General features: G+C 66.2%; 51 protein-coding genes (1 of these 51 cut by a window edge). 24 read left to right on the top strand and 27 right to left on the bottom strand.

Translation table 11 applies throughout. From position 1 onward, the window contains the following. The 4 genes from HPA02_RS01720 to sugE form a co-directional block, all read left to right on the top strand. Positions 1–39, top strand: the 3' end of a protein-coding gene (locus tag HPA02_RS01720) for a 5-oxoprolinase subunit PxpA (protein WP_146801275.1). Its footprint begins 705 nt before the window's first position; only the last 39 of its 744 coding nucleotides appear in the window; the start codon falls outside the window, past its left edge; its stop codon occupies positions 37–39. Between the two features lie 8 nt (positions 40–47). Beyond that, positions 48–767: a 5-oxoprolinase subunit B family protein gene (locus tag HPA02_RS01715; RefSeq protein WP_307725124.1), complete on the top strand. Its 720-nt coding sequence runs from the start codon at positions 48–50 to the stop codon at positions 765–767. Beyond that, the gene (locus HPA02_RS01710; RefSeq protein ID WP_146801271.1) at positions 764–1696 is read left to right on the top strand and encodes a 5-oxoprolinase subunit C family protein; all 933 of its coding nucleotides are present in this window, start codon (positions 764–766) and stop codon (positions 1694–1696) included. Before HPA02_RS01715 ends, HPA02_RS01710 begins: the two co-directional genes overlap by 4 nt. Before the next feature lie 108 nt (positions 1697–1804). Next, entirely contained in the window at positions 1805–2125 is a 321-nt protein-coding gene (gene sugE, locus HPA02_RS01705; RefSeq protein ID WP_146801269.1) for a quaternary ammonium compound efflux SMR transporter SugE, read from the top strand. A 72-nt stretch (positions 2126–2197) separates the two neighbouring features. Here the strand turns inward: sugE and csiR are convergent, their stop codons facing one another. Beyond that, positions 2198–2884 (bottom strand): DNA-binding transcriptional regulator CsiR, encoded by a 687-nt coding sequence (gene csiR, locus HPA02_RS01700; protein ID WP_146801267.1) that lies wholly within the window; start codon positions 2882–2884, stop codon positions 2198–2200. Between the two features lie 185 nt (positions 2885–3069). Here csiR and glaH point away from each other — a divergent pair, with 185 nt between their 5' ends. The 3 genes from glaH to alr all read left to right on the top strand — a co-directional run bounded on the left by glaH (position 3070) and on the right by alr (position 6782). Then, on the top strand, positions 3070–4050 hold the full coding sequence (gene glaH / locus HPA02_RS01695) for a glutarate dioxygenase GlaH (RefSeq protein ID WP_146801265.1): 981 nt from the start codon (positions 3070–3072) through the stop codon (positions 4048–4050). A 96-nt stretch (positions 4051–4146) separates the two neighbouring features. Further along, complete coding sequence (lhgD, locus tag HPA02_RS01690; RefSeq protein ID WP_146801263.1) at positions 4147–5340, top strand: L-2-hydroxyglutarate dehydrogenase; 1194 nt, start codon at positions 4147–4149, stop codon at positions 5338–5340. A gap of 200 nt (positions 5341–5540) precedes the next feature. Continuing rightward, entirely contained in the window at positions 5541–6782 is a 1242-nt protein-coding gene (gene alr, locus HPA02_RS01685; RefSeq protein WP_146801261.1) for an alanine racemase, read from the top strand. Between the two features lie 87 nt (positions 6783–6869). Here alr and HPA02_RS18595 read toward each other — a convergent pair whose 3' ends face one another. The 4 genes from HPA02_RS18595 to HPA02_RS01665 all read right to left on the bottom strand — a co-directional run bounded on the left by HPA02_RS18595 (position 6870) and on the right by HPA02_RS01665 (position 9779). Continuing rightward, on the bottom strand, positions 6870–7157 hold the full coding sequence (locus tag HPA02_RS18595; RefSeq protein ID WP_186809901.1) for an FmdB family zinc ribbon protein: 288 nt from the start codon (positions 7155–7157) through the stop codon (positions 6870–6872). Between the two features lie 4 nt (positions 7158–7161). After that, the gene (gene fmdA / locus HPA02_RS01675) at positions 7162–8391 is read right to left on the bottom strand and encodes a formamidase (protein ID WP_146801257.1); all 1230 of its coding nucleotides are present in this window, start codon (positions 8389–8391) and stop codon (positions 7162–7164) included. A 141-nt stretch (positions 8392–8532) separates the two neighbouring features. After that, on the bottom strand, positions 8533–9243 hold the full coding sequence (locus HPA02_RS01670; protein ID WP_146801255.1) for an anti-sigma factor: 711 nt from the start codon (positions 9241–9243) through the stop codon (positions 8533–8535). Continuing rightward, positions 9222–9779 carry a sigma-70 family RNA polymerase sigma factor gene (locus HPA02_RS01665; RefSeq protein WP_146801253.1) on the bottom strand — a complete coding sequence of 186 codons (558 nt, stop codon included), beginning with the start codon at positions 9777–9779 and terminating at the stop codon, positions 9222–9224. The genes HPA02_RS01670 and HPA02_RS01665 overlap by 22 nt, the downstream gene beginning before the upstream one ends. A gap of 177 nt (positions 9780–9956) precedes the next feature. Between HPA02_RS01665 and HPA02_RS01660 the strand changes: the two genes are divergently transcribed. Then, complete coding sequence (locus tag HPA02_RS01660; protein ID WP_146801251.1) at positions 9957–10508, top strand: fasciclin domain-containing protein; 552 nt, start codon at positions 9957–9959, stop codon at positions 10506–10508. 65 nt (positions 10509–10573) lie between these two features. Here the strand turns inward: HPA02_RS01660 and HPA02_RS01655 are convergent, their stop codons facing one another. Further along, positions 10574–12307 (bottom strand): SulP family inorganic anion transporter, encoded by a 1734-nt coding sequence (locus tag HPA02_RS01655; RefSeq protein ID WP_146801249.1) that lies wholly within the window; start codon positions 12305–12307, stop codon positions 10574–10576. Positions 12308–12528: 221 nt separating this feature from the next. Between HPA02_RS01655 and HPA02_RS01650 the strand changes: the two genes are divergently transcribed. From HPA02_RS01650 to HPA02_RS01640, 3 genes are all read left to right on the top strand, one after another. Then, the gene (locus tag HPA02_RS01650; RefSeq protein WP_146801247.1) at positions 12529–14151 is read left to right on the top strand and encodes a methyl-accepting chemotaxis protein; all 1623 of its coding nucleotides are present in this window, start codon (positions 12529–12531) and stop codon (positions 14149–14151) included. A 36-nt stretch (positions 14152–14187) separates the two neighbouring features. Further along, positions 14188–15462 (top strand): O-acetylhomoserine aminocarboxypropyltransferase/cysteine synthase family protein, encoded by a 1275-nt coding sequence (locus HPA02_RS01645; protein ID WP_146801245.1) that lies wholly within the window; start codon positions 14188–14190, stop codon positions 15460–15462. A gap of 213 nt (positions 15463–15675) precedes the next feature. Beyond that, the gene (locus HPA02_RS01640) at positions 15676–18006 is read left to right on the top strand and encodes an EAL domain-containing protein (RefSeq protein WP_146801243.1); all 2331 of its coding nucleotides are present in this window, start codon (positions 15676–15678) and stop codon (positions 18004–18006) included. 103 nt (positions 18007–18109) lie between these two features. On the opposite strand, the gene rarD is transcribed toward HPA02_RS01640, so the two are convergent. Next, positions 18110–19042, bottom strand: coding sequence for an EamA family transporter RarD (rarD, locus tag HPA02_RS01635; RefSeq protein WP_244945836.1), 933 nt, complete (start codon positions 19040–19042; stop codon positions 18110–18112). Between the two features lie 104 nt (positions 19043–19146). Between rarD and HPA02_RS01630 the strand changes: the two genes are divergently transcribed. Both HPA02_RS01630 and HPA02_RS01625 read left to right on the top strand, forming a co-directional pair. Beyond that, positions 19147–19962: an amidohydrolase gene (locus HPA02_RS01630; RefSeq protein ID WP_146801241.1), complete on the top strand. Its 816-nt coding sequence runs from the start codon at positions 19147–19149 to the stop codon at positions 19960–19962. Next, positions 19962–20660 carry a pseudouridine synthase gene (locus tag HPA02_RS01625; RefSeq protein ID WP_146801239.1) on the top strand — a complete coding sequence of 233 codons (699 nt, stop codon included), beginning with the start codon at positions 19962–19964 and terminating at the stop codon, positions 20658–20660. Before HPA02_RS01630 ends, HPA02_RS01625 begins: the two co-directional genes overlap by 1 nt. Before the next feature lie 19 nt (positions 20661–20679). Here HPA02_RS01625 and HPA02_RS01620 read toward each other — a convergent pair whose 3' ends face one another. From HPA02_RS01620 to gloB, 7 genes are all read right to left on the bottom strand, one after another. Further along, entirely contained in the window at positions 20680–22419 is a 1740-nt protein-coding gene (locus HPA02_RS01620) for a GGDEF domain-containing protein (protein WP_146801236.1), read from the bottom strand. Between the two features lie 218 nt (positions 22420–22637). Beyond that, positions 22638–24221, bottom strand: coding sequence for an ABC transporter ATP-binding protein (locus HPA02_RS01615; RefSeq protein ID WP_146801234.1), 1584 nt, complete (start codon positions 24219–24221; stop codon positions 22638–22640). Further along, the gene (locus tag HPA02_RS01610) at positions 24214–25263 is read right to left on the bottom strand and encodes an ABC transporter permease (RefSeq protein WP_146801232.1); all 1050 of its coding nucleotides are present in this window, start codon (positions 25261–25263) and stop codon (positions 24214–24216) included. The genes HPA02_RS01615 and HPA02_RS01610 overlap by 8 nt, the downstream gene beginning before the upstream one ends. Positions 25264–25267: 4 nt before the next feature. After that, a complete protein-coding gene (locus tag HPA02_RS01605; RefSeq protein WP_146801230.1) occupies positions 25268–26341 on the bottom strand; it encodes a microcin C ABC transporter permease YejB in 1074 nt (357 codons plus the stop codon). Between the two features lie 17 nt (positions 26342–26358). Beyond that, positions 26359–28197 carry an extracellular solute-binding protein gene (locus HPA02_RS01600; RefSeq protein WP_232340898.1) on the bottom strand — a complete coding sequence of 613 codons (1839 nt, stop codon included), beginning with the start codon at positions 28195–28197 and terminating at the stop codon, positions 26359–26361. Positions 28198–28388: 191 nt separating this feature from the next. Then, a complete protein-coding gene (locus tag HPA02_RS01595) occupies positions 28389–29564 on the bottom strand; it encodes a transglycosylase SLT domain-containing protein (protein WP_146801228.1) in 1176 nt (391 codons plus the stop codon). A 49-nt stretch (positions 29565–29613) separates the two neighbouring features. Continuing rightward, positions 29614–30381 (bottom strand): hydroxyacylglutathione hydrolase, encoded by a 768-nt coding sequence (gloB, locus tag HPA02_RS01590; protein WP_146801226.1) that lies wholly within the window; start codon positions 30379–30381, stop codon positions 29614–29616. 196 nt (positions 30382–30577) lie between these two features. Here gloB and HPA02_RS01585 point away from each other — a divergent pair, with 196 nt between their 5' ends. Genes HPA02_RS01585 through nudC form a run of 4 tightly spaced genes read left to right on the top strand, consistent with a single transcriptional unit; the run spans position 30578 to position 33338 of the window. Continuing rightward, positions 30578–31357 carry a class I SAM-dependent methyltransferase gene (locus HPA02_RS01585; RefSeq protein ID WP_146801223.1) on the top strand — a complete coding sequence of 260 codons (780 nt, stop codon included), beginning with the start codon at positions 30578–30580 and terminating at the stop codon, positions 31355–31357. Beyond that, positions 31350–31823, top strand: coding sequence for a ribonuclease HI (gene rnhA / locus HPA02_RS01580; RefSeq protein ID WP_146801221.1), 474 nt, complete (start codon positions 31350–31352; stop codon positions 31821–31823). Before HPA02_RS01585 ends, rnhA (HPA02_RS01580) begins: the two co-directional genes overlap by 8 nt. A gap of 2 nt (positions 31824–31825) precedes the next feature. Then, entirely contained in the window at positions 31826–32581 is a 756-nt protein-coding gene (gene dnaQ / locus HPA02_RS01575; RefSeq protein ID WP_146801219.1) for a DNA polymerase III subunit epsilon, read from the top strand. Further along, positions 32568–33338 carry an NAD(+) diphosphatase gene (nudC, locus tag HPA02_RS01570; protein WP_146801217.1) on the top strand — a complete coding sequence of 257 codons (771 nt, stop codon included), beginning with the start codon at positions 32568–32570 and terminating at the stop codon, positions 33336–33338. The genes dnaQ and nudC overlap by 14 nt, the downstream gene beginning before the upstream one ends. Positions 33339–33441: 103 nt before the next feature. On the opposite strand, the gene HPA02_RS01565 is transcribed toward nudC, so the two are convergent. Further along, entirely contained in the window at positions 33442–33753 is a 312-nt protein-coding gene (locus HPA02_RS01565; RefSeq protein ID WP_146801215.1) for an SCP2 sterol-binding domain-containing protein, read from the bottom strand. 149 nt (positions 33754–33902) lie between these two features. Here HPA02_RS01565 and sohB point away from each other — a divergent pair, with 149 nt between their 5' ends. Next, on the top strand, positions 33903–34931 hold the full coding sequence (gene sohB, locus HPA02_RS01560) for a protease SohB (RefSeq protein ID WP_146801213.1): 1029 nt from the start codon (positions 33903–33905) through the stop codon (positions 34929–34931). 51 nt (positions 34932–34982) lie between these two features. Here the strand turns inward: sohB and HPA02_RS01555 are convergent, their stop codons facing one another. Next, the gene (locus tag HPA02_RS01555) at positions 34983–35300 is read right to left on the bottom strand and encodes an ArsR/SmtB family transcription factor (protein WP_146801210.1); all 318 of its coding nucleotides are present in this window, start codon (positions 35298–35300) and stop codon (positions 34983–34985) included. Positions 35301–35671: 371 nt separating this feature from the next. On the opposite strand from HPA02_RS01555, the gene HPA02_RS01550 reads away from it, so the two are divergent. Next, entirely contained in the window at positions 35672–37597 is a 1926-nt protein-coding gene (locus tag HPA02_RS01550; protein ID WP_146801432.1) for a propionyl-CoA synthetase, read from the top strand. A gap of 97 nt (positions 37598–37694) precedes the next feature. On the opposite strand, the gene HPA02_RS01545 is transcribed toward HPA02_RS01550, so the two are convergent. After that, positions 37695–39281, bottom strand: a complete 1587-nt coding sequence (locus HPA02_RS01545; RefSeq protein WP_146801208.1) for a Na+/H+ antiporter NhaC family protein — start codon at positions 39279–39281, stop codon at positions 37695–37697. Positions 39282–39664: 383 nt separating this feature from the next. Between HPA02_RS01545 and HPA02_RS01540 the strand changes: the two genes are divergently transcribed. Together HPA02_RS01540 and HPA02_RS01535 are read left to right on the top strand one after the other, a co-directional pair. Then, entirely contained in the window at positions 39665–40351 is a 687-nt protein-coding gene (locus HPA02_RS01540; protein WP_146801206.1) for a 7-cyano-7-deazaguanine/7-aminomethyl-7-deazaguanine transporter, read from the top strand. 45 nt (positions 40352–40396) lie between these two features. Then, positions 40397–41188, top strand: a complete 792-nt coding sequence (locus tag HPA02_RS01535) for an alpha/beta fold hydrolase (RefSeq protein WP_146801204.1) — start codon at positions 40397–40399, stop codon at positions 41186–41188. On the opposite strand, the gene HPA02_RS01530 is transcribed toward HPA02_RS01535, so the two are convergent. After that, positions 41185–42306 carry an ABC transporter substrate-binding protein gene (locus tag HPA02_RS01530; RefSeq protein ID WP_146801202.1) on the bottom strand — a complete coding sequence of 374 codons (1122 nt, stop codon included), beginning with the start codon at positions 42304–42306 and terminating at the stop codon, positions 41185–41187. The genes HPA02_RS01535 and HPA02_RS01530 overlap by 4 nt on opposite strands. 142 nt (positions 42307–42448) lie before the next feature. Here HPA02_RS01530 and HPA02_RS01525 point away from each other — a divergent pair, with 142 nt between their 5' ends. Next, positions 42449–44158: a potassium/proton antiporter gene (locus HPA02_RS01525; RefSeq protein ID WP_146801431.1), complete on the top strand. Its 1710-nt coding sequence runs from the start codon at positions 42449–42451 to the stop codon at positions 44156–44158. A 310-nt stretch (positions 44159–44468) separates the two neighbouring features. On the opposite strand, the gene HPA02_RS01520 is transcribed toward HPA02_RS01525, so the two are convergent. Together HPA02_RS01520 and HPA02_RS01515 are read right to left on the bottom strand one after the other, a co-directional pair. Further along, the gene (locus HPA02_RS01520; RefSeq protein ID WP_146801200.1) at positions 44469–44918 is read right to left on the bottom strand and encodes a hypothetical protein; all 450 of its coding nucleotides are present in this window, start codon (positions 44916–44918) and stop codon (positions 44469–44471) included. 84 nt (positions 44919–45002) lie between these two features. Beyond that, positions 45003–45596: a recombinase family protein gene (locus HPA02_RS01515; protein WP_146801199.1), complete on the bottom strand. Its 594-nt coding sequence runs from the start codon at positions 45594–45596 to the stop codon at positions 45003–45005. A 416-nt stretch (positions 45597–46012) separates the two neighbouring features. On the opposite strand from HPA02_RS01515, the gene HPA02_RS01510 reads away from it, so the two are divergent. Beyond that, positions 46013–46489: a KilA-N domain-containing protein gene (locus HPA02_RS01510; protein ID WP_146801197.1), complete on the top strand. Its 477-nt coding sequence runs from the start codon at positions 46013–46015 to the stop codon at positions 46487–46489. 634 nt (positions 46490–47123) lie between these two features. On the opposite strand, the gene rnhA (HPA02_RS01505) is transcribed toward HPA02_RS01510, so the two are convergent. From rnhA (HPA02_RS01505) to HPA02_RS01480, 6 genes are all read right to left on the bottom strand, one after another. Beyond that, positions 47124–47645 (bottom strand): ribonuclease HI, encoded by a 522-nt coding sequence (gene rnhA, locus HPA02_RS01505; RefSeq protein WP_244945835.1) that lies wholly within the window; start codon positions 47643–47645, stop codon positions 47124–47126. Between the two features lie 705 nt (positions 47646–48350). Then, complete coding sequence (locus HPA02_RS01500) at positions 48351–48935, bottom strand: BRO-N domain-containing protein (protein ID WP_146801195.1); 585 nt, start codon at positions 48933–48935, stop codon at positions 48351–48353. 408 nt (positions 48936–49343) lie between these two features. Beyond that, complete coding sequence (locus HPA02_RS01495) at positions 49344–51101, bottom strand: site-specific integrase (protein ID WP_146801189.1); 1758 nt, start codon at positions 51099–51101, stop codon at positions 49344–49346. A 243-nt stretch (positions 51102–51344) separates the two neighbouring features. Then, positions 51345–52400, bottom strand: coding sequence for a tyrosine-type recombinase/integrase (locus HPA02_RS01490; RefSeq protein ID WP_146801187.1), 1056 nt, complete (start codon positions 52398–52400; stop codon positions 51345–51347). Next, positions 52397–52615, bottom strand: a complete 219-nt coding sequence (locus HPA02_RS01485; RefSeq protein ID WP_146801185.1) for a DUF4224 domain-containing protein — start codon at positions 52613–52615, stop codon at positions 52397–52399. The genes HPA02_RS01490 and HPA02_RS01485 overlap by 4 nt, the downstream gene beginning before the upstream one ends. A 331-nt stretch (positions 52616–52946) precedes the next feature. Then, positions 52947–53189, bottom strand: coding sequence for a hypothetical protein (locus HPA02_RS01480; protein ID WP_146801183.1), 243 nt, complete (start codon positions 53187–53189; stop codon positions 52947–52949). 419 nt (positions 53190–53608) lie between these two features. On the opposite strand from HPA02_RS01480, the gene HPA02_RS01475 reads away from it, so the two are divergent. Next, the gene (locus HPA02_RS01475) at positions 53609–54964 is read left to right on the top strand and encodes an SIR2 family NAD-dependent protein deacylase (protein ID WP_146801181.1); all 1356 of its coding nucleotides are present in this window, start codon (positions 53609–53611) and stop codon (positions 54962–54964) included. An 820-nt stretch (positions 54965–55784) separates the two neighbouring features. Here HPA02_RS01475 and HPA02_RS01470 read toward each other — a convergent pair. After that, positions 55785–56116 (bottom strand): single-stranded DNA-binding protein (locus HPA02_RS01470; protein WP_146801178.1); only part of this gene is annotated, 332 nt, incomplete at its 5' end.

Genomic DNA, 56116 nt, shown 5'->3' with positions numbered 1-56116 from the left:
GCCGTGGTGGCCATTCGTCAGGCCCTGAACGCCCTATGAGTCATCCTGTGCGTCACCCTGTCCCACGCCTGGAATCGGCGGGCCTGGATGGTTGGCTGGTACGCCTCTTCGACGACATCGACGAGGCCAACCTGGCCTGGATCGAGGCCTTGATGGGCGCCTGCGAGGAAAACTTCGGCGCGGCCTTGATCGACCTGGTGCCTTCCTACACCACCCTGCTGGTGTGTTTCGACCCGCTGCGTATGGACGGCGGCGAGGCGCGCCGTCGCCTGCTGACTCAGCTCGCCGAGCTGAGGCCCCGGGAAGGAGATGCCGAGTCGGCGCCGCTCAAGACGCTGCCGGTCTGGTATGACGAGAGCGTGGGGCCGGAGCTCAAGCGCCTGGCTGCGGGCTTCGCCGGTGATATCGCCGCGGTGATCCACGCCCATACCCAGGCGGAGTATCGGGTCTTCGCCCTGGGCTTCGCCCCGGGGTTCGCCTTTATGGGGGGGCTGCCGGCGAGCCTCGAGGCGCCGCGCCTGGCCACCCCGCGACGCCGGGTACCGGCGGGCAGCGTGGCGGTGGCTGGGCGCCAGACCGCCGCCTATCCCACGGTGTCCCCCGGGGGCTGGAACCTCCTGGGACGTACCCCGATGGCGCTATTCGATCGCCATCGGCAAGGCCACAGCCTGCTGGTGGTGGGCGATCGGGTGCGCTTCGAGGCGGTGGACCGCGAGACCTTTATCGAACTGGGCGGCGATCCCACCCCCATGGAGGAGGGCGCATGAGCGAATTGGCGAGACTGCGGGTGGAGCAAGCCGGCCCCCTGGCGCTGCTCCAGGACGCCGGGCGCTTCGGCGTCAGGCGCTTGGGCGTCACTCAAGGAGGGCCGGCGGATCCGCACGCCTGGGCCTGGGCCAATCGCCTGGCGGGCAATTCCTGGGGCGCCGCGGTCCTGGAGATCACCCTAGGGGGACTGACCCTGGTGGCGGAGCGGGACGCCTGGCTGGCCCTGGCCGGGGCGGACCTGGGGGCGACCCTCGATGGCGAGCCGCTGACGCCCTGGCGGCGCTTTCGCCTGGGCGCCGGCCAGCGCCTCGCCTTCGCCATGCCCAGGGTGGGGCTTCGGGCCTACCTGGCGGTGCCCGGCGGCTTCCACGCCGAGGCGGAGCTGGGCAGCCTGGCCTGCGTGGTGCGCGAGGGCCTGGGCGGCCACCGCGGCGAGGGCCGGGCGCTGGCGGCGGGGGATGCCCTGGCCTTTCGAGCCGCGGGGCAGCCGTCGGGGCCCGAGGAGGCGCCACCGGCCGTCCGGCCTGACTATGCCGCCGAGCCCCGGCTGGCGCTGATCCCCGGCGCCCAGATCGCGGCCTTTCGCGGTTCGAGCCTGTTTGCCGCTTTCCATCACCCCTGGCGGGTCGATGCCCGGGCCGACCGCATGGGGGTGCGCCTCACGGGCCCGAAGCTCGAGTGCGCCATCGACTCCCTGGTCTCGGAGGGCATCGGCCTGGGGGCGGTGCAGGTGCCGCCGGATGGCCAACCCATCGTGCTGCTCAACGACCGCCAGACCATCGGCGGCTATCCGCGCCTGGGCAGCCTGACGCCCCTGGCCTGTGCACGCCTGGCCCAGTGCCAGCCGGGGCAGCGGCTGTGGCTCAGGCCCCAGGGCCGGGAAGCCGCGCATAACGACTTCGTGCGCTGGCGCCGGGAGTTCGACTAGCTCCCCCTTGACCGGGAGCCCCGCTTTGCTAGGCTTGCTGCCGCGGCGGGACGACCCGCCGTCATCGCACTCACCGGGGACGGCCCCGACCGACCCGGAGTCACTCCCATGACCACCGCTTGGATCCTGCTCGTCGTCGCCGGCCTGCTCGAGGTCGCCTGGGCCCTGGGGCTCAAGGCCTCGGAGGGGTTCACCCGGCCCTGGCCGAGCCTCTTTACCCTGGTCGCCATGCTGGCCAGCTTCTACCTGCTCGCCCAGGCCATGAAGGTCTTGCCGGTGGGCACCGCCTACGCTATCTGGGTGGGCATTGGCGCCCTGGGCACGGTGGTGTTGGGCATGCTGATCTATGGCGACAGTGCCAGCCCCCTGCGTCTGCTCAGCCTGCTGCTGGTACTGGCCGGCCTAGTGGGGTTGAAGCTCGCCAGTTAGTCAATCCTCCCTGGTAACCACGAGGCCCGCGGCGATCGCCGCGGGCCTCGTGGTTTTCTCGGGACCATGTGCCTAGAGCAGGCCGCGGCGCTCCAGCACCCCGGCGATGATCGGCACTGGGGTCATCAGGTGCTCGCGCATCATGGCGCAGGCTCGCGGACTGTCCCGGTCGAGAATCGCCTCGACCAGGGCCGCATGTTCTTCGCGCTTGGTGGCCAGGGCCGCTTCCGAGAAGACCGTCTCCCGCAGCCACAGGTGGCGATAGCGCTCCGCCTGGTCGAAGAGGCTCGCGCGGATGCGCAGCAGGTGCTCGGAGCCGCAGCCGGCGACGATGGCCTGGTGGAAGGCCTTGTGGCGGGCATCCCAGATATCCAGCACCTCGTCGGGTCCGTTCACCTCGACCACCTTGGAGAGGGTATGGGCATGGGCGAGGATCTCTGCCTCCCAGTCGTCGTCGCCGCGCTCGATGGCCAGGCGCAGCAAGAGCCCCTCCAACTGGGAGCGGGCGTCATAGAGGTCATTCAATTCCGCCAGGGACATGGTGGCGACCCGGTAGCCGCGTTGGCTGATGGCCACCACCATGCGCTCCGCCACCAGCTGGGACAGGGCCTCGCGGAGCGGGCCGACGCCCAGGTCGTAGCGCTCCTTGAGGTGGCTCATCAACAGCTTCTCGCCCGGGGGGAAGACGCCGCGAATGATGTCTTTCTTGAGCCAGGTATAGGCGCTGATGCCCTGATTCTGCCGAGGGGGGGTATCCATGGGTTCACTCCTTATCTTGTCGACATGATACCCAATTCATTGATGAGCCGCCTAATGGGATAGACGATCGGGTAATACCTATTTTACGTGTGCTGGTTGACGGAAGTGATAAATGTCGATATTTTTGTATTGTGTCGTCAATAAGGGCGCCCCAGGGGGCCCACAACGCCAGCCAGGAGCCAACCATGACCGTCTTGACTCAGCTTCCCGCCGCCGCCATGCCGCTGCCCGAGGCCATCCAGGGCTTCACCCTGGAGCCGAGCAGCCACTCCCCGCGCCTGCTCAACCTGACGCTGTCCCGTGAGGTGGTCGAGGCCTTCCTGGCCGCCGTCGCCGATACCCCGGTACAGGCGCTGGAGTACAAGTCGATGCTGCGCTTCCGGGTCGCCAAGGTGCTCGACGACCTGTGCGGCAACACCCTGCAGCCGGTGCTGATCAACACCCTGGTGGATCGCGCCACCGGTGGCCTGCAGGTGACCCCGGAAGGCCTCGATGAGGTGGCCCAGGCCGAGGAGATGGTCAAGGTGGCCACCGCCGTCGCCCACCTGATGGGGCGCTCCAACTATGACGCCATGAGCGGCCAGTACTATGCCCGCTTCGTGGTCAAGAACGTCGACGATTCCGACAGCTATCTGCGTCAGCCGCACCGGGTGATGGAGCTGCACAACGATGGCACCTTCGTCGAGCAGGACACCGATTATGTGCTGATGATGAAGATCGACGAACAGAACATGGAAGGCGGCAATTCCCTGCTGCTGCACCTGGACGACTGGGCCGATCTGGAGCGCTTCTACGCCCATCCGATGGCGCGTCGCGAGATGCGCTGGAGCGCGCCGCCCAGCAAGAATGTCGCCAAGGACATCTACCATGCGGTCTTCGATGTGGATCGTGGCGGGCGACCGATCATGTCCTATATCGATCAGTTCGTGCAGCCCAAGGACTTCGAGGAGGGCAACTGGCTCACCGATCTCTCCGAGTCCCTGGAGACCAGCCCGGCGATTCTCTCGGTGCCCAACCCGGTGGGGAGTTTCCTGCTAATCAACAACCATTTCTGGCTGCACGGCCGCGATCGTTTCACCCCGCATCCGGACCTGCGTCGTGAGCTGATGCGTCAGCGTGGCTACTTCACCCACGCCAAGACCCTGCGCAATCCGCGTCAGAAATAAGTAGACTTTCCGCGGTCGCGCCAAGCGCGGCCGCGGTATATGACGTTCCTCCCGGTGCAGGAGGAACGCGCCCCTGACGAGACGACGAGGCCTGCGGTGTACGACTTTATTATTATCGGCGGCGGCATCATCGGCATGTCCACCGCCATGCAGCTGATCCGGACCTATCCCGATCGCAAGATGCTCCTGGTGGAGAAGGAGTCGGGCCCGGCTCACCACCAGACCGGCCATAATAGCGGCGTGATTCATGCCGGGGTCTATTACACCCCGGGTAGCCTCAAGGCGCGCTTCTGCCTGGAGGGCAATCGGGCCACCAAGGCGTTCTGCGACACCCACGGCATCGCCTATGACGAGTGCGGCAAGCTGCTGGTGGCCACCAATGATGTCGAGATGCGGCGCATGCAGGCGCTGTGGGAGCGCACCGAGGCCAATGGCCTGGAGCGTCACTGGCTGTCGGCCGCCGAGCTCAAGGAACGCGAGCCCAATATCACCGGCGTGGGCGGGATCTTCGTGCCCTCCAGCGGCATCGTCAATTACGCCCAGGTGACCGAGGCCATGGCCGGCGAGTTCCAGCGCCTGGGTGGCGAGATTCGCTATTCCACCGAGGTGACCGGCCTGGAGGAGCGTGCCCAGGAGGTGGTGGTCAAGACCCGCCAGGGCGACGTTAGCGGCCGGTATCTGCTCTCCTGTTCGGGGCTGATGGCCGATCGGGTGGTGCGCATGCTGGGCCTCGACCCCGGCTTTACCATCTGCCCCTTCCGCGGCGAATACTACTTGCTGCCGGAGAAGCACAACCAGATCGTCAACCACCTGATCTATCCGATTCCCGATCCCTCCATGCCGTTTCTCGGCGTGCACCTGACCCGTATGATCGACGGCACCGTGACCGTCGGCCCCAATGCGGTGCTGGCGCTCAAGCGCGAGGGCTACCGCAAGACGGATATCTCGGTGGGCGACCTGGCCAAGATGTTCACCAATCCGGGGATCCTCAAGGTGCTCAAGGCGAACCTCAAGCCGGGCCTCCATGAGATGAAGAACTCCCTGTTCAAGGGCGGTTACCTGGAGGAGGTGCGCAAGTACTGCCCCAGCATTTCCAAGGCCGATCTGGGGGCCTATCCCGCCGGGGTGCGGGCCCAGGCCGTCTCCAAGGACGGCAAGCTGGTGGACGACTTCCTCTTCGTCAACACCAAGCGCACCATCAATGTCTGTAATGCGCCGTCTCCGGCGGCCACCTCGGCGATACCCATCGGCGCCCATATCGTCGAGAAGGTGCAGGCCCAGGTGGCCTGAGCCTTGCCACTGCTTATGTGACTCTCGGTCTTGCCGCGGCCCTGCGCCCGGTAGCCATTTTGCCCACGCCTCGGCGTGGGTTTTTTTATTTATTTGCAGTTTCTTGTATCGAGGCGTCATCGAGGCTCGTGAGTCGAAGGGGGCAGGGCTAGGGTGGAGGCGGGATGCCATAACAACCCCAATCACTCAAGGAAGCGAAGATGAAATTGACGCCCACCCTGTTGGCGGCGGCCATCGCCACCGCCCTCTCCGGCACCACCCAGGCCGCCCCGCTGCTCGACGACCGGCCCCTGCTGGTCGGCAGCCCCGAACACCAGAGCGCCAATGCCTGGGTCGAGATCTCCCAGGCCGCCTTCGAGGGCAACGTGCGCGGCGTCCAGCAACTGCTCGACGGCGACTCCGAGCTGTGCGCCATCATGAAGGCGGACGCCTATGGTCACGGTATCGCCAACCTGATGCCCTCGGTGATCGCCCTCGGCATTCCCTGCATCGGCGTGGCCAGCAACGAGGAGGCGCGGGTGGTACGAGCCAGCGGCTTCGAGGGGCGCCTGATGCGGGTCCGCAGCGCCACCCCCGAGGAGGTGCGCGGCGCCTTCGACTATGAGATGGAAGAGCTGTTCGGCGATATCGCGGCGGCGCGCCAGGCGTCCGAGGCGGCCGCCGAGGCGGGGGTGACCCTGCGCTATCACCTGGGGCTCAATGCCGGTGGCATGGGGCGCAATGGCCTGGCCCTGGAGGGCGACGCCGGGCGTCAGGAGGCGCTGGCGCTGCTGGCGCTACCGCGGCTGGAACTGGCGGGGATCATGACCCACTTCGCCTTCGAGGACACCGACTACGTGCGCCAGGGGCTGGCGGCCTTCCGCGAGCAGAGCGACTGGCTGATCGATGCCGCTGAGCTCGACCGCGATGCCCTGATCCTGCACGCCGCCAACTCCTTCACCACCATGGAGGTACCCGAGGCACGGCTCGATATGGTGCGCCCCGGCGGCCTGCTCTACGGCGACCTGCCGCATTATCCGCAGTTCCAGCCGGTGATGTCCTTCCGCACCCGGGTCGCCTCGGTCAACGACTATGCGGCGGGCAGCGGCGTCGGCTACGACAACCTGCGGGTGCTCGAGCGCGACAGCCTGCTGGCCAACCTGCCGGTGGGCTACTCGGATGGCTATCGCCGGGTCTTTACCGACGCCGCCCATGTGCTGATCAACGGCGAGCGGGTGCCGGTACTGGGCAAGGTCTCGATGAACACTACCATGGTGGATGTCACCGACCTGCCGGGGGTGAGCGCCGGCGACGAGGTGGTGCTCTATGGCGTTCAGGGGGAGGGACGGATCACCATCGAGGAACTCGAGGCCCTCAACGACGCCCTGCTGGCGGATGTGTATACCGTCTGGGGTAACTCCAATCCCAAGGTGCTTAGGCCCAGCGAGGCCGAGCCGCAGTAAGCCGATGCCTCACCATCGACCGGACGCCGCCCTCAGGGGCGGCGTCCGGCATTTGGGGTGGGTGAAAAAGCGGCCTGACGAGAAGGACTAGTGACCCAGCATCCAGGGCCGGCCGCGTCCGGCTCGGGGGCGAGCGTCCCGGTCACTTGGGGGCTGAGCACAGGCGTGTCGCTGCCTGGGTTCGTGGGCGCTACGCTCGTTGGTGGCATGAGCCCGGCGCCGGGCATCAGGCAGTATTGCTAGACGCGGCGCGCTAAGGCGCCGTGGCGCGGGATCGCCGCAGCCGGGGCAGGGCCTCGGTGCCCCGCGCTCGCTCAAGGGCAGCAAGGCATCGAAGCTCCCGCAGCGAGGGCAGTCGAATTCATAGATGGGCATGGCGTTATCCTCTCCAGGGGGCCTTGGGGAGGTCGCCGGCCTGGATGCTCGGGTGGGGACCCGAGGCCTGGGGCTGGATATCGAAGTCGAAGATCTCCGTGGGCAACCAGAGCGTCGCGCACACATTGGGGATATCGACGATGCCACTGATATGCCCCTGCACCGGTGCCGTACCCAGGATGGCGTAGGCCTGGGCGCCGCTATAGCCGAAGGTCTTGAGGTACTCGATGGCATTGAGGCAGGCCTGACGGTAGGCCACATGGGCGTCCAGGTAATGCTGTTTGCCGCGCTCGTCCACCGAGATGCCCTCGAAGATCAGATGGTTCTGATACTTTGGCTGCATCACGCTGGGCTGGAAGATCGGGTTCTTGACCGCATAGCGGCGCATGCCGTCCTTGATCAGCTGGACCCTCAGATGGATCCAGCCGGCCATCTCGATGGCCCCACAGAAGGTGATTTCACCATCCCCCTGGGAAAAGTGCAGGTCGCCTACCGAGAGGCCACCCTCCTTCACGTAGACCGGAAAGAAGACTCGGGAGCCCTTGGTTAAATCCTTGATATCGCAGTTCCCGCCATGCTCCCGAGGCGGTACCGTGCGCGCCCCCTCGCTGGCCGCCTGGGTAGCGCTTGCCTTGTCCATCCGTCCCATATGGGCAGTATCCGCATAGGGCGGATTGGCCAGCGGCGGAACCCGCTGAGGGTCGGTATCGATCAGCGCCTGTTCGCGGCGGTTCCATTCATCGAGCAGCTCGCGGGACGGCAGGCAGCCGATCAGGCCCGGGTGCATCAGGCCGGTGAACTCGACGCCAGGCAGGTGGCGGGAGCGGGTGGTGATGCCGCGGAAATCCCAGATCGACTTGCGCGCCTCGGGGTAGTGCTCGGTGAGGAAGCCGCCGCCGTTCTCCCGGGCGAAGATGCCGTTGAACCCCCAGGTCTGCTCGGGGAAGGCGCCAATATCGAGGATTTCCACCACCAGCAGGTCCCCGGGCTCGGCTCCCTTGACCCCAATCGGACCGCTAAGGTAGTGCACCTGACTCAGGTCGGCATCGCGGATGTCTTCGGCACGATCGCTGTTGCTTACCTGACCTCCGGTCCAGTCCATGCACTCGACGATAAAGTCATCGCCGGGATTGACCCGCGCCACCATGGGGATGTCCGGGTGCCAGCGGTTGTGGATGGTGTCATGCTCGGCGGGGGACTTGCTGAGATCGATACGAATCAGGGTGTCGGTCATGGCTGACGTCGCTCCATTGACGTAGGGCATTATGCTTATGTGCAGCCATTCTTAAGTTAGTAGAAAAACATTTAAGCGCCAGGGAATCGTGGCAAGAGAGGCACGGGCCACCGAGGTGGCCCGTCGAAGGGGAAGCCGAGGCTAGAAGCGCAGGGTGGCGCCGCGCACCGGGGTCAGGCGACCATGATCGACGATGGGGCCGGTGGGTTGGCCCTGGGGGGCGCCCCCTTCGGGCTCGATGCTGACCGCCAGGTCCGCCTGCAGCAGCAGGGCGCGCAGCTCCGGACCAGGGGCCAGGCGTTCGCGACCCTGGCTAGGCAGCAGGCCCAGGGAGACCGGGGTGCCGTCGGCGATCAGCCACAGCTCGCCGGTCTGGGCCTCGCCCACCTGGGTGGGTTGCACCGCCTGGACCAGCAGTTCGCCGGCCTCGGTGGCACTGATGATCCAGCCGGGGGTGCGCTGCTCGTCGAGGACCACGAAGACCGCCTGCTCGTCGGCGGGCAGGACGCGCTCGGCCTGCTGCCACAACAGGCCCAGGGCGATGGCCAGGGCGGCCACCCCGGCGGTCATGGCCTGCCAGGCACCCAGGCGCCGCCACCAGGGCGTCGCGGCCAGGCCGGTGGCGGCGGTGATGCGGCGCCACACCTCGGCGGGGGGCGTGCGCGGGTCGAGGCGCTCGTTGAATAGCTGCAGGTGCTCCTGCCAGCGGGCCACGTCGTTCTGCAGATCATGGCTTACCGCCAGCAGGGCCTCGAAGCGCGCCTTCTGGCCGGCATCCAGCACGCCCAGCACATATTCGCCGGCGGCAAGGTGGCGCTCCTGCGGATCGCTCAGGTCCCATGACTCAGGCATGCCTTTAACCTCTCCAGTCCACGTCGAATCCAGCTCTTGATGCTGCCCAGGGGTTGCGCCAGGGCCTCGGCGAGCTCGCGATGGGTCAGCCCCTGGAAATAGGCCATTTCCATGGCCTGGCGCTGGGTCCCGGTGAGCGTATCGAGGCAATCCCGCAGCTCATGCTGCAGCTGTGCCTGCATGTTCCGTGTCTCCGGATCGTCATCGCCACTCAAGCCGTCCAGCAGGGCGTCCCCTTCGGTGCTGTCCTGGGGCTTCTGGCGACGTAGCCAGTCGATGCCGATATTGCGCGTCAGGGTGGCCAGCCAGGTCATCGGCCTGGCGCGACTCGGATCGTACTGCCCGGCGGCATGCCAGAGGCGCACATAGACGTGTTGCAGGCAGTCCTGGGCGGCGCTCTCGTCTCTAACGATACGCAGCAGGATGGCATACAGATGCGAACTACTGGCCCGATAGAGGCGTTCGAAGGCGAGGGCATCGCCTCGGGCGCAGGCGGCGAGCTGATCGATCAGGTATTGCTGGGAGGCGTCGGGCATGGGCGTCCTTGCGAATCCAAGCGTGTCAGGGGCCAGTCTTGGGTAGGCAGTCGCTAATGTAAAGCGGCCGGGATCAACGCGATCGAAGGAGTTGCATCCAGGCGGCGCGGCGCCGCGTACCTCTCGATGACACCCCGCTGCGGGGTGACCTCGAGTCGCGAGACAGGAGAACACGCCATGACACTCAAGCTTCTTACCGCCGGCTGCTGCGCCGCCGCCCTGAGCCTCGGCATGGTTCAGGCCGATCATGGTCCCACCGACGTCGGCGGGGCCGCCATGCTGCCGGAACGCAATATCATCCAGAATGCCGTCAATTCCGGCGACCACGAGACCCTGGTGGCGGCGGTGCAGGCCGCCGGACTGGCCGAGGTGCTGCAAGGGGAGGGGCCCTTCACCGTCTTCGCGCCGGTGGATGCGGCCTTCCAGCGGCTTCCCGAGGGCACGGTGGAGACCCTGCTGCGGCCGGAGAATCAGGACCAGCTGCAGACCGTGCTGACCTACCATGTGGTGCCCGGCAACCTGACCCGGGACGACCTCTGGGAGGCGGTGATGGCGCGCGACGGGGCGGCCAGCTTCGCCACCGTCCAGGGCGAGCGGCTCACCGTGATGCGCAACGGCAATAACCTCAAGGTCATGGATCGCAATGGCAACTCGGCCAATCTCAGCGTGGTGGACGTGGCCCAGGCCAATGGGGTGATCCATGTGGTCGACCGGGTGCTGCTGCCGTAGGGCATCGCCGCAAGGCCAGCCTCGGCAAGCGCTGCCCGACAGCGCCCCGTGACGCCGCCGCCGGCCTAGCCGGCGGCGGCGTCGTGTTCCGCGCCACGTCCCTTGAGCTCGCTCCAGGCGGCATAGGTACTGAGGAAGACGCGGCCACCCAGGTCGTCGAGGAAGTCGCTGTGCTTGAGGCGATCCATCACCGGCCCCTTGACCTCGGCCAGGTGCAGGGTGACCTCCGCCTCCTTGAGGCGGGCATTGATGGCATCCAGGCTCTCCAGGGCCGAGGCGTCGATCAGGTTGACCGCCGAGCAGATCAGTACCACATGCTCGAGCCCCGGGCGCGCCGCCACCAGTTCCAGCACGGTGTCCTCGAGATAGCGGGCATTGGCGAAATAGAGGCTCTCGTCGACCCGCAGGAAGGCCACATGGCCGAGGGTCTCCACCTCGTGACGCTCGGGGTTGCGGAAATGCTCGGTGCCGGGGACCCGCCCCACCAGGGCACAGTGGGGGCGGCTGGTGCGGTAGAGAAAGAGGCCGATGGAGAGGGTCACCCCGGCGAGGATGCCCAGTTCCACGCCCTCCGTCAGGGTCAGCAGGATGGTCACCGCCATGGCGGCGAAGTCGCCGCGGGAGTAGCGCCAGGTCTGGCGCAGCATGGGGATATCCACCAGGGTGAGGATGGCCACGGTGATGGTGGCGGCCAGGGTGGCGATGGGCAGGTAATAGAGCCAGGGGGTCAGGGCCAGGGTCACCAGGCCGATGCCGAGGGCGGCGAAGACCCCCGCCATGGGCGTGCGGGCCCCGGCATCATAGTTGATCACGGTGCGCGACAGGCCCCCGGTCACCGGCATGCCGGCGGAGAAGGCGGCGGTCAGGTTGGCGCCGCCCAGGCCCAGCAACTCCTGATTGGGGGAGAGGCGTTCGCGACGCCTGGCGGCGAGCATCTGGGCCATGGAGACCGACTCCACGAAGCCCACCACGCTGATCAACAGGGCCGGCATCAGCAGGGCCCGCCACAGCGTGCTATCGAAGCCGGGCAGGGTCAGCGGCGGCAGTCCCCGGGGAATCTCGCCGATCACCGCGACGCCGGCCCGGTCCAGGCCGAGGCGCCAGGTCACCAGGGTGGTGACCACCACCGCCAGCACCGGGCCGCTGCGGGTCAGCAGGCCCGCCAGGTTGGCGGGCAGGCCGAGGCGCCGGAGGCTCGCCTGACCATAGCGACGTACCGCCACCAGGAAGGCCAGGCTGCCGCCACCGATGGCCAGGGTCGGCCAGTGAGTCTGGTCGAGGTCGCCGGCCAGGCTCAGCAGCTGTTCCAGCAGGGTATAGCCGCCCCCCGGGATGCCCAGCAGGTGGCCCGCCTGGCCGGCGGCAATCAGCAGGCCCGAGGCGGTCAAAAACCCCGAGATCACCGGGTGGCTGAGGAAGTTGGCCATGAAGCCCAGCCGCGCCAGGCCCATAAGCACCAGCATCAGCCCGGAGAGCAGCGAGAGCGCCAGGGCCGCCTGCAGGTACTCCGGGGTGCCCGGGGTAGCCACCCCGGCCAGGGCGGCGCCGGTCATCAGCGCGACGATGGCCACCGGACCCACCGCCAGGGTGCGGCTGGTGCCCAGCAGGGTATAGGCCAGCAGCGGCAGGATGCTGGCGTAGAGGCCCACCACCGCCGGCAGGCCGGCGAGGAGCGCATAGGCCAGCGACTGGGGAATCACCATGATGGTGACGATGATCCCGGCCAGCAGGTCCGCGGCGCAGAGGCGCCGAGTGTAGTGGGGCAACCAGGTGAGGATCGGCAGGTAGCGCTTGAGCATCCGGTCTCGTCTTGCGGGAAAGCGGCCTTACAGCGTAAACGAAAAGTGGGCGCGGCGAGAGAGGGGCGTGGCACCTGGTGAAACGTTCGAGACAAACTCCTGGATATCGGTCATATCACCGAAGGCTTGAGTACGCCCTTGGTCGTGCCGCCAAAGTCCCACTTTCGTCCCGTTCGCCCCCGGGTATGCTGGCGATAAATCAACAATAACGGGGGGAGCGCATGCTGATGATCGGACTGGCCCTGGGGACCGGGGGCGTGTTGGGCCTGGCGGTCGGGCTGTGGGGGCCCTGGCGTGTCTATCGCGCACGGGGCGAGGCGCTGACGGCCGGGCCGCAACGCGGCATCCTGGCCCCCGGTCGGGACTACTTCTCCCTGCGGCGCATGGCCCAGGGACTGCTGGGGCGGGCCAGCCAGACCGCCATCGCCTCGGCGGAGGTCGCCCACCATGCCGATCGCCTGGATGCCCGCCTGGCCCAGCAGGAGGGCGCCATGCAGGAGGCGGTGTCACGCATGGCATCGATCAGCGCGGCGGTGACACGGGTCGCCGAAGAGGCGGCCGAGGCGGCCTCGCTGGCCGGCCACTCCCGCGAACTGGGCCATCGCGGCCGCGAGGCCCTGACCCAGGTCATCGACGAGATGCAGGCCCTGGCCGGGCGCTCCGAGCAGGCCCTGGCGCTGCTCACCGCCCTGGGCGAAAAGGCCGATGGCATCCGCGAGGTGACCGCCATGATCGATGCCATCGCCGAGCAGACCAACCTGCTGTCGCTGAATGCCTCCATCGAGGCGGCCCGGGCCGGCGAGCAGGGCCGCGGCTTCGCGGTGGTGGCCGGAGAGGTCCGGGCGCTGGCCGGGCGCACCGCCGAGGCGACCCGCCATGTGGAGGCCCTGGTCGGGGATATCGGCGACAGCAGCGAGCAGGTGGTGGATACCCTCGGCCATCTGATGCGTCGGGTCGGCGAGCGGGCGGATCAGGTCGCCCAGGTGGGCGGCCATCTCGGCGAGATGACCGATGACGTGGATCGGGTCGAGGAGTCGGTGCGGCGCATCGCCGGCGCAATGGCCGAGACCCAGGAGCATGCCCGGCAGGTGACCGGGGGCGTCGGCGAGCTGGCCGAGGCGGCTCGCCTGGGCAAGGCCGATATGCATGACCTGGCGGCCCAGGCGCATGCCTTGGTGGCGGCGGCGGAGGGCATCGACGGCGCCCTGGCCCAGCAGCGCCTGGAGGGGCGCCACCAGGTAGTGTATGCCGCGGCGCGGGAGACGGCCCGGCGCATCGGGCGGCTGCTCGAGGCCGGGATCGCCCAGGGCGAGCTTGACGAGGCGAGCCTCTTCGCGCCCCGCTACCAGTGCATCCCCGAGACCGATCCGCCCCTCTATCGCAGTGCCTTCGACGCCTATACCGATCGCCATCTGCCGGAGATCCAGGAGCCCCTGCTCGAGCGCCTCGGCGTGGCCTATGCCATCGCCTGCGACCGGCGCGGCTATGTGCCGACCCACAATCGCGCGGTGAGTCGTGCGCCCACCGGTGACCGCGACCATGACCTCCAGTACTGCCGCAGCAAGCGCATCTTCGATGACCCCACCGGGCGGCGCTGCGGGGCGCATCAAGAGCCCCTGCTGGTGCAGACCTACAAGCGCGACACCGGCGAGGTGATGCACGACCTCTCGGTGCCCATTCACGTCAATGGGCGTCACTGGGGCGGCCTGCGCCTCGGTTATGCCCCGGAGCATCAGGGGAGCCCGCAACGTGAGGTAGGCATGGCCGCGGCCCCGCGGAGGCTGCCCCGGGAGGGTCACGCCGAGGCCGTGCCACCGCTGGTCGCCGATGAGGCGCTGGGGTAGCATCGACTGGCTGGATTCACCTACAAGGAAGCCCCAATGAAGCCCGAAACGCTGGCCCTCCATCACGCCTATGCTCCGGACAACCAGAGGTCCGTGGCGGTACCGATCCACCAGACCACCTCCTTCGCCTTCGATAGCGCCCAGCATGCGGCGGATCTCTTCGATCTCAAGGAAGAAGGCAATATCTACTCGCGGATCATGAACCCCACCTGTGCCGTGCTGGAGCAGCGCATCGCCGCCCTGGAAGGCGGGATCGCCGGCCTGGCCGTGGCCTCGGGGATGGCCGCCATCACCTATACCCTCCAGACCCTGGCCGAGGCGGGAGACAATATCGTCTCCATCAGCGAGCTGTATGGTGGCACCTATAACCTCTTCGCCCATACCTTGCCGCGCCAGGGCATCGAGGTGCGTTTCGTCGACAAGGATGACCTGGCGGGCATCGCCCAGCGCATCGATGGTCACACCAAGGCGCTCTTCTGCGAGAGTATCGGCAACCCCTCCGGCAGCGTGGTCGACATGACGGCCCTGGCCGAGCTGGCCCATGAGCATGGCATCCCGCTGGTCGTCGACAATACCGTGGCCACGCCCTTCCTGTGGCGGCCCATCGAGCACGGCGCCGATATCGTGATTCACTCGGCGACCAAGTACATCGGCGGCCATGGCACCACCGTGGGTGGGGTGATCGTCGATTCCGGCAAGTTCCCCTGGGCCGAGCATGCCGAGCGCTTCCCGCTGCTCAACGAGCCGGACGTCTCCTACCACGGCATCAGCTACACCCGCGACGTGGGCGAGGCGGCCTTTATCGCCCGGGCCCGGGTGGTGCCGCTACGCAACATGGGGGCGGCCCTGTCGGCCCAGGCGGCCTGGAACCTGCTACAGGGGTTGGAGACCCTGGCCCTGCGCATCGAGCGGGTCTGCGCCAATGCCCAGCGGGTCGCCGAGTACCTGGAGGGGCATCAGGCGGTGACCTGGGTGCAGTTCGCCGGCCTGCCCAGCCACAAGGACCATGCCCTGGCCGAGCGCTATATGCAGGGACGCGCCTCGGGCATCCTCAGCTTCGGCATCCGCGGCGGCCGTGAGGCCGGGGTGCGCTTCTATGACGCCCTGGGCCTGATCCTGCGCTTGGTCAATATCGGCGATGCCAAGAGCTGCGCCTCGATTCCCGCCGCCACCACCCACCGCCAGCTCAACGACGAGGAGCTCGCCAGCGCCGGGGTCAGTGCCGATATGGTGCGCTTGTCGATCGGCATCGAACACGTGGATGACCTGATCGCCGACCTGGACCAGGCCCTGGCCGCCAGCCAGGCTTGAGGCGACGGGCTCGCCGGCTTAGCGCGAGCTCCCGTCGAGGGCCGGCGGCCACCCTGATGTCGTCATCCGCGTTGATGCGCCCGGGTTGACGGCATCCCGGGCGGCGGGTGTCATACTCCCTCGATGCCTGGGGACCCGATAATGACGTCGCGTTACCGCCGAACTCTCACACTGCTCGCCTGTGTCGCCGTCCTGTTGGCGGGGTGGGGGGGCGTGGGCGAGGCGCGTGGGGCGGGTGCACCCGCCCCCGAACCGCTCCAGGTGCTCGCCTCCTACCACCGCGGCAACCCCTGGAACGATGAACTGGTGCGGCGGCTCGGCGAGGCGTCCGAACGGCTCGGCGTGCCCCTGGAGGTGGACTACCTGGACGCCCGGCGGCTCGCCGAGGCCCAGGCCTTCCAACTGCAACTGAGCCGCCTCGCCGGGCGCCGGGCGGTCACCCCCGGCGATCGCCTGCTGCTCCTCGACGATGCGGCCCTGCGCTTCTATCTGGGCCATGCCGAGGCCATGGGCGAGCCGCAGCGCGTGCTGGCCCTGGGCATCAACGAGCCGGCGCTGCGGCGGCGCGCCGAGGAGCGGGGCGTCCGCCTGGTGGCGTATCGCCCCGTCGCGGAGGACTCGCTGCGCTTTCTCGTCGAACTCTTCGGTCCCTCCCTGCCGTTGCTGGTGCTGGGCGATGACACCGAGGTGGGCAGCGCACTCACCCGGGATTTCCTGGAGAACCTGGCGGCGGTGGATGGGGCCACAGCGGTGGAGGTGCTCTGGCAGTGGGACCCGGCACGAGTTCGTGCGGCCCTGGCGCGCGCCCCCGCGGGGACTCGTGTCTACCTGGTGGAGGGGCAGACCACCGGTGCCGGGGACCTGAGCCGCGAGGCGCGCAACTGGCTACCGGCGCTGGAGGCGGCCGGGGTGCCGGTCTTCTGCCACCTTCCCTATCAGGTGGACCTGGGCTGCGCCGGCGGTGCCATCCTCGATACCCGTCGCCTGACGCAGTTGGCCGTGGAGAGCCTGGTGGGAAATGCCTTCGAGCGGCTGCCAGGGATGCTCGAAGTGGAGGCGGCTCGCCGCCAGCTGCATGCCAGCTTCTATCCGCGGCTTTCGGTGGCGAACCGTGAGCGGGTGGATGCCTGGCTGGCGGTGGAGGAGACCCTGGGCAGCCTCGATACCCAGCGGCGCTGGACCCTCGTCGGGTGGGCGGCCGTGGGGCTCCTGGGCGTGGGCCTGACGCTGCTGGCGGCCTCCCGCTGGCGGATGCGTCGGCGGCTGCTGGTCGATGCCACCACCGGCCTGCCCAGCCGTCAGGCCCTGGAAAATGCCTTCATCAACGACGCGCCAGAGCAGGATGGCTGGTTGTTCACGCTCTTCTGTCCCGGGCTGCGGGGCTTTCGTCAGCGCCTCGGCAGCGAGGCGGCCCTGGGCGTCTACCGTGAGCAGCTGCGGCTGCTGCGCCGCCTGCTGCCATCGGGCTGGCGGCTGTATGCCGGCAGCGAATTCACCCTGCTCGGCCGCATCCCCGCGGGCCACGCCGCCCGGGCGGAGAGCGACTTCGATGCCCTGCTGGCGCGATTCGAGGCGGCCCGGGAGGAGGGCGGCGGGCCGCGCCTGGCCTGGTACGCCAGCCTGTTGCCGCTGGCCGGCCACCGGGCCGGCCTGGCCCAGTGCTGGGCGGCCCTGGACGACGGGTTGCTGCGCCTGGAGCGCCAGGGCTGGCGTCAGCCGGTGATTCGGGTCTCGCCGATGCCGCGGGGCGTGGCCACCCGTTTCCGGCGGCTGGCCGATGATCTGGAAACCTTGATCGAGGCGCCGGAGTCACAGTGGCGCTTGGTGATCCAACCACGGGTGTGCCCCGCGGATGGGCGCTTGCTGGGGGGCGAGGTGCTGCTGCGCTGGGATCATCCGTCTCTCGGCGAGATCTCGCCGGGGGAGTTCCTGCCGATCGTCGAGGTACTGGGCCTGACGGCCCGACTGGATGCCTGGGTCATGGCGCGGAGCCTGGCGTGGTTCGCCGCTCCCCGGCCCGGCGCGGTTCTGCCGATCCTGGCCATCAATGTCAATCTGGCCAGCCTGGAGGGCCCGGGCTTTATCACTGCCCTGGACGAGCAATTGCGCCGCCATGGACTGGATCCGCGGCGCCTGGAGCTCGAGATCACCGAGCATGCCGACTTCAGTGACCCCGAGCGGGTGGCCCGGACGCTGGCGGCCCTCGAGCGGCTAGGCGTGCGCCTGGCCCTGGACGATTTCGGCACCGGCTGCACCGCCTTCCAGCTGCTGCAGCGCTTACCGCTGAGCACGGTCAAGCTGGATCGCGACCTGTTGTACGCCGCCGGCCGTGAGCCGCGAGCCCGGGAGGCCTATGTCGCCCTGGTGCGCTTCTGCGAGCAGCTGGGCCTGGATACGGTAGCGGAAGGGGTCGAAAACGGCGCGCAGGCCGAGTGGCTCAGCGAGGTGGGCGTCACCGAGGTGCAGGGCTTCTTCTATGCCCGACCGATGGCCCTGGATTCCCTGCTGGCCGGTTATGCCCCATCCTCCAGCATGGCGCCCTAGGCCTCGGCGCGGGCGGCGACAGGGGCGGAGTGACGGTCAGGCCTCGAGGTGGGCCTGGCGGCGATGCGCCTGCCAGGCGACGAAGGTGTTGGAGTGAGTGCGGTCAGGCCTCGAGGTGGGCCTGGCGGCGATGAGCCTGCCAGGCGGCGAAGGAGTAGAGCGCGAGGCCCAGCCAGATCAGCACGAAGGTGCCCAGCTGCACCGTCGACAGGGGCTCGCGGAACACCAGCAGGGCGATGGCGAACTGCACGCTGGGGTTGAGGTACATCAGGAAGCCCAGGGTGGCCAGGCGCAGGCGCCGGGCGGCGCCGGCGAAGGCCAGCAGGGGCAGGGCGGTGATCACCCCGCTGGCGACCAGCAGGGCGCTGACTTCGCCGCCCTCGCCGAAGTGGGACGCGCCGACGGCGCTTAGCCAGGCCAGGGCCAACAGCCCCAGGGGCAGCAGCAACAGGGTCTCGACGAAGAGCCCGGAGAGGCCATCCAGGGGTACCTGCTTGCGCAGCAGCCCATAGGTGCCGAAACTCAGCGCCAGGGTCAGGCTGATCCAGGGCAGCTCGCCGAGCAGCAGCAACTGCAGGGCGATGGCCGCTACCGCCAGGGCTACCGCGGCGCCCTGCAGGCGTGACATCGATTCCCGCAACACCAGCAGGCCCAGGGCCACATTGACCAGCGGCGTCATAAAGTAGCCGAGGCTCGCCTGGAGCACCTGGCGGCTTTCCACCGCGTAGATATAGAGTCCCCAGTTGATGCCGATCAGCACGGCACAGCCCAGCACGCGCCCCAGGCGCCGTGGTTCGGCTAGGGCCGCGCGGATCGGTGCCCAGCGCCCCAACAGGCTGACCAGCCCAACCAGGAAGAAGCACGACCAGAGTACCCGGTGAATCAGGATCTCCCAGGCCGGCACCCCCTCGAAGAGGGCGAAGAAGAGCGGGAAACAGCCCCACATCAGGTAGGCGGCCAGGCCGAAGCCGACTCCACTTCGGGCCTCTCGTGCCTGGCGCTGCTGTTCCATCCGCTGGTCCACTTCCTGGCTCATGGTTATCTCGCTATCAAAAACGTCAATCTACCATAGTCGATGCTGGGCGTCGGCGATTTCAGCGGGTAGCCTAGTCGGCATCACGACCAACCGAGGAGCCAAGCGTGAGCGAGCTGCGTGTGACCCTGGTGCAGTGCGACCTGCGCTGGGAGGATCCGGCGGAGAACTGCCGCCGACTGGAAGAGACGTTGGGTGAGCTGGGCAGCGAGCAGACCGACCTGATCGTGCTGCCGGAGATGTTCGCCACCGGCTTCACCATGAACTCCCGGGAGATGGCCGAGCCCATGGCCGAGAGCCGCACCCTGGCCTGGCTGCAGGCCCAGGCGCGTCGGCGCGGCTGCGTGATCACCGGCAGCGTGGCCATCGTCGAGGGCGGCCAGTACTACAACCGCCTGCTCTGGGTCACCCCCGACGGCGAGGTCACCCACTACGACAAGCGCCATCTCTTCCGCATGGCCGGCGAGCACGAGCGTTATGGCATGGGCGACGAGCGGGTAATCGTCGAGCTCAAGGGCTTTCGGCTGCTGCTCAGCGTCTGCTATGACCTGCGCTTCCCGGTCTGGCTGCGCCAGCAGCCCACCGAGAGCGTGCACTTCGAGTATGACGCCCTGCTCTGCGTGGCCAACTGGCCGGCGCCGCGGCGCCACCCCTGGCGCACCCTGCTCCAGGCCCGGGCCATCGAGAACCTCTGCTACGTGATCGGCGTCAATCGGGTCGGCGAGGACGCCAAGGGGCTGGCCTATGCCGGCGACTCCCTGCTGGTCGACTTCAAGGGCGAGGCGCTGATCGACCGCCCCCGAGACGAGGCCTTTATCGCCACCGGCACCCTCTGCCGGGAGGCCCTGCGCGAGTTCCGCGACAAGTTTCCCGCCTGGCAGGACGCCGACGACTTCACCCTCTCCCTGGAGGCGCCCCGCTGATGCGTCTGGACCGTTTTCTCTGCGAAACCACCGACCTGACCCGCAGCCTGGCCAAGCGTGCCCTCAAGCGCGGCGAGGTCAGCGTCAATGGCGAGGTGGTGCGCGGCGCCGCCACTCAGCTCGACGCGGCGGACAAGGTCAGCTGGCTCGGCCAGCCGCTGGCGCTGGTGGGGCTGCGCTACGTGATGCTCAATAAGCCCGCCGGGGTGGAGTGCAGCGCCCGGCGCGGCCTCTATCCGCTGGTCACGGAGCTGATCGAGCTGCCCAAGGCGGAGCGGCTGCAGGCGGTGGGGCGCCTGGACGTGGACACCACCGGCCTGGTCCTGCTCAGCGACGACGGCCAGTGGCAGCACCGGGTGACCTCGCCGGCCAGGCGCTGCGGCAAGGTCTATCGAGTCAGCCTGGCCGAGCCGCTGGAGGGCGAGGCCCTGGCGGCGGTGGTCGAGCGCTTCGCCGAGGGGCTGCTGCTCGATGGCGAGGAGAAGCCCACCCGGCCCGCCGAGTTGAGGATGCGCGAGCCCCGGGTCGCCGAGCTGACCCTCTACGAGGGCAAGTACCACCAGGTCAAGCGCATGTTCGCCGCCGTGGGCAACCATGTGGAGGCGCTGCATCGCGAGGCGATCGGCGAGCTGAGCCTGGACGGCCTGGCGCCCGGCGAGTGGCGGGAGCTCAGCGACGCCGAGGTGGCGCTCTTCTAGGCGCCACGCTCCGGCGCGCCTAGCCGTAGATCTCGGCCCGGGCGCGTCCCCCCTGCTTGGCGGCATACAGGGCCCGGTCGGCGAGACCGACCAGTGCCCTGGGGTCGGCGGTATGGCTCGGGTAGGCGGCGATCCCGCAGGACACGGTGATCGGCCCCAGCAATTGCCGCTGGTGCCAATAGACCCGCCCGGCCAGGGCGGTCATCAGTTCCTCCAGGCGTGCCCGGGCTCCCTCGGCGTCGGCGTGGGGCAGCAGCACCACGAACTCCTCGCCGCCAAGGCGACACACCAGGTCGGCGTCGCGAAAGTGCTGGTGCAGGCCATTGGCGAGCCCTTGCAGCACCCGGTCGCCGGCCTCGTGGCCGTGGCGGTCGTTGATTGCCTTGAAGTGATCGATATCGATCATCGCCAGGGCCAGGGGCGTGGCGTGGCGAAGGGTCCGGCTCGCCTCTTCCTCGAGGCGTTCCTCGAAATGCCGACGATTCGCCAGGCCGGTCAGGGGATCGGTACGGGAATCGGTCTCCAGTCGCGCCACCAGGGCCTGCAGCTGGCGGGTGCGCTCGGCCACCTCGTTCTCCAGGTGGCGATTGAGGCGAGCCAGGTCGCGTTGGGTGCGGGCATAGTCGAGCAGGGAGATCCCCACGATGGCCAGCACGAAGGCCAGGGCGCCGGCGGCCACCGGAACCCGGGCCCAGGGCAGGACGCCATGGGCCACCGCCATGTCGACCAGCAACAGCACGCCGAACAGGGCGCAACTGGCGAGGATCGCCTGCTGGCGGCGTAGCAGGCGACGCCAGTGGGGCAGGGTCGCTGCCAGCAGGGTCACCAGGCTGACCAGCAGCAGGGCATCGAAGATCGGAAAGGTGATGGCCAGGTCGATCCAGCCCAGCCCGGTGGCGCCCAGGGCCAGGATCAGGTAGCCCAGGTGGGCCTGCCAGAGGCGCCGGATCAGCCGCGGGCGGGTCTCGGCGAGCCAGTGTTCCAGCAGTAGGCCCATGGCGATGGGCAGGGTGAAGTAGCCGGCGGCGGCGAGGGCGTCCCAGAGCAGGGGCGCATTCAGCAGCAGCTGGCTGGCCTGGGACTCGGCGAGGATCATCACGCCGGCGGCCAGGCCGAAGAGGGCGATGGCGGCGAAGCTGCGGCGGTCGCTGCGGATCAGCGCGAAGGCTCCCGCCAGCAGGGCCAGCAGCAGGCAGAGGCCGCTGACGATCAGTTCGCTGGCGGAGTGGCGCAGCAGATAGCCGAGCAGGTCGGCTCGCTCCATCAGCCGCACCTCGCCCCACAGGCCGATATCCGTGTAGTCGGAGTAGACGCGTACCCGCAATTCCCGGCCAAGGGCCTCCCTCGGCAGCGGGATCATATGCCAGGGCCAGCCGACGAAGCGACCGCTGCCGGCCTCGTCGAGGCTGCCATGGCGATAGAGCGGCTCGCCGTCCAGATAGAACTCGGCGAGCAGGTCGATGCTGTAGATGTACAGCACCGGATCCCGCCAGTCGCCCTCGGGCAGGGTGATCCGAAACCAGGCGTGGTGGCGTCCCTGGCGCTCCGGCGGATTGGAAGGAAAAGCGATGGGCTGCCAGGCATCGTCTTCGACCTGGTGCGCCCAGGCCGGGCTGCCATCGGCCAGGCGCGGCGAGTCCCCCCAGCGATACTCCCAGCCCGCATCCAGGTCCCGTGGCGGCGCCGCAACGGCCCAGGCCGGGATCATCAGCAGGCACAGCAGCAGCGCCCACCCCGACCCGTGTCTCCAAGCGTTCATTATGGTGTCCCCGCGTTGCTCCGGGACACTATATCCCAGCGGGTCGGGGCGTACCGCCCCGCCGGGAATCAACGCTCGCCACGGCGGCCCAGCGTTGGGTCGATTTATACCGTTATCTTGTTTGTCGGCGGCTCGGCTCACCCGGCCTCGACGAGTGCCCCCGCGAATCAGGCCGGCGGAGGCTTTGCCCGGCGAGAGGGGGGGCGCCAGGGCCGGCCTCAGGAAGCGAGGCCGGCGGCCTCCACCAGGGCCCGGGTATAGTCGCTCGCCGGGGCGCCGAGCACCGTCTCGCAGTCGCCGGCCTCCACCACCCGACCCTCCTTGAGCACCATCACGCGATGGGCCATGGCGCGGACCACCGCCAGGTCGTGGCTGATAAAGAGGTAGCTGAGTCCGCGCCGCGCCTGGAGGTCACGGAGCAGCTCGACCAACTGCTTCTGCACGGCGCGATCCAGCGCCGAGGTGGGCTCGTCGAGCACCACCAGCTCCGGCTCCAGGATCAGCGCCCGGGCAACGCTGATGCGCTGGCGCTGGCCGCCGGAGAACTCGTGGGGGTAGCGGGCGGCGCAGTCGGCGGGCAGGCCCACCTCGGCCAGCGCGGTAGCGACCCGCTCGGCGACGTCGTCCGCGCCGAGCTCGGGGTGGTGGAAGCGCAGCCCCTCGCTGACGATCTCCGCCACCGGCAGCCGTGGCGAGAGGGAGCCATAGGGGTCTTGGAAGACCACCTGGAAACGCCGCCGCTGGCGGCGCAGGGCGTCGCCGCGCAGGCGATCGAGACGTTCACCGGCGAAGTCGATCTCGCCTGAGCTTGCGGTCAGGCGCAACAGCGCCAGGGCCAGGGTGGTCTTGCCGGAGCCGGATTCGCCGACGATGCCCAGGGTCTCGCCGCGGCCCAGGGTCAGGTCCAGGGGCTTGACCGCCTCGAAGGGCGGCGGGCGGCGGCTAAAGAGGCGCTTGGGGCGCTGAAAGCTGACCGAGAGGTCCCGGGCGCTAAGCAGGGCGGTGCCGGGGTCGAGCGGGGTGCCGGGGCGCCCCTGGGGCTCGGCGGCCAGCAACGCCCGAGTATAGTCGCTGCGCGGTGCGGTGAAGACGCGCTCCACCGGCCCCGACTCCTGCTCCCGGCCGCGATAGAGCACGCAGACCCGGTCGGCGTGGCGACGTACCAGGTTGAGGTCGTGGCTGATCAATAGCATGGCCATGCCATGACGGTCGCGCAGCTCGGCCAGCAGCGCCAGGATCTCGCGTTGGACGGTGACGTCGAGGGCCGTGGTGGGCTCGTCGGCGATCAGCAGCTCCGGCTCGTTGGCGATGGCCATGGCGATCATCACCCGCTGGCGCTGGCCGCCGGAGAGCTGATGGGGCCAGGCATCGATCAGTCGCTCGGGGTCTGGCAGCCTGACCTGGGCGAGCAGCGACAGGACGCGGCTCCGGGCGGCGGCCCCCGAGAGGCCCTGGTGCAGGCGCAGGCTCTCGCCGATCTGGCGACCGATGCGCTGCAGCGGGTTCAGCGAGGTCATCGGTTCCTGGAAGATCACCCCGACGCGGGCGCCACGCACCCCTTGCCATTGGCGGGGAGAGAGACGCGCCAGGTCGGTGTCGCCCAGCAAGCGGCCGCCCTCGACCCGGGCGCTGTCGGGCAGCAGGCCCAGGGCGCCCAGCGCCGAGACCGACTTGCCGGAACCGGACTCGCCGACCAGGGCCAGGGTCTCGCCGCGGCCCACGCCAAGGCTTAGCTGCTCCACCACCGGCTGGCCGTCGAAACGGACGCTCAGGTTGTCGAGGCGAAGGACGGCATCAGGCATGGTCGGCGCTCCGGGGCGTGTGACGGGGGTCGAAGGCGTCGCGCAGTCCCTCGCCGATAAACACCAGCAGCGAGAGCATCAGCGACAGGCTGACGAAGGCGGTGATGCCGAGCCAGGGCGCCTGGAGGTTGTTCTTGCCCTGGGCCACCAGCTCGCCCAGCGACGGCGATCCCGGCGGCAGGCCGAAGCCGAGGAAGTCCAGGGCGGTGAGGGTGGTGATGGCGCCGGTGAACAGGAAAGGCACGAAGGTCAGGGTGGCGACCATGGCGTTGGGCAGCACATGGCGCCACATCACCAGCCGCGAGGGCAGGCCCAGGGCCCTGGCGGCACGCACGTACTCCAGGTTGCGGGCGCGCAGGAACTCGGCGCGCACCACGTCGACGATGCCCAGCCAGGAGAACAGCAGCATGATGCCGAGCAGCCACCAGATATTCGGCTCCACCAGGCTGGCCAGGATGATCAGCAGGAAGAGCATCGGCAGCCCCGACCAGATCTCGGTGAGGCGCTGGCCGAAGAGGTCCACCTTGCCGCCGAAGTAGCCCTGGAGGCCGCCGATCAGCACGCCCAGGGCCAGGGAGCCGGCGGTGAGCACCAGGGCGAAGGCCACCGAGAGGCGAAAGCCGTAGATCACCCGGGCCAGGACGTCGCGGCCCTGGTCGTCGGTGCCCAGCCAGTGGCGGCCGTCCGGTGGCGCCGGGGAGGGGCGGCGCATCTGCATGTCGAGGGTCTGGTAGGCGAAGGGGATCGGCGGCCACAGCGCCCAGCCGTGGGCGTCGATCCGTGCCTGGATAAAGGGGTCGTGGTAGTCGGTGCCGGTGGGCAGGAAGCCGCCGAACTCGGTCTCCGGGTAGTCCACCAGCAGCGGCACATACCACTGGCCGTCGTAGCGCATCACCAGGGGTTTGTCGTTGGCGATCAGCTCGGCGGCCAGGCTGACCAGGAAGAGGCCGGTAAACAGCCACAGCGAGAACCAGGCGCGGCGGTTGCCGCGGAACACCGCCAGGCGGCGGCGGGCGATGGGTGAGAGGTCGAAGCGGGCCATCGGCTCAGGACTCCCTTGTCTCGAAGTCGATGCGCGGGTCTACCCACACATAGGTGAGGTCGGAGATCAGCTTGAGGATCAGGCCGATCAGGGTATAGAGGAAGAGGGTGCCGAAGATCACCGGGTAGTCGCGTTGCATCACCGCCTCGAAGCCGAGCAGGCCGAGCCCCTCCAGGGAGAAGATCACCTCGATCAGCAGCGAGCCGGTGAAGAAGATGCCCACCAGGGCCGCCGGCAGCCCGGCGATGATGATCAGCATGGCGTTGCGGAACACATGGCCGTAGAGCACTCGCCGGTCGCTGGCGCCCTTGGCCCGGGCGGTCAGCACGTACTGCTTGTGGATCTCGTCGAGGAAGCTGTTCTTGGTGAGCATGGTCAGGGTGGCGAAGCTGCCGATGGTCAGGGCGGTGACCGGCAGCGCCAGGTGCCAGAAGTAGTCCTTGACCTTGCCCCAGGCGGAGAGCGTCTCGAAGTCCGGGGAGGTCAGGCCGCGCAGCGGGAAGAGGTCCCAGTAGCTGCCGCCGGCGAACAGCACGATCAGGAGTATCGCGAACAGGAAGCCGGGGATGGCATAGCCGACGATCACCAGTGACGAGCTCCAGATATCGAAGCGCGAGCCGTGGCGCAGCGCCTTGCGGATGCCCAGGGGAATCGAGATCAGATAGACCAGCAGGGTCGACCAGAGGCCGAGGGAGATCGACACCGGCAGGCGCTCGACGATCAGTTCCACCACCGGGCGATCGCGGAAGAAGCTGTCGCCGAAGTCGAGGCGCGCATAGTCGGCGAGCATTCCCAAAAAGCGCTCATGGGCGGGGCGATCGAAGCCGAACTGGGCCTCCAACTGCTCGATGAACTGGGGATCGATGCCCCGGGCGCCCCGCGATTCGTTCTCGACCACCACCTCACCACCGCCCATGTCGAGGCGGGTGCTGGCGCCGGCATCCAGGCCCTCGAAGCGCGCCAGCAGCTGATCGATGGGGCCGCCCGGGGCGGCCTGAACGATCACGAAATTGAGCAGCAGGATGCCCAGCAGGGTGGGAATCATCAGCAGCAGGCGGCGCAGGGTATAGCTGGCCATGGACGCTTCTCCTCGGGCTAGCGGCCGCGCTGGCGGCGGGTGATCTCGGCGGCCCGCTCGGGGTCGACCCACCAGGCAGCGAAGTCGTTGCCGTAGCGGGGGAAGGGCTGGGGATGGCCGAACTTGTCCCACAGCGCCAGGCGCGTCTCGCCGGAGTGGTAGTGGGGAATGATCGCGAAGCTCAGGCGCAGCACCCGGTCCAGGGCCCGGGTATGCGCGATCAATGCCTCGCGGCTGTCGGCGCGGATCAGCCCCTCCACCAGGGCATCCACCGCGGGGTCGGCGAGTCCCATCAGGTTGCGCGCCAGGGGCGTCTCGGCGGCCTCGCTGGTCCAGTAGCTGCGCTGCTCGTTGCCCGGGTTGTTGGACTGGGGGAACTGGCTGGTGACCATGTCGAAGTCGAAGCCGCGCAGCCGGTTGAGGTACTGGTTGACGTCTACGATGCGGATGCGGGTCTCCACCCCCAGGCGCGCCATGTTGCGCAGCATCGGCTGGGCGACCCGCTCCATGCCGGTATCGAAGAGCAGCATCTCCAGGCGCAGCGGCTCGCCGCTCTCGCCATGGACCAGGCGCCGGTCCCGGTAGACGTAGCCCGCCTCCAGCAGTAAGTCATGGGCCCGGCGTAGCCGCTCGCGCAGACCCTCGGGCTCGGCCAGCGGCATGGGCTCGTCGAAGACGCGCGGGTCGAGGTGCTCGCGCCAGGGTTCGAGCAGGGCCAGCTCGGCCTCGGAGGGCAGGCCGCGGGCGGCCAGCTCGGAGTTCTGGAAGGCGCTCTGGGTGCGCGCATAGCTATCGTAGAAGAGGTTGGCGTTGAGCCAGGGGAAATCGAAGGTCAGCGACAGCGCCTCGCGGACCCGCGGGTCCTGGAAGCGTTCCTGGCGCAAGTTGAAGACATAGCCCTGAAGGGTGGCGGGAGTGCCGTCGGGGATGGTCAGGCGGCGCACCGAGCCATCCTGGTAGGCGGGAAAGTCGTAGCCGGTCGCCCAGGTGGCGGCGCGGGCGTCGATGCGCAGGTCCAGCAGTCCCGCCTTGAAGGCCTCCATGGCGATGTCCCGGTCGCGGAAGTAGTCGTAGACCAGGCGCTCGATGTTATGTCGCCCACGGTTGACCGGCAGCCCCTCGCCCCAGTAGTCCGCCACTCGTTCGTAGACGATGCGCCGGCCCGGCTCGACCCGGGCGATGCGATAGGGTCCAGAGCCGGGGTGGGCCTCGAGGCTCGGTGAGGCGAAGTCGCGGCTTGCCCAGTAGTGCCTGGGCAGGATCGGCAGGTCGCCGAGGATCAGCGGCAGCTCCCGGGAGGCGTTGTCGACGAAGGTGAAGCGCACCCGTCGGGGGCCGAGCACCTCGACGCCGGTCACCTCGGCGTAATAGCTGCGGTAGCTGGGGGTACCGTCCTCCATCAGCAGCTCGAAGCTGAAGGCCACGTCCTCGGCGGTGATCGGTTCGCCGTCGTGGAAGCGCGCCTCGGGGCGCAGCCGGTACTCGATCCAACGCCGCTCGGGGTCGAGGATCAGGCGTTCGGCGATCAGGCCATAGACGCTGAAGGGCTCGTCGGGGTTGGCGGTGGTCAGGGTGTCATAGGTCTGGGAGAGGCCCGCCGCCGGGGTGCCGCGGAGGATAAAGGGGTTGGTGGAGTCGAAGCTGTCGCCCACCGCGGCGCGGGTCAGGCTGCCGCCGCGGGGCGCGTCGGGATTCACGTAGGGGAAATGCGTGAAATCTGCCGGCAGGGCCGGCGCCCCGTAGAGCGCCAGGCCATGCACCGGGGCGGGGGCCGGCTCCTGGGCCGCCAGGGCGGAGGCGAGCATCAGGCTCAATAGGGCGAGCAGCCCGGCACGCGGCATGGGTATCCCTAACATGATCACTCCCGGATAAACGACCGGGGCTAGTCTACCCGGAACCGCGGCCCGGGGTCAGGGGGGCAGGCCAATCCGGCCTTCACGCCGAGTTGTGATGAACCCAAAAAAAGCCCCGGCGATATCGCCGGGGCTCGGGTTGGGCATCGGGGGCTAGCTGCGCCCATGGTGCCGGCGGGCTGGCTCGTCGATGGCTAGCTACGGTTGGCGGCGAGCTGCTGGGCCGGCACGCGCAGGGTCTGGCCGACCTGGAGGGTGTCGTCGTCCAGGCCATTGCGCCGGCGCAGCTGGCTGACCGAGGTGGCGAAGCGGCTGGCGATGGCGGAGAGGTTGTCGCCGCGGCGCACCACGTACTGCTGCCAGCCACCGGCAGTGGCCAGGCTCGGGGCGCTCGGTGTCGAACGGGTCAGGCGTGCCACCAGGCGCTCGGCGTTGTCGCTGGGCACCAGCAGTACCGGGGTGTTGGCGGGATTGTGGCTGCCATTGAGGACCCCGGGGTTGAGGGCCGCCAGGGTCTCGTGGCTGACCCCGGCCAGGCGAGCGGCCTCGTTGAGTGCCAGGGGGCGGTCGACCGTCACCCTAGCGAAGGCGGGGGCGTCCTCGATCTCCGGCAGGGCCACGCCGTAACGTTCGGGCTCGTTGATGATGGCGGCGATGGCCAGCAGCTTGGGCACATAGTTCATGGTCTCGCTGGGCAGATTCAGCGCCCAGTAGTCGCTGTCCGCCCCGGCGGCGCGGCGGGCCCGATTGACGGTGCCGGCGCCGGCATTGTAGGCGGCCAGCGAGAGCAGCAGATCGCCCTCGTACCAGCGTTCGGCCTGCTGCTCGATATAGTCCAGGGCCGCGCGGGTCGAGGCCACCACGTCGAGGCGGCCATCGTAGTGACGATTGCGGCGCAGTCCCAGGGAGTCGCCGGTGCGTGGCATGAACTGCCAGAGCCCCCGGGCGCCGCGGTGGCTGCCGGCGGTGGGATCGAATGAGCTCTCCACGAAGGGCAGCAGGGCGATCTCGGCGGGCAGGTCGCGATCCTGCAGGCGATCGAGGATCCAGCTCATCCAGGGGCGTGCCCGCTCGGTGATCTCCTCGATATTGTGGGGGCTGGCGCTGTAGTGGGCGATCCACTCCTGCACCCGGGGGTGGTCGATCTTCTCCTGCCAGGCCAGTTGGCCACGCAGGCGCGACCAGACGTCGCTGGGCTGGGGTTCCAGGGCCAGGGCGTCCCAGAAGTGGCCGCCGTCCAGCGGGGTCGCATCTTGCGTCGTCGCCGACAGTCGCGGGTTACCGCTCTGGGCGCCGGCGGCGGCCAGCGATAGGCCGAGCAGGGTCACCGCCAGGCCAAGGACCAGGCGGCGGTGAGTACGATAGGTCATCTAGGCGTGTCCTCGTGGGCGCGATGGCAGAGGGCGTCCATGGGCATCGTCAGAAGCGATCCTTCCAGGATCGCAGGGTGGTGAAGGTACTCAGGGCATCACCGGCGTGGCCCTGGGCGGCGGCGTGACGCTGAACCTCGGCGTCATGACCGCGCAGAAAGGGGTTGATGCGCCGTTCCTGCTCCAGGGTACTGGGCAGGGTGGGGCGGTCCAGGGCCCGGGCCTGCTCGCACTGCGCCTGGTAGGCCTGCAGGTCGGCGTTGTTCGGGTCGGCGGCCAGGGCGAAGCGCAGATTGGCCAGGGTGTATTCGTGGGCGGCGAACACCAGGGTCTCTCCCGGCAGGGCCGCCAGCCGGGTCAGGGAGTCGAACATCTGCTCGGGGCGGCCCTCGAAGAGCCGGCCGCAACCCGCCGAGAAGAGGGTGTCGCCACAGAACAGCAGGGGCGGCACCCCCGGGGCGAAGAAGGCGATATGATCCAGGGTGTGCCCCGGCACCGCCATGACCTCGAAGCGACGCCCCAGCACGCGGCATTCGTCGCCTTCGCCGAGGCGCTCGTCGATGCCGGAGATGCGCGGGTTGTCCGGGCCGTAGACCCTCGGCGAGTAGCGCGCGATCAGCTCCGCCAGGCCACCGGTATGATCGGCGTGGTGGTGGGTGATCAGGATGGCATCGAGGCTCAGGCCGTCGCGCTCCAGGGCCTCGATGACCGGGGTAGCATCGCCGGGATCGACCACGGCGGCGCGGGAGGTCGAATCTTCCCGCAAAAGCCAGATATAGTTGTCATTGAAGGCAGGAATCGGTGTCACGCTCAACATGGCATCGCCTTCCTCACAGAGGCTAGGGGCGCGCAGGCTCGTCCTGGTCGCGCCGGTCGGGGATCACGGTCTGTTCGACTCGAAACTCGAGAGGCCAGTCCGCTCACCTGTCGATGGCCCATGCTGCTCGATGTCAGGCGCTTAACGTCAGGGATCTGGCCCACAAAATCGCACACTTTGGAGGCTTCGCCGCGCCGTGTCAAATTCGCAAAGGACGATCTCACTGCCGGAACGGGTGCGCGAGGGGCGTCGTTTCTGGGCCTCGAAGGCCGGTAGTGCCCTGTGGCGCGCCGAGCGGGCCTGCCTGGGGCCCGCCTGCGAGGCGCTGCATGGGGCCCATAGCCTGGAGCTGAGCATGGCGCCCTCGCTCACCGATATGTGTCCGGTGCGCCATACCCTGCGCTGGTCGCCGACCCGGGAGCTTGCCGAGGGCCCCTCGACCCTGGTGTGCCAGCCGGACCGCCTGCCGCTGCCCGATGGCTGCCTGCAACTGGTGGTGATCCATCATCTGCTGGAGGTGGTGGCGGACCCTCATCACCTGCTGCAGGAGGCCGCCCGGGTCACCGCCGATGGCGGGCGCCTGATGTTGATCGGCTGGCTGCCCCTGGGCCCGGCGGGACTCTCGCGGCTGTGGACGCGGCGCCGGCGCCAGCCGCCCTGGCGGGGGGCCTGGCGGGGCCCGGGACGGCTCAAGGACTGGCTGACATTTGTCGACTTCGAGACCGAACGGATAGACTATTGCGGCTTTCATCTGCCGGGGACGACGCCACACAATGCGAGCCTGGAGGCCCTGGGGCGGCGCCATAACCTGCCCCTGGGCGATAGCTTCATGATTCGCGCCCGGCGGCGTGCCATGCCGGCCCAGGTGCAGCGCCCGCGCTTCAGCCTGGATGCCGCCCTCGGCGGCCACTCCCTGGGTTCGGCCACCCGGCTGACCCGCCAATCCCGCAGCGACAGGAAGATCGAGGTTGACTGATTCCCCCCAGGCGAGTCCCGCCGTGACCATCTATACCGACGGCGCCTGCCGCGGCAATCCGGGCCCCGGCGGCTGGGGCGCCGTGCTCAAGAGCGGCCCCCATGAGAAGACCCTCAAGGGCTTCGAGGCCGAGACCACCAATAATCGCATGGAGCTGATGGCCGCCATCATGGCCCTGCGCGAGCTCAAGCGCCCCTGTCGCGTCGAGCTGTGGACCGACTCCCAGTACCTGCGCAAGGGGATCACCGAGTGGATCCACGGCTGGCAGAAGCGCGGCTGGAAGACCGCCGCCAAGCAGCCGGTCAAGAACGCCGAGCTATGGCGGGCGCTGCTGGCCGAGAGCGAACGCCACCAGGTGGCGTGGCACTGGGTCAAGGGGCACAGCGGCCACCCCGGCAACGAACGGGCCGATAGCCTGGCCAACGAAGCCATCGACGCGGCCCAGGCCGTCGATCAGGGAGACTAAGCATGCGTCAGATCGTGCTGGATACCGAGACCACCGGCATCGACCCCAAAGAGGGGCATCGGCTGATCGAGATCGGCTGCGTGGAGATGGTCAACCGCCGCTTCACCGGCCGCACCTACCACCAGTTCATCAACCCCGAGCGGGAGATCGAGGCCGAGGCCATCGAGGTCCACGGCATCACCAACCAACGGGTCGCCGATGAACCGCGCTTCGCCGAAGTCGCCGACGAGTTCTGGGAATTTATCCGCGGCGCCGAGTTGGTGATCCATAACGCCGCCTTCGACGTGGGCTTTATCGACCACGAGTTCGGCCTGCTCAATGACCGGCGGGGGGAACCGCGGCTCGGCCCGGTGGCCGAGCACTGCGGCATCCTCGATACCCTGAAGATGGCCAGGGACAAGCACCCGGGGCAGCGCAACAACTTGGATGCCCTGTGCAAGCGCTACGACATCGACAATGGTCGCCGGGTACTCCACGGCGCCCTGCTGGATGCGGAGATCCTCGCCGAGGTCTATCTGGCGATGACCGGTGGCCAGACCGCCCTGACACTGGATGCCAGCGGCGAGGAGGAGGGCGGCGACGCCCAGGCTGGCACCAGCGGCGGCATTCGTCGGCTCTCGTCGGCGCGTCCGCGGCTGGCGGTGGTGGCGCCCAGCGAGGCCGAGCTCGCCGCCCACCGGGCCAAGCTGGAGGCGATCCGCCAGGCCGCCGGCGAGTGCGTCTGGGATCGGCTGGAGGGCGGCGATGTTTCGTCGTGATCGCCCGCAGGGCGCCACGCAAGGCTACCTGATCCGTCTGGCCCAGGGGCGCATCGCCCCGGGGGCCGAGGCGGGGATCCTGCGCTCGTCGGCTCCCTGGCCCGAGGACGCCATTGCGCTCGGCTACTGGGAGGATGTCCCGGTGGCCCTGGCCCTGGAGGCCGAGCCAGGCGAGGCCTGGCTAGACGGGCGCGGTTGGCTGGGGCGGCTCCCCGAGTCGCACTTCGGCCTGCTCTCCACGGCCCTGCAGGTCGGCCACTGGTACCGTAATCACCGCTTCTGCGGGCGCTGCGGCAGCCGGGCAAGCGCGCTCGAACATGAGTTCGCCATGGCTTGTCCGAGTTGCGGGCACCGCAATTATCCGCGCATCTCGCCTTGTATCATCACCCTGGTGACCCATGGCGACGAGCTGTTGCTGGCGCGTAGCCCGCGTTTTCCGCCGGGACGCTATTCGACCCTGGCGGGATTTATCGAACCTGGGGAGGCGGCGGAGGAGGCGGTGCGTCGGGAGATCTTCGAGGAGGTGGGGCTGACGGTGGGACGGGTCAGCTACTTCAAGAGCCAGGCCTGGCCCTTTCCTCATGCGCTGATGCTGGGCTTCTTCGCCGAGGCGGCGAGTCGGCGAATTCGCATCGACGGCGAGGAGATCGTCGATGCGGCCTGGTTCACGCCGCGGCGGCTGCCTCAGCTGCCGCCGCTCTACTCGATTTCCCGCGCCTTGATCGAGACGCATCTCAAGGCGGTGGGAGGGCGCTAGGTCAGCGACTCCGAGGCCGCGTCCGTCGCGAGCGAGGCGCATGCCTCAATAAGATGCGGGGGCGGTCAAGACATGCCGCCCGCAGGCGGCGTGTCTTGGGGCTTTAGCCCCTGGGAAAGAGGCTGGTCAGGCGGGTGGCCAGCATCACATTGCCGGTGGCCTTGAGCTTGCCGGTCATAAAGGCGCTCATGCCGTTGATCTCGCCGCTCATCACGCCCTTGAGGGTATCGGTGGAGAGGCTCAGGGTAACCGAGGGGGCGTCGTGATCGCCCTGCTGGATATCGAGCTCGCCGTCCTTGACCGCCAGGTAGTGGTTGTCGGTATCGGTAAAGTTGAACTGGAAGACTTCGTCCATGCCCTGGGCGGCAGCGGTATCGAAGCGGGAGTGAAGCTTGTCGAAGATCGGGTTGCTCATCGGGGATCCTGTCCGTGTCGGGGAGTCAAGGGAATCCGAGCATATTTAAAACAATCGTTTGAAGCAAGCGGTCTCGGTGCGATCGCCGGACGGAGGCGGATGTCGCCCGTCGTGGTGTCCTGCCGGGATGCTCAGGGAAGGAGGTGTGTGTGAGCGAGTGGTTGAGCGATCTGGGGGGCTTCGCGGTCCAGGTGGCCCTGCTGGCCCTGGTGGTGGTGGTGACCCTGGCGCTGGTGTCGAGACTGCGCGAGAACGGTGCGGAGCGGACCCGGCTGCGCATCGAGGAGCTCAATGGGCGTAGCCGGCGGCGGCGGCGACTCTTGCAGTTGGCGGCCAGTGCCCCCGGCGAGCGCAAGGGACTGCTCAAGCGCTTTCGCCGCGATGACAAGCGGCAGCGCCGCCAGGGCGAGGAGAGCGGCCAGCGCTGCTGGGTGCTGGATTTTCATGGCGACCTCAAGGCCTCGCGGACGGCCCGCTTCGGCGAGGAGATCTCGGCGCTGCTGGAGGTGGCCGAGCCCGACGACGAGGTGGTGATTCGCCTGGAGTCCGCCGGCGGCCTGGTCCATGCCTATGGCCTGGCGGCGGCCCAGCTCGACCGACTGCGCGAGGCGGGGCTCGCCACCCGGGTCTGCGTCGACAAGGTGGCGGCCAGTGGCGGCTACCTGATGGCCTGCTGCGCCCAGCATATCCAGGCTGCGCCCTTCGCGGTGCTGGGCTCCATCGGCGTGGTGGCGCAGGTGCCCAATGTGCATCGCCTGCTCAAGCGCCATGACGTGGACGTGGAGGTGCTGACCGCGGGGCGTTACAAGCGCACCCTGACCGTGCTCGGCGAAAACAGCGAGGAGGGGCGCGAGAAGTTCGTAGAGGACCTGGAGCATACCCATGAGCTGTTCAAGGCCTTCGTCGCCGAGCGCCGCCCGGCCCTGGATATCGAGGCGGTGGCCACCGGCGAGATCTGGTACGGCCGGGATGCCCTGGGGCGGGGGCTGATCGATGCGCTGGGGACCAGCGAGGCCTACCTGCAGCGTCGTCAGGAGACGGCGCGGGTCTACCTGGTTCGTCTGGAGAGCCAGAAACGCCTGGGCGAGCGCCTGGGCATGGCGGTCTCCCGAGGCGTGGAGCGCGGCATCGAACGCACCCTGGAGGCGCTGGATGCCAGCCGCTGGCTCAAGCGCTGAGGGGAAGTCGCCGCCGCCGGGCCGCGGACAGGCCCGACCGGCGTTGTGTCATCACTCCAGATAGAGCTCGGCGAGGGTCGCCACGATGCGTTTCGCCTGATCCCCCTGCAGGGAGTAGTAGATGGTCTGGGAAGCGCGGCGGGTACTGACCATGCCTTCCCGACGCAGGATCGCCAGGTGCTGGGAGAGCGCCGACTGACTGAGGCTCAGCTTGGCATTGAGCTCCGAGACCGACAGCTCGACGCCATCGAGCAGGCAGAGGATACGCAGGCGGTTCTCATTGGCCATGGCCTTGAGCAGCGCCGTGGCGCTCTCCAGGGTGGGGGCGCCGGCGGCCAGCAGGCGGGCGGCGGGTTGGGATGTGCTCATGGCGGTCTCCGGGTGAGGCGGGGAGGCCAGGGCATCCCCGCGGTATTGAGCCGATCTGGCGGTTCACCCTGCGCACTCGGGCGTCTCGAGTCGTGGGGCGTAGCGTCTCCCTGCGTGTCTTGTCAGTTTCTCATTTAGTCATCCCTCAATACTGATTTAGTGGATCAGCCGGCGGGATGCCACTTCTTTGTCACCAATAAGTTAACGCTGAGTCAATGTGTGTGTCTCGGGCGGGTGACTCTCGATAAGTTGTAGACAATTGGTCGAGTGGTGGCGGCGAATTAGCCGATGGTCTCAGGGTAAATCGCCAAGGATTCGCTAGAGTGTCAACAATCGACGGCGACGCCTTCGCCCCCTCCACTCAGCGAGTCATGAGATCCGCCATGAGCCATTACCAGACCAGCTATCGTCATGCCATCGAGCAGCCCGAGGCCTTCTGGGCCGAGCAGGCCAAGCGCATTCCCTGGTTCACGCCACCATCGACGATTCTCGAGTATGACGATCAGGGACATGCCCGCTGGTTCGTGGATGGCGAGATGAATACCTGTTTCGCGGCCCTCGATCATCAGGTGGCCGAGGGGCGTGGCGATCAGGCAGCGGTCCTTTGGGATTCGCCGGTCACCGGCGAGAAGCGACGCCTGAGCTATCGCGAGATGCGCGACCAGGTGGCGCGCTTCGCCGGGGCCCTGGCCGGCCTCGGCGTCACCAAGGGCGACCGGGTGGTGATCTATATGCCCATGGTGCCGGAGGCGCTGGTGGCCATGTACGCCTGCGCGCGCCTGGGTGCGGTGCACTCGGTGGTATTCGGTGGCTTCGCGCCCCATGAGCTGGCGGTGCGCATCGACGACGCCCAGCCCAAGGTGGTGGTGGCGGCGTCCTGCGGGATCGAGGTGGATCGCGTCATCGCCTACAAGCCGATTCTCGACGAGGCCCTGAGCCAGAGTCGGCATCGGCCTGACGCCTGCGTGGTGCTGCAACGCGAACAGAGCCGGGCCGAGCTGACGCCGCGGGATCATGACTGGCAGGCGCTGGTGGCCGAGGCGGCGCCGGCGGAATGCGTGCCGGTCAAGGCCACCGATCCGCTGTATATCCTGTACACCTCCGGGACCACCGGCAAGCCGAAGGGGGTGGTGCGCGACCATGGCGGCCATGCGGTGGCGCTTCACTACTCCATGGAGGCGATCTATGGCATGCAGCCCGGCGAGGTGTTCTTTTCCGCCTCCGACGTGGGCTGGGTCGTCGGCCACTCCTATATCGTCTATGGCCCGCTGCTGCGCGGCTGCACCACCCTGGTCTACGAGGGCAAGCCGGTGCGCACGCCGGATGCGGGGGCCTTCTGGCGGCTGATCGAGGAGTACGACGTCAAGGTCTTCTTTACCGCGCCCACCGCCTTTCGCGCCATCAAGAAGGAGGACCCGGAGGGGCGGCGGCTGGAGGATCACGATATCTCGGGGCTACGCGCCCTCTTCCTGGCCGGGGAGCGCCTCGACCCACCCACCTTCCACTGGCTCGACGACCTGGTGCCGGTGCCGGTGATCGATCACTGGTGGCAGACCGAGACCGGCTGGCCGATCGCCGCTAATCCCCTGGGGCTGGAGGCGGTGCCCACCAAAGCCGGATCCGCGACCTACCCGGTGCCGGGCTTCAATGTCCAGGTTCTCGACCGCGACGGCGAGGTAGCGCCGGCCAATACCCAGGGCAGCGTGGTGATCCGTCAGCCGCTGCCGCCGGGGTGCCTCACCGGTATCTGGCGCGACCCGCAGCGCTTTCACGCGGCCTATATGGCGGCCTATCCGAACTGTTATCTGACCGGCGATGGCGGCTACTTCGATGACGACGGCTACCTGTTCATCATGGGCCGCACCGACGACGTCATCAACGTGGCCGGGCACCGCCTCTCCACCGGCGAAATGGAAGAGGTGTTGGGCAGTCATCCGGCGGTGGCCGAGTGTGCGGTCATCGGTATCCAGGACGCCCTCAAGGGGCAGCTACCGGTGGGGCTGGTGATCACCAAGGATGGGTTCGACGGCGACGAGACGGCGCTGGAGGCCGAGCTGGTGGCCCGGGTGCGCCAGACCATCGGCGCCATCGCCTGCCTCAAGGAGGTGCTGGTGGTGCCGCGGTTGCCCAAGACCCGCTCCGGGAAGATCTTGCGTAAATTGCTAAGAACCATCGCCGATGGCGAGGAGTACGGCATTCCCTCGACCATCGATGACCCGGCCAGCCTTCAGGAGGTGCATGAGCAGATGCGCGCGCGGGACCTGGGGCAATCGAGCCAGGCAAGGCCCGCCGGCTGACCCTGGTTAGCCGACGCAGAACCGAAGGGCCCCGGCGTGATAACGTCGGGGCCCTTCGTTGCGTCGGTGTCGGTGAGGGCGTAGTTGGGGGTAGGGCTTAGGCCTGGGGTGCCAGTCGAGCCTTGCGCCGCACCAGCAGGCCGATGCTCAGGGCCAGCAGCGCCAGGCAGCTCAGCAGGCCCCAGAGCGGGCTACCGCTCAGTCCCACCACCAGATACCCCGCCAGGCTGACCAGGGCCCCCAGGCCCGCATAGGGCAGCTGAGTGATCACATGATCGATATGATGGCAGGCGGCCCCGGTGGAGGAGAGGATGGTGGTGTCGGAGATCGGCGAGCAGTGATCGCCGAAGACCGCGCCGGCGAGCACCGCGCCCAGCATCGGCAGCAGCATGGCCAGGTCGGTGGCCGCCGCCAGGTCCCCGGCGATCGGCAGCAGGATGCCGAAGGTGCCCCAACTGGTGCCGGTGGCGAAGGCCATCAGGCCGCCCAGCAGGAACAGCAGGATGGGCAGCCAGTGGGGCGCCAGGACCCCTTCCACCAGCCCGGCCAGGTAGGCGCCGGTGCCCAGTTCACCGATCAGGCCGGTGAGCAGCCAGGCGAGGATCAGGATCTGGATGGCCGGCCACATGGTGCCCAGGCCGAGCCACAGGGTGCGTGGCAGGTTGGCGCGTACCGCCGGTCGCGACCACAGCAGGGCCAGGGTGGTGCCCAGGCCGAGCAGGCCACCGACCAGCAGGGACAGGGCCACGTCGGTCTGCTCGAAGGCGCCGAGCAGCGAGAAGGGCAGCCCCTCGGAGGCCAGGCCTTGGGCGCCGGTCACCAGCAGGGCGATCAGGGTACCCGCCACCAGCACGGCGATGGGCACCAGCAGGTCGCGGGGGCGACCGCCCTCGTGTTCGGTGACCGGCGGGTTGCCCGGCGGCTGGCCGCGGCGGCTATCATAGACCCGCCCCTGGCGGGCGGCGGCCTCGTGGCGGCTCATGGCGCCCAGGTTGAGGTCGAGGGCGGCGGTGGCGATAACCAGCAGCAGGGCGCTGATCGCGTAGAAGTTGAGCATCGAGACCTGTACGAAGGCACCCAGGGCGCTGCTGCCGGTGATGGCGTGGGCGGCGAGGATGCCGCCGATCAGGCTGATCAGGTAGGCACCCCAGCTGGAGAGCGGCATCAGCACGCAGACCGGGGCCGCCGTGGAGTCGATCAGGTAGGCCAGCTTGGCCCGGGACACGCCCTGGCGATCGGTCACCGGGCGGCTGACATTGCCCACCGCCAGGCTGTTGAAGTAGTCGTCGATAAAGATCACCGCGCCGAGAACCACGGTCATCAGTTGGGCGTCGCGGCGCGTGCGAATGCGTCGCCGCGCCCACTCGCCGAAGGCCCGGGTGCCCCCGCTCAGGGTGACCAGGGCGACCATGGCGCCCAGCAGCAGCAGGAAGCCGAGGATCGAGAGGTTCCAGGCCTCCGGGGCCCCGAGCCCGGGGTCGTCCGCCGCCGGCAGGGTCCAGAACAGGGCCAGCAGGCGGCTCGCCAGATCGCCGAGGGTAGTCAGGGGATGACCGCCATTGAGCAGCAGGGCGCCCACCAGGATCCCCAGACCCAGGGAGAGCAGCACTCGCCGGGTTAGGACGGCAAGGCCGATGGCCACCAAGGGGGGCAGGAGTGACAGGGCGGAGTCGGTGACGGTCATGGCGATCTCGGCTGAGGGTGGATTTGGCGGCGCATTATGCCCCAAGGGGGTAGCACGCTAAAGGCGGCTCTCGCCTGGAATGGTGAAAAGTCCTGCTGGATGTCCCATTTATGGAAAAAGAGGCGGATGTTTTTCATGCTGGGCATGGACATCCCTGTGATTTCACCCTGGTAAAGAATGTCTCCTGCCGATCAGCCCATCGGTCTCGCGCGGGCGTCCATGGGCTCGGGCGCTCGATGGGGGCGGCTTCCCGGGGGCGCTGACGTCGCGGGTCGCACCGCGTATACTAGCTCCCTTGCATGACCGCCCGGGCCTCTGCCCGGGCGGTCGCCGTTGAACCATCGAGGGTTCCCTCACCCCTCCGCCATGACAAAAAGGTTTCCATGTTCGATCTGACTCCCCATCAGGCGCGACGCTGCCTGGTTCTCCTCGTCGCCTTCCATATCGGCGTGATCGCCGCCAGTAACTACCTGGTGCAGCTGCCCTTCACCCTGTTCGGCTGGCATACCACCTGGGGCGCCTTCAGCTTTCCCTTTATCTTCCTGGCCACCGACCTCACCGTGCGGCTGTTCGGCAAGCGCCAGGCCCGCGCCATCATTCTGCGGGTCATGCTGCCGGCCCTGGTGATCTCCTATGCGATCTCGGTGATCTTCCCGCGGGGTAGTTACGTGGGCCTCGAGGCCCTGGGCGAGTGGAATACCTTCGTGGCGCGCATCGCCCTGGCCAGTTTCCTGGCCTATGTGCTGGGGCAGTGGCTGGATATTCAGGTCTTCGATCGGCTGCGCCGTTTTCGTGCCTGGTGGCTGGCGCCGGCGGTCTCCACGGTATTCGGTAACCTGGCCGATACCCTGGTGTTCTTCGCCACCGCCTTTCAGGGCAGTCCCGATCCCTTTATGGCGGCGCACTGGCCGGAGATCGCCCTGGTGGATTACGCGATCAAGCTGGGCATCAGCCTGCTGTTCTTCCTGCCCCTCTACGGCGTGCTGCTGGCCTGGCTGAGTCGCCGCCTGGTGGCCTGGACCGGGCGCAGCGAGGGCCAGGCGGTGGCACTCGGCGGCAGCAATGGATAAGCCTCGGCGACGCCGGGGCATCGCAACGACGACAAGGAGATGAGGATGGCGATCGAGCTGCATACCCTGGACGGCGGCGCCGGCGACGGCCTGCCCCTGGTGGTGATCCACGGCCTGCTGGGCAGCGCCGATAACTGGCGCTCGCACCTGCGCGGCTGGCAGCAGGTGCGCCGCACCCTGGCGGTGGACCTGCGTAACCATGGCCGTTCCCCCCATGCCGAGGGAATGGGTTATGACGCCATGGCCGACGATGTCCTGGCCACCCTGGACCGCCTGGGGATCGAACGCTGCCACCTGCTGGGCCACTCGATGGGCGGCAAGGTGGCCATGACCCTGGCGCGGGAAAATCCCGAGCGAGTCGCTTCGCTGGTGGTGGCGGATATCGCCCCCGTCGCCTACGGCCACGGCCATGACGCCATCTTCGCCGCGCTACGGGCGGTGGAGGCCGTGGCGCCGGAGAATCGTCGCGAGGTGGATGGGATCATGGCCGAGCATGTGCCGGAGCGGGCGGTGCGCCTCTTTTTGGCCACCAACCTGGTGCGAGGCGAGGGAGCCATGCGCTGGCGCGTCGGCCTCGACGAGATCGAGGCCGACTATGAAGCGATTCGCGGCGAGCCCCAGGGGGATGCCCCCTATGCCGGGCCCAGCCTGGTGATTCGCGGCAGTCGCTCCAACTACGTGACCGACGCCATGCTGCCGGCACTGCGTGAGGTGCTGCCCGAGGCGGCGCTGGTGACGCTCGAGGCGGGACACTGGCTGCATGCCGAGCAGCCGGAGGCCTTCCAGGCGGCGGTCAACGACTTTATCGCCCGGGTCGAAGGGGCAGCTCGCGACTAGTCGTTGGGATCCACGGCCAACTGGGCGACCGGACGAGTCGCCTGCAACTGGCCTTCTTCCACCAGGAAGCGCTCGAAGCGCTCGTAACGCGCCGGATCGAGGGCCGCGGGGCGGGTGGCCAGGCGCGCCAGCAGCCAGGGCCAGGCGCGCCGATTGGCGGCACTGTCGAGGCTCGGTTCGCTGGCCACCAGCAGCGACCAGGCCGCTTCCGGGTGATTCAGGGCCCAGAGGGTGGCACGCTCGAGGGCCGTGACCAGGCGCTGGATATCCTCACGCAGGCCGGCCAGGCGCTCCTGGTGGGCCATCAGGATCAGGCCATCATAGGCGGGCAGGCCGTGCTCCTCGGCGGGGAAGTGGCGGGTGGCGAGGCCCTCCTCGGCCAATTGGGCGCTCAGGGTGATCGCGAGCGGCGCCACCACCGCCACCACCTCTTCACCGAGCAGGGCCTGGCCCAGGGAGAAGTGACGATCCACCAGTCGCGAGGCCTCCAGGACGATGCCCTGCTGCGCCAGCATGGTGCGCGCGATCAGCGGGCTATCCGCCACGCCGTAGGCGAGCTGGCCCTGTGACAGGGCGTTGAGGCCGTCGATATCCTCACGCATCAGCAGGCCGCCGGCCGGGCTGTCGATCAGGGTGGCCACCCTGACCAGGGGCTGGCCCGCCGCGCTCTCCAGGTGCAGTTGGGGCTGGCGGCCCAGGGCCAAGTCGATGCGCTGGGCCGACAATAGCTTGGTCGGTACCTCGGGGTCCGCCGGCGACATCAGCTCCACGCTCAGTGCCTGGCGGTCGAAGTGGCCGCGCTCTCGGGCCAGGATCCAGGGGGCGTGCTGGAGTCCCAGGTACCACTCCAGCATCACCTTGAGCTCGCGCAGCGGCGGCGGGGCGATGGGCTCCGGGGCGCGGTCGGTCTGGGTCGGCGGGGGGAGCGGTTCGGCACGCGCCTCGATCAGCTCGCGTGCCGCATCGATGGCGCGCTCGTCGAGGCGCGGCTCGGCGACGCTGGCCGGGTTGGCATCGGCCGTGGGATCGGGATCGGCCAACCCGGGGGCGCTCCACCCCAGGCACAGGGCGGCGACCAGGGCGAGGGCGCGGCGAATCGGCTTGGTGGTCGGCGTCATGGAATCTCCAGTCGGGTGGCCACGGGGCCGAGACAGCCCAGAGTCTATCCTCGTCGCCCCCGCCGGTGGAAGGGCGGACGATGCCTTTGCTCGGCATCGCGGTATGGCATACTTCTCCTATTTACGTGAGTGCAGCAACGCCATGGACAGCATCAATAGCCTCTTCCTGCTCAGCGGCCTCCTGTTGGCCCTTAGCATTCTCGCCAGTCGTCTCTCTTCGTTGGTGGGGTTGCCGTTGCTGCTGATCTTCCTCGGACTGGGGATGCTGGCCGGGGAAGAGGGCGTGCTGGGCATCCAGTTCGACGACTACGGGCTGGCCTTCTTGATCGGTCATCTGGCACTGGCGATGATCCTGCTCGATGGCGGCCTGCGCACCCGTCTCAAGACCTTTCGCGTCGGCTTCAAGCCGGCCCTCTCCCTGGCCACCCTGGGGGTCTTTATCACCAGCCTGGTGGTGGGGGGCATCGCCATGTGGGTCTTCGAGCTCTCGCTGGTGCAGGGGCTGTTGGTAGGGGCCATCGTCGGCTCCACCGATGCCGCGGCGGTCTTCTCCATGCTCAGCGGGCGCGGCGTCAACCTCAACGAACGGGTCGGCGCCACCCTGGAGATCGAGTCGGGCACCAACGACCCCATGGCGATCTTCCTGACCCTGATGCTGGTGGAGGTCCTGGTGGGCGAGATCGGCGGTCCCGTCGATACGCTGCTGTTCCTGATCAAGCAGTTCGGCCTGGGGCTGGTGATCGGCATCGGCATCGGCTGGTTGAGTGCGCGGCTGCTGCGCTGGGTCGATCTGGCCCCGGGGCTCTACTCCCTGCTGGCGCTGGCCCTGGGCTTCCTGGTCTTCGGCCTGACCGCCTTCCTCGGCGGGAGCGGCTTCCTGGCGATCTACCTGGCGGGTCTGATGATCGGCAATCAGCCCGGGCGGCATCTCAACTTCATCCTGCCGGTACACGATGGCCTGGCCTGGCTCAGCCAGATCGGCCTCTTCCTGGTGCTGGGACTGCTGGTGACGCCCAGCGAGATGCTCCATTACGCCCTGCCGGCGCTGGGCGTGGCCCTGGCGCTGATCTTCGTGGCGCGTCCCCTGGCGGTGCTGCTGGCCATCAAGCCCTTCTTCAAGTTCCGCTGGCGCGAGGTGGGCTTTATCTCCTGGGTGGGACTGCGCGGCGCGGTACCCATCGTGCTGGCGATCTTTCCGGTGATCGGCGGGGTGGAGAATGCTTCCCTCTATTTCAACGTTGCCTTCGCGGTGGTGCTGATGTCGTTGGTGATTCAGGGCGGCAGCCTCTCCTACATGGCGCGCTGGATGAAGGTGGAGGTGCCACTCGGGGTGACCCCGAACCGCCGCGGCCCCTTGGGTATCCTGCCGGAGAATGACTACGAGATGTTCGTCTATCGGGTCGAGAATCAGGACCTGGACGAGGTGCCTATCCGCCTGCTGCGCTTTCCCTCCGGGGCCGTGATCTCGGCGCTCTTTCGCCAGCACGCGATGCTGCATCCCAAGGGCAGTACCCTGCTCAAGCAGGGCGATGTGCTCTGCGTCATCGGTCGCAGCGAGGACCTGCCGGTGCTGAATCGGCTCTTCAACGGCGAGGCGCGACTCAAGCGGCAGCAGGCCTTCTTCGGCACCTTTACGCTGGATGGCGATGCCCTGATGCAGGACGTGGCCGCCGCCTACGGGCTGACGCTGAGCCCGGGCGAGGAGGGCATGACCCTCGGCGAGTTCGTCTCTCTGCGGGTGGGCGGTCACCCGGTGGTGGGCGACGACGTGGGCTGGCACGGCATCCACTGGGTGGTCAGCGAGATGGCGGGCAACAAGATCACCAAGGTGGGCCTGCGACTGTACCAATAGATCGGGGGATGGCGGCTGGGGTCGGTGGGCGTGCCGGCCCCGTCGAGAGACGGTCGGCCGGGAGGCGCGGTGAATCGTGTTTCGGCACCGGGATACCGCCCTCAGACCTGGAGAGCAACGCCTGAGCGCGCCGAGGCCATCGCTGAGGATCCTGGGGAAACGAAAAAGGCGCCCGTAGGCGCCTGATTCTAGAAGAAGAGTGGCGGAGGGACAGGGAGCGCGGACATGGACACCCTAACCCTTTTTAAATCAACCACTTGCCCCGGCTTCCTGTGCTTCAATGTAGCGGATTCCTGTAACAGCTGCAATCCTAGAAGCCCAAGGCGCCTCCTGCACCGCTGAGTAGCAGTAGTTTCGTCGAGTCAGCGACGGCACTCCAAGCCCCTTGGGCTACGTTGCTTCTGAGTTTTTCAGCGAATGTGGGCTCATCTGGTTCATCAAGTGGTCGAATTCCAAGGACAGCTTGTCCCTTCGATGTGAGGACCACGATATTGGATGCTACGCTAGAGCCTCGTAAGTACCCCTCGTCGACCAACCAACTGATGGTGCTGTCGCACAAAGACCTAATCTCTTCCTGATGCTCTGACAGGGCGGGCTCCAGGGTGCCGCTTATGGGGTTGTACTCTTGTGCAGGGTACTTTTCACCCGAGATCGTCTCAACGATGCGTATGGTGTCTATTGGTTTGTAGTCGGGAAACCCATTCAGGGCATCATCAAGCACAAGTCCGGCAACCAGGTGAAAGCGCTCAAGCCGCTCCATGCTTACTCCTTCTTCTCGTTCAACGTGCCCTCAGGCAGGAGCCTGTGTCCGCAAAAAAACAAATACTGGCAAAGAGATAGCCTATCAAGCAGCTGTCTCTTTAAGCACTCGCTGCACCACGCTGACCCCCACTCCCTCTTGTTTGGCGATGCGGTGGTAGCTCAGCCCCTCGGCCCTGGCCGCCAGGATGCGCTGTTCGACCTCTGGTGCCGTCTTCGGCCGCCCTAGCTTCTTCCCCTGCGCCTTGGCACGGGACAGGCCCGCCTTGACCCGCTCTTGGATCATCGACCGCTCGAACTCGGCGAAGACCCCCAGCATCTGGAACAGGGCCTTGCCAGCCGGTGTGGTCGTGTCGACGCCCTGCTGGTGAAGGTAGAGGTCGACCCCCTTGGCGTGGATCTCTCCCAGGAAACCGACGAGATCCTGAAGGGACCGGCCCAGGCGATCCACCGACCACGCCATAATGACATCGAAGTCCCGGCGTATGGCTCCCTTGATGAGCTGATCGAACTGGGGACGCTTGTCCCGCCCCTTGGCGCCGCTGACACCGTGGTCCGTGAACTCGGCTACCACTTCCCAGCCGTGGCGATCGGCAACTGCCTGTAGCTCCCGCGTCTGGTTGTCCGTGGTCTGGCCGTCCGTTGATACTCGGCTGTAGATCGCGACTCGCTTGGCCATGATGGCTCGTCCCTGCGGCTGTGGTGGTAGATGGGAGCAAGCGTAGCCAGGAGCCATACGGAAATCAACTGTTATCCGTACGGTAGAGGCTGGGAGACAAGAACCAGTAACCATGCGGGTTCCCAGGGCGCTGGTCAGCAGGGGTTTTTGGTACGGGGCAGAGATACACCTGAGTCAGTGCCAACAGGCAACGGTGAGACCACTACCTGACACAGTACTTGCGGGGCAGTGGTCAGGTAGTGGTGAGGATAGGGGGTGGCAGCCCTCCTAAGAGGTCGAGCCACGGGGGTAACGGGGGATCTGGCTGCGGAAAGCCCGTAGTGTGTCGGCTCGAAAATGTGCGCTATAAAAAAATACCACCTTCCAGGCGAGTGCATGACTACTCAAGCACCCCGACAACTGGGAGAGATACCGACATGACCCACCAACTGCTCATCGCTGACACCTCCATCAAGACCGACGCCGAAGGGCGGTACTGCCTGAACGACCTGCACCGGGCTGCCGGTGGGGAGAGCCGCCACCAGCCAGCCTTCTTCATGAAGCGTCCCGAAACCGTCGAGCTGCTGGCCGAGCTTAATTCTTCCGCACAGCAGATTTCCCCGGTTGAATCCAAGCGAGGCCGCAGCGGTGGTACCTTCGTCTGCAAGCAACTCGTCTACACCTACGCCATGTGGGTCAGCGCCAAGTTCCACATGAAGGTCGTCGACTTCTTCGACCGTGGACAGACCCAAGGCATCGCCGTTGCTGATCACGCTGCCGACGATCTACTGACCAACCCGCTGGCGTACTTCGAGAAAGTCCTGGCCCAGGCCAAGCAGCTCCAAGCAGAGCGTGACCTCGCCTTGACCAACGCACCCGAGGTCGTCCAGAAGGTGAGGCTGCTGACTCTGTAATATCCACTCGCGTAATTGATGCGGCGGAGTATATTAAGTTGTTGATATAAAAGGGTTTACACTGATTCCTTGGCCGGATATAACTACTCCCGCGCACCACATGGGGTGGTGCATTTCAGGAAGAAAAGACAATGCGAGTAGCGTGTGGCAAGTGGGGGCTTGGTCTGTCAATCGGTGCATTCAAATTCGATATGTACCTGGGTGATCTATACCTGAGAGTCCCCAACGTGGGGGAGCTGGCCTGGAACTCGACTGGCTTCTATTGGGAGCCGGTCAGGACTGACGATAGCGGCCCACGGGGTACGCTCGATGGTCATGGAGGGGGCACGCTCACTACGTGATGTCGAGGCTCACGGGGCTCTTGTCGGGCGATTTCGACGGGGCCCTAATGGCAAAGCTAGAGCCCTTGCTGGCGCCTGTTCTCTTCTCCCTGGCCCGGTACCAGCATCACAAAAAATACCCCCAAGCATCAGGCCGGAAGGAGCCTACTGGAAAACCAGCCGAGGGATGCTTGAGGGTGGGTATTCGCGGGCAGTAGGAAACAATCACGAGACCGTTGTGGCCTGTCTCGCGGGTGAGGGGGCAGGGGCGCTCCCTAACGATTTCTTAGGGAGGTCGCTGGCATTCGCAAGGATCAGCCATACTCTCTGGCCACCTTCCCGTCACAGGCGGCACAGGCCAGGGAGTCGGCCAGTTCGTTCTCGGGGTGACCACTGTGACCTTTGACCCACTCGAAGGCCACGGCGTGGATCTCCAGCAGGGCATCGAGACGCTGCCAGAGATCGACATTCTTGACCGGCTTCCCGGCGGCTGTCTTCCAGCCTTTATGCTTCCAGCTCGCCAGCCAGGTAGTCGCACCGTCCGCCACGTACTTGCTGTCGGTTGCCAGAATCACATCGGCGGGGCGCTTGAGGGCGGACAGCCCCTCAATGACAGCGGTCAACTCGGCCCTGTTGTTGGTGATCTCGTCCCCGGTCAGCTTACCGGAGATCTTCAGGCGTTCACCTTCAGTGTTCACCAGAATGGCCGCCCATCCGCCTGACGCGTTGGCCCGTCCGTTGTTGCTGCAAGCGCCATCGGTGAAGATGTGAATGGTTCGCCGCAGATCTGATGTAGCCTGTGGAGCCGGTGCTGGCGATTGCTGTTTCATGGTCATGTGTGTGTCCGTCATTGTCGAAGGCGACAGTCCCCACAGGCGACGGACCCAGCGAGCGGACACACGCTGCCACCTGTCTATCGCCTTCGAGAATGTCACTGGGGTTTACTTGGAGAGTGACTCGGGGAAAGCCGGGGTCATACTGACAGCCGACACAGGGGATGGCAGCCGACAGCCAGTGAGGAGAGACTGGTGGGGGTACTATCCATCATCACCACACATCGATACCACCCATACAGGGTATCTTCATCAAGCTCGATTTGAGGAGGTCACCCCTTGTCGTGTCCTGTAGCGGCTCCTCAAGATCTCTTGATGTTTTTCCTGAAGAGGGGACCATGTTGGGTTTATAACGGTGGTGATGGTGGTCAGAGAAGCACCGGTAGAAACTCCAAGAGAATCTATAAGATGGAGGGATTCATCACATAGCAGTCCCTAGATCTGTTCCCCGCCATCCGCTGTCACCCCGTGAATCACGGGTAGCCATGCCTCGACTGGGTGCCATCACTTCCCAGCCAGCAACGTCAGGTTCGCGTCGTTCACCTGCCACCCTCGTGAGGTGCGGTCATCGGGTTGCGCCTGAAAGCTCAAAGCAGCGAATGCCGGGGAAACTCGAAGCCATCACATGAGCGAGCCCTGAGTCCGTCCCCCGGAGAACGCGTAGGTCCTCCATAACTGTGTGGGAATCGAACGTCGCCGATCTTGCCTCTATCGTGCTAGGTCGATGCCCCTGTGTTTTGCCAGACCAACGGTGGTATCGAGGATGTGCTGGCGGGTTGGGCCCTCGACGTACTGGTGGGTGTTCGCCTCGTATTGCTGGAAGGTGATCAGTGGGTCCACTTCAACAGTGATCAGCGGGTTAGCCTGGAGGGCAGTCAGCCGGTCGATGGTCTGGGCCATCAGCTTGATGGTCTCGGACTCGTTGGTGGTGATCGGCTTACGGACAGCCGGTTGGACTTCCTTCTTGACCGAGTAGGAGCCGGTCTTGCGGATGGAGGGGAGTACCTCCTTGGTGACCCAGTCTTGGAAAGCCTTGGCCCCAGGCTTATCGCTGCGCATGATCAGCTTGTAAAGACCGGACTCAGCAACGATGACCATCGGGCGCCCTTCTCGCAGACCTAGATGCGCTCGACGCAACAAGCTCTTCTCGTTGTCGTCTAGGCGGCGATACTCACTGGCGTACAGGCCGAGCGCCTTGATCACATCCGAAGCCACGAACCAGGGCTCGCCCTCGATCTCCACTACGCGGACGGTCAGGGACTTGAAGTTGAAGGTGGTCAGTTGAGTAGTCATGTCGGTATCTCTCCCAGTTGTCGGGGTGCTTAAAAGCAAGAACCCCCAGCCGGTATGGCCAGGGGTCCGCGAGGTGCTGTTCTACTACTGTGTGGTAATCAGTCTTCGAACATCTCAGGGGGCAGCCGATGGAGACCTGGGAGTGTTTTCCCTATCGCTGGGCGCACTGCTCTAGCGTCACCGCGTTTATGCTTTCAGCCATTCGGAGCACTCGCCAGACATCGCTATCTTCGGCGATTGGCTCCATTAGTACGAAGTAGGGCACACGACCCAAGCTGCTCTCCAGGCCGTTGAAGAGTTGTGAGCATCGAGTATCCATGCTTTGCACGTGTGAGGAGTACACGAGAGCGGCGGCAAGGATGGTAGCTCCAAGGACCGGCCAGACTGGAAAGGGGGTAAGGAGTCGCATCACGGTTCCTTATTGTTGTCTGTCATGCTCAGAGAGGGGTGAAGGTGGTTCAAATCGAGCCCTCGATATTCCAGCCGCTCGATGGCTTCGGCAAGGGTCGCCAGGTGGTAACCCGAACCATAGCGGCCTGACATCCCAGCCTCTGCGTGACCCTGTAAGGCGTTCATGACATCGGCAGAGATCCCCGAGGCCCGACAAGCGTCCTCGAAGTTGTGCCGGAAGGAGTGAAAGGCGTTCTTGCCGTGCTTCAGTCCCAAGCTCTCCAGCAACTGACGGAACCGCTTCGAGTACACCGACGAGTAATAGCCGTCCTCCCCCATTGGCATGTCAGGAAACAGCCGCTTGCTCCCTTGCTGGCGCATCCTGTCGACGTGTTCGAGGATGCCTAGGCGCTTCAACTCCGGGTGTACTGGGATTCCTCGCCAACTGGATACCGTCTTCAGGGATTTGTCATCACCATCGCCATTGATGTCGAGGTAGGTGATTTCGCCTTCCTGCTTCACGTCCGATACGTATAGTTGCAGGATCTCCCCCATACGCATCCCCGAGAACAGGCTGATCAGCGGTGCCCAGAACATCCCCGAGTCACGCGGGACCAGCTCTCCCGGCTGGCGCCAGAAGCGGAGCGACCGGCACCCGGTGAATACGGGGGCTTTGAAGAGCGTCCGAAGCTCGGCCAGGGTGAACGGGTCGCGTTCCTCCCTCGCTCGCTTCTTCAACTTGATCTTGAGCCCAGCCAGGGGGTTGGTCGGGCAGTCGTCGTAGTGGTTCGCCGCCCAGTTCCAGAACGCCGCCGCATAGCCGAGCAGCTTGTTGACGTTCTTGTCGGACATCGGAGGCATTCCGAGTTCCTGGGCTCGATCTGCCGCCTTGTCGATGGTCAGCCCCTTCAATGGCTTCTGCTTCGTCCAGTTTGCGGGGAGACGCATCAGCAGCGCCTTGAACAACCGTCCATCGGCCTTGCCGTAGTCCTCCAAGGGCTTGTCGCCGTTGATGGTAATGAAGCTGGTGATGGTGGACCGGTGATCGTTGGCCGTCTTCGGCGTCCATGTCCGCGCCTTCTCGGCCATCCACTCCTCAGCGGCAGCCGACAGCAGCGGCCCCTGTCCCTGGTTAGCATGGCCACCATAGGTAGAGGAGGGCCGGTGTTCTTCACTGGGCGCAACCCTGGGGGTAACCACGACCTCGCCTTGATCGCGTCTCCTTATCTCACCAGCGGCCTCTATGAAGGTCTCCTGAAAGACTCGCCCCAGTCGCTGCCACGCTGGCGCATCGGGAGTCAGGAAGATGCCTTCCTCCTCTACGATGTCGCTTACCGCTCGCTGTACGTGGCGAGCCACCCTCCCCATGGCGTAGCACTCCCGTGCCTCTTGGAGCAGTTCTCCCATAACTTCCATGTGGACATAAGGATCTTGTCTACCGGTACCGAGCTGCTCCGTCCGCATCCCTTCATCGCTCTCCAGGATCTGCGCATGGTATATAGAAGCGAGGTGGGTGACCTGATCGTCAGACAGGGAAGCTTGGGGCTGAGCCCTTGCGGCTATCATCTGACGATGCTGGGCGAACCGCTCGTCAACCTCGGAGGCCGCCTTGCGGACACGGCGGAGTGCCTCCTGATAGTCGGAGGTATTGAGGGAGAACGTCTCCTCGGTCTTGGGATAAGTCTCGCGGATGTCCTGAGGGATGGCGACGCGGTGGTAGTAGCGCCCACCTCGACGGTACAGGCGGGGGTGTCCGGTGACTTTCACGGTCTTCATGGCCTCCCAATGTAACACCAGATTGGGACGGCCGGGAAAGAAAAAGCCCCGAGTTCAGCAAGTTACTGATTCTCGGGGCTCGATATTCGAGTGGCGGAGGGACAGGGATTCGAACCCTGGGTAGGCTCTCACCTACGCCGGTTTTCAAGACCGGGAGAGGTGGCGGGTTTTTCCTAATATAAACAGCGACCTAGAAAGCAGGGGGTAACAAAACCTCGTTGCACCTGGGGCATTTGCCGGTTGTTACCCCTCGCTTTTCTCGTCCTTCGGTTGCACTGTTTTCGCCGCCTGAAAGCCCTCGGCGGAGAGCATGGTCACCTCGGCGATCCGCTTGGCGCGGAGGTAAATCTCGGTGGTGCGGCGATCACTGTGCTGCAGATTGGCCTGCACGTCGAGCTTCTGGTTGTCCGCATCGGTGGCGTGCTTCGCACGCAGGTCATGCTCGGTGAACCGGGTCAGCCCTCCCTCCTTGATCGCCTTCCTCATACTGTACTGCCAGCGGCTGTGGAAGTGGTCCTTGTCGTAGGCCTCGCCATTGCGCTTGCAGAACAGGGTAGGGCCCTGCTTGCCCCGGGCCAGGTTGTCGGCCCTGATCTCGTCTACCAGGCGGCGCAGCTCATCATCCCAGGGAATCATCGCCAGCTTGCCCACCTTGCGGGTGCGCAGTCGGATGCCCTCTGGTGTCAGCTGGGATAGCTGCAGCGATAGAAGATCCTTCTGGCGCAGCCCGGTCTTGTACTTGAGCAGGGTGTAGCGCTGCACCCAGGGCGTCGAGTACTTGAGGAAGGTGCGCAGCTCGGCGTCGGTGATGTAGCGATCCCGCGGGATCGTCTTCAGCTTCGGTACCGGATCTGCTGGGTTGTGCTCCATGAGCCCCCAGCGCTGAGCGGTGCGGAAGATATGCTTGAGCAGGGCCAGCTCGTGGTTGGCCTGGGTCTTGGACTGCACGCCCCGGGCGTCCAGGAAGCGGTAGACGTCGTGCACCGTCACGTCCTCCAGCTCCATCCCGCCGAATACCTTACGCAGGGCTTTAAGCTCCTGGAGGTTCGAGCGCCGGGTGTCCGGAGACGGCTTGGCCGGGATGATCTCGGCCTGGTAGCGATCGAAGAGCTGGGCCATGCCCGTCTTGGGGAAGAGGAGGGGCTGCCACTCCTCCCATGCCTCCAGTGCCTCGCCCCGGGTGGCGCCGAGGCGGATCCAGCTCTTGCCGACCAGGGCCTTCTGCCGGTCGTTGCACAGATAGCGCCAAGCGCCCTTGCGCCAGTAGACGCGAGGAATGCCAAGCGAGGGTTTGCTCATCGGCTCAGGGCCTCCAGGTTGGGCCGGGTGCGCTCCTGAATGGCCGGCGCCTCGCCGCAGAAGACTTGCTCGACGTGGCGCCGGGCGACCAGGAGATCGCCGGCGGCGTTGATCTTCCAGCGGATATGCATCGCATCGAGGGTGCTGCACTGCTCCTTCCGGCGCTTACGTCCGGTGAGCTCCTCGAGTTCTTCGCTGGTCAGGAATAGCCTCATGATCCTGTCTCCTTGGGTGACCTGCGAGGGCCGGGCAGGGCCCCAGATACAAGAAAGCCGCCTGTTGGGCGGCAGTTAGCTTGTGTATTCGCGCTCGAGTATTCCGCGTGCCCCGAGTGGCCACTGATTGAAGCGCCTCTGTGCATGAGAGGTGCTCCCGTACAGCAGCAGCCTGTCCACCTTGAACACATTGGCGGCGATGCTCGGAGCGCGTACCGGCGATGGCTGTCGTCCATCCAGCGCGACGCAGGCTCATTGCAGACATCGGCGAACATCGCCTGGCTGCTACCGAGACGCTGGCGGTAGTGTTGAAGGCCTTTCGGTCCGCAGCTCATGAACTCTCCTTGAGGGCCGATTCCAGGATGAGAACGATTCCGGTGCCAAACGCCGTTGGCATGTGCTCCCCAGCGTAGATCCGAGCCCGTCGCATGCCGGCCTCCAGTCTGGCGATCCGGTCCTCAGCTTGCTCCAGCTGCTCGGCAAGCTTGGCCTTGTCCTGCTCGAGCTCCACATTGCGTGCGACGAGCATCTCGTTGATGTCGTCCGCGATGGGGCGTTGGGCGGTGGTGATCATGATGCATCTCCGATCTTATTGCGCTGGTAGGGGCGCTGGGCATGCAGTGGGCACCCGGCGCTAGTGCACTCGCGGATCATCCGCCTGGTGCCACTCTCCTCGCCGCCGCCCATGCACTCCCAGCACTTGGCCGTGATGGCCAAGCGTAGGCTCCTGGGGTTTTGGCTGGCTTTCTCGATGGGGTCGAGCCGGGCGATTTCGCCTGCTGCGCGCTTATCTGCCATAGCCTGCCTAGCCTTCTTTAAGGCCTCTGTTTGCACATCAGTCTCCGTGGTTGATGTTGAAGTGAAGTAGTAGCATCAAGCTGCATTCTTAAACGGATTGCCTATAGCATTGCGATGATCGAGCACATAGTGTGTAATGAGAGATGATTCAAAGGTTTGATTTTTCCAGGGAAGATTGTTTTTAGGGGAGAGGGGATGAATTACGAAGAGTATAAAGAGAGAGTTTCTGGAAGTATTAGAACCTGCAAAGAAGAGATGGGGGTGCAGCCTATTCTCTTTTTTGGGTCCGGCATGTCGCAAAGATACATTGGCACTCCGACTTGGAGTGGCTTGTTAAGCATCCTTTGTGAAGAGTGCCCCTACATTGAGCTGCCATTGAGTTATTATGAGCAGCAATGCGCTGACAATGTAGAGGTCGGTACGCATTTGGCTAGATATTTCCGCGAATGGGCTTGGAAGGATCGTGGATCCTTCCCCGAAGAGCTGTTTGAGCCAAAAACACCTGCGGATGCTTATATCAAGCATTATATTGCAAGTTATTTTTCGAAAGAAATAGTAAGCGAAAAAGCTCTAGCCAAGCAAGAAGCCTATAGGGATGAGATCGAGCTCCTAAAAAAGGTTAACCCCTATGCAATTATTACAACAAATTATGATCAGTTTTTGGAGTCTGTGTTTCCAGTTTATGAGCCAGTAATAGGGCAAGAAATACTTAGAAACTCGTTTGCCTCAATTGGGGAGATTGTAAAAATTCACGGCTGTGCAAGCCGCCCCGACTCTCTGATTTTCTCAAGCGAAGATTATTTGGATTTCAATACAAAAAAGAAGTATCTTAGCGCTAAGCTGTTAACGTTTTTTGCAGAGCACCCGCTGATTATCATGGGATATAGTGCTCAGGACTCTAATGTTAAAGCCATTTTGTCTGATATAGATGAGGTTTTGTCTCAAGAAGATGACCTGGTTCCAAATATATACATAGTAGAATATGATGAGGGCGCTGAAAAAACGGGGCAGCATAAAACGGAAGTTCTTGTCCCTCTCTCGGCAGAGAGAAGCTTGAGGGTAAGCTGTATTGTTGCAAGTGATTTTTCTTGGATCTACGAAGTTTTGGGAGAAAACCAAGCTATTGAAGGAGTTAATCCCAAAGTTTTGAGATCAATTCTATCAAGAACTTATAGCATGATTCGCTGTGACATTCCTAGAAGAAAAGTTGAGGTTGATTTTAAATTTCTTGAAGAGGCTTCTTCTGAAAAGGGCTTTGCCAAGCTGTACGGTGTTACGAATATCGATGACCCATCAACATTCAATGCCGCTTATCCTTACTCGCTTACAGATGTGGCGAATAAATTGGGGTATAGGACTTGGCATAAGGCAGATCAGCTAATCAAGCTATTGGTTGAGCAGACCGGGGTGAATATAAAATCAAGCGATAATGCATATCATGTGACTATTAAGTCAGGAAGCAAAGCTGTTTTCAATAAATACTCGCATCGAGCAATAGAGCTGCTCAGGCTAGTAAGAGATGGCGAAGAGTACACCCTTGAGGAGTGCTAGAGGTAATTGCTACGACCGTCTAGTCGGGGCAAGGTGCCGAGGTATTCTACAAGCTTTATCCAGAATGAAGCGGGGCGCCTCAGTGGGCGTCCCGGGCCCTGGGTAGTTGGTAGCAGGTTATGCGGTCACCGAGCAGGTCGGTGCCGGCTGGCTCGATCTTGGCGCGGCTGGCAGGCGACTAGATGGTACGCGGATGGATTGGTGTGCCGTCCATGAGACGCCAGCCCCCCCTATCACGAGATGGGTCTTCTGTCTTCGCTGCATCGACTGGAGCAGGCGCTCTTATGGTTTGGTGTGGGCCATGGTCGTCTCCATGAAAAAGGCCACCGCCCGGTGGCCTGAAAAGTCTGGATGGTTCGTGCTAGAATAATCGCGTCGGTTTAGGGAAGCGGACTGCGTTCTGGGTTCGATTCCCGTGCAGCACTTGCAGATTCTGGTCGCCTCTATGTGTTTCCTGTGCATGCTCATCAAGAACTGGATGCTCAGCAATACGGAACCGAGCCGAGCTCTCGGTAAGGAGGAAGGGCCTATGAGTGAATTCGTGTCGAAGGCAAAAGTGGTAGTCGCCTCATTTTTTGAGGCTTGCTCGGCGGCTGGATACGCGATTGTGCTGCCCCTGGCTGGGGCGCTTCCCTAAGCCGACACCCTTCCAGTGTTAACCCTGACCCAGCCGCTCCTACGCTGCCTGCCGCTCCGCTTGGCGGCGAGCATGGTCATGCGGCGTCGGCCTCCGATAGCTCGACTATGCGCTTGTGGATCGCCTTGCGGTACGCCCGGCCCCGTCCGAGCGAGCAGCGCGGTAACGGCCAGGGCGTCGTAGTTAGAAGGGGATCTCGTCATCGAAGTCGTCGTAGTTCCCGGGATTCGGTGCGCCGTACTGGTTGCCCTGGCCGCCCTGAGCGGGAGGCTGCTGGGGCGGCGAATTCTGAGGGGGAGCGCCCTGGGGCGCCTGGCCACCGTGGCCCTGCTGCTGGTAGCCGCCCCGGGGCTGCTGTTGACCACGGGGTGGGGCATAGCCGCCTTGCTGCTGGTAGCCACCGGCCTGGCCACCACCGCGGCTGTCGAGCATCTGCATGTCGTTGGCGACGATCTCGGTGCTGTAACGGTCCTGGCCGTCCTGGGCCTGCCACTTGCGAGTCTGCAGACGCCCTT

Origin of the sequence: Bisbaumannia pacifica, assembly GCF_007989625.1 — a bacterium.
Classification (GTDB): domain Bacteria; phylum Pseudomonadota; class Gammaproteobacteria; order Pseudomonadales; family Halomonadaceae; genus Bisbaumannia; species Bisbaumannia pacifica.
This window is presented reverse-complemented; position numbering and strand designations above follow the sequence as displayed.

Excerpts from the sequence above, each read along its gene's own strand:
- rnhA (WP_244945835.1), bottom strand. The coding sequence starts at position 47,645 with ATGACCATGAAACAGCAATCGCCAGCACCGGCTCCACAGGCTACATCA.
- HPA02_RS01615 (WP_146801234.1), bottom strand. The coding sequence starts at position 24,221 with ATGCCTGATGCCGTCCTTCGCCTCGACAACCTGAGCGTCCGTTTCGAC.
- HPA02_RS01540 (WP_146801206.1), top strand. The coding sequence starts at position 39,665 with ATGTTCGATCTGACTCCCCATCAGGCGCGACGCTGCCTGGTTCTCCTC.
- fmdA (WP_146801257.1), bottom strand. The coding sequence starts at position 8,391 with ATGACCGACACCCTGATTCGTATCGATCTCAGCAAGTCCCCCGCCGAG.
- HPA02_RS18595 (WP_186809901.1), bottom strand. The coding sequence starts at position 7,157 with ATGCCCATCTATGAATTCGACTGCCCTCGCTGCGGGAGCTTCGATGCC.
- HPA02_RS01710 (WP_146801271.1), top strand. The coding sequence starts at position 764 with ATGAGCGAATTGGCGAGACTGCGGGTGGAGCAAGCCGGCCCCCTGGCG.
- HPA02_RS01510 (WP_146801197.1), top strand. The coding sequence starts at position 46,013 with ATGACCCACCAACTGCTCATCGCTGACACCTCCATCAAGACCGACGCC.
- HPA02_RS01660 (WP_146801251.1), top strand. The coding sequence starts at position 9,957 with ATGACACTCAAGCTTCTTACCGCCGGCTGCTGCGCCGCCGCCCTGAGC.
- HPA02_RS01565 (WP_146801215.1), bottom strand. The coding sequence starts at position 33,753 with ATGAGCAACCCGATCTTCGACAAGCTTCACTCCCGCTTCGATACCGCT.
- HPA02_RS01555 (WP_146801210.1), bottom strand. The coding sequence starts at position 35,300 with ATGAGCACATCCCAACCCGCCGCCCGCCTGCTGGCCGCCGGCGCCCCC.
- dnaQ (WP_146801219.1), top strand. The coding sequence starts at position 31,826 with ATGCGTCAGATCGTGCTGGATACCGAGACCACCGGCATCGACCCCAAA.
- HPA02_RS01655 (WP_146801249.1), bottom strand. The coding sequence starts at position 12,307 with ATGCTCAAGCGCTACCTGCCGATCCTCACCTGGTTGCCCCACTACACT.
- HPA02_RS01600 (WP_232340898.1), bottom strand. The coding sequence starts at position 28,197 with ATGTTAGGGATACCCATGCCGCGTGCCGGGCTGCTCGCCCTATTGAGC.
- HPA02_RS01515 (WP_146801199.1), bottom strand. The coding sequence starts at position 45,596 with ATGGCCAAGCGAGTCGCGATCTACAGCCGAGTATCAACGGACGGCCAG.
- glaH (WP_146801265.1), top strand. The coding sequence starts at position 3,070 with ATGACCGTCTTGACTCAGCTTCCCGCCGCCGCCATGCCGCTGCCCGAG.
- HPA02_RS01545 (WP_146801208.1), bottom strand. The coding sequence starts at position 39,281 with ATGACCGTCACCGACTCCGCCCTGTCACTCCTGCCCCCCTTGGTGGCC.
- HPA02_RS01490 (WP_146801187.1), bottom strand. The coding sequence starts at position 52,400 with ATGAGCAAACCCTCGCTTGGCATTCCTCGCGTCTACTGGCGCAAGGGC.
- rarD (WP_244945836.1), bottom strand. The coding sequence starts at position 19,042 with ATGAGCCAGGAAGTGGACCAGCGGATGGAACAGCAGCGCCAGGCACGA.
- HPA02_RS01485 (WP_146801185.1), bottom strand. The coding sequence starts at position 52,615 with ATGAGGCTATTCCTGACCAGCGAAGAACTCGAGGAGCTCACCGGACGT.
- HPA02_RS01670 (WP_146801255.1), bottom strand. The coding sequence starts at position 9,243 with ATGCCTGAGTCATGGGACCTGAGCGATCCGCAGGAGCGCCACCTTGCC.
- HPA02_RS01475 (WP_146801181.1), top strand. The coding sequence starts at position 53,609 with ATGAATTACGAAGAGTATAAAGAGAGAGTTTCTGGAAGTATTAGAACC.
- HPA02_RS01625 (WP_146801239.1), top strand. The coding sequence starts at position 19,962 with ATGCGTCTGGACCGTTTTCTCTGCGAAACCACCGACCTGACCCGCAGC.
- HPA02_RS01595 (WP_146801228.1), bottom strand. The coding sequence starts at position 29,564 with ATGACCTATCGTACTCACCGCCGCCTGGTCCTTGGCCTGGCGGTGACC.
- alr (WP_146801261.1), top strand. The coding sequence starts at position 5,541 with ATGAAATTGACGCCCACCCTGTTGGCGGCGGCCATCGCCACCGCCCTC.
- HPA02_RS01610 (WP_146801232.1), bottom strand. The coding sequence starts at position 25,263 with ATGGCCCGCTTCGACCTCTCACCCATCGCCCGCCGCCGCCTGGCGGTG.
- HPA02_RS01620 (WP_146801236.1), bottom strand. The coding sequence starts at position 22,419 with ATGAACGCTTGGAGACACGGGTCGGGGTGGGCGCTGCTGCTGTGCCTG.
- HPA02_RS01650 (WP_146801247.1), top strand. The coding sequence starts at position 12,529 with ATGCTGATGATCGGACTGGCCCTGGGGACCGGGGGCGTGTTGGGCCTG.
- HPA02_RS01520 (WP_146801200.1), bottom strand. The coding sequence starts at position 44,918 with ATGGAGCGGCTTGAGCGCTTTCACCTGGTTGCCGGACTTGTGCTTGAT.
- HPA02_RS01645 (WP_146801245.1), top strand. The coding sequence starts at position 14,188 with ATGAAGCCCGAAACGCTGGCCCTCCATCACGCCTATGCTCCGGACAAC.
- HPA02_RS01525 (WP_146801431.1), top strand. The coding sequence starts at position 42,449 with ATGGACAGCATCAATAGCCTCTTCCTGCTCAGCGGCCTCCTGTTGGCC.
- HPA02_RS01605 (WP_146801230.1), bottom strand. The coding sequence starts at position 26,341 with ATGGCCAGCTATACCCTGCGCCGCCTGCTGCTGATGATTCCCACCCTG.
- nudC (WP_146801217.1), top strand. The coding sequence starts at position 32,568 with ATGTTTCGTCGTGATCGCCCGCAGGGCGCCACGCAAGGCTACCTGATC.
- HPA02_RS01535 (WP_146801204.1), top strand. The coding sequence starts at position 40,397 with ATGGCGATCGAGCTGCATACCCTGGACGGCGGCGCCGGCGACGGCCTG.
- HPA02_RS01550 (WP_146801432.1), top strand. The coding sequence starts at position 35,672 with ATGAGATCCGCCATGAGCCATTACCAGACCAGCTATCGTCATGCCATC.
- HPA02_RS01530 (WP_146801202.1), bottom strand. The coding sequence starts at position 42,306 with ATGACGCCGACCACCAAGCCGATTCGCCGCGCCCTCGCCCTGGTCGCC.
- HPA02_RS01495 (WP_146801189.1), bottom strand. The coding sequence starts at position 51,101 with ATGAAGACCGTGAAAGTCACCGGACACCCCCGCCTGTACCGTCGAGGT.
- HPA02_RS01480 (WP_146801183.1), bottom strand. The coding sequence starts at position 53,189 with ATGATCACCACCGCCCAACGCCCCATCGCGGACGACATCAACGAGATG.
- HPA02_RS01500 (WP_146801195.1), bottom strand. The coding sequence starts at position 48,935 with ATGACTACTCAACTGACCACCTTCAACTTCAAGTCCCTGACCGTCCGC.
- csiR (WP_146801267.1), bottom strand. The coding sequence starts at position 2,884 with ATGGATACCCCCCCTCGGCAGAATCAGGGCATCAGCGCCTATACCTGG.
- sugE (WP_146801269.1), top strand. The coding sequence starts at position 1,805 with ATGACCACCGCTTGGATCCTGCTCGTCGTCGCCGGCCTGCTCGAGGTC.
- HPA02_RS01665 (WP_146801253.1), bottom strand. The coding sequence starts at position 9,779 with ATGCCCGACGCCTCCCAGCAATACCTGATCGATCAGCTCGCCGCCTGC.
- gloB (WP_146801226.1), bottom strand. The coding sequence starts at position 30,381 with ATGTTGAGCGTGACACCGATTCCTGCCTTCAATGACAACTATATCTGG.